Here is a 57,671-nt window from a genome sequence, read left to right as displayed (position 1 = left end):
AAACCGAACATGTATCAGTCGCTCCACACGACGGTGATCGGACCGAAGGGTGAGCCGCTCGAAGTGCAAATCCGGACGAAGGACATGCACTTCATCGCCGAGTTCGGGATTGCCGCGCACTGGGCCTATAAAGAAGGAAAGAGTGTCGCGACGAACGGGTTCGATGAAAAAATCGCCCATCTGCGCGAGATTTTAGAGCTACAAAAAGATACGACCGACGCTGAGGAGTTCATGGAATCGCTCAAAGTCGACTTCTTCAGCGACATGCTCTACGTCTTCACACCGAAAGGCGACGTCTTCGAGTTGCCGAAAGGCTCGGTCCCGATCGATTACGCGTACCGCATCCATACCGAAATCGGTCACCGGATGACGGGCGCGAAAGTGAACGGACGGATGGTGCCGCTCGACCATAAACTCGAGACGGGTGACATCATCGAGATCATCACGTCGAAACACAGCTACGGGCCGAGCAAGGACTGGCTCAAACTCGCCGTCTCGAGCCAAGCGAAGAACAAGATTCGCCAATGGTTCAAGCGCCAACAGCGTGAAGAGAACGTCGAGAAAGGCAAAGAGCTCGTCGACGTCGAGATCAAGAAGCTCGGTTTCGAACCGAAAGAAGTGATCGATGACCAGTCGCTTGCCGTCGTCGTCGAGAAGTTCAACTTCGGGAACGAAGAAGAGATGTACGCCGCGGTCGGCTATCATGGCATCACGGCGGCGCAAGTCGCCCACAAGTTGACGGAGAAGCAGCGGAAAGAACCGAAACTTGAACTGTCGGACGCGATCAACGAATTGAAAGTCAGTCAGTCACCGAAGAAGAAGACAGCCGAGGCCGGCGTCTCGGTGAAAGGGATCGACAATATGCTCATCCGCATGAGCCGATGCTGTAACCCGGTACCGGGCGACGAAATCGTCGGGTATATCACGCGCGGACGCGGCGTGTCGATTCACCGGAAAGACTGCTTGAACATCATCAATGAGCAGCATCCGGAGAGGCTCCTCACGGTCGAGTGGGAAGCCGGGCAAGCAAAAGAGAAGAACTATAACGTTGACATCGAGATCACAGGCTACGACCGTTCAGGGCTCTTGAACGACGTGCTTCAAGCCGTCTCGGCGACGAACACGAACATCGTGGCGGTGAGTGGACGCGGAGACCAGAACAAACAGGCCCGCATCTCGATGACGATTTCGATTCCGAACGTGAACCATCTGCAAAAAGTCGTTGACCGGATCAAGCAAATCTCGGACGTGTACTCGGTCAGCCGAGTCATGATGACGTAACGAAAGGAAGATTTCAGTGCGTGTATTGTTGCAACGAGTGAAACAAGCCTCGGTCACCGTCGACGCGGAGACGGTCGGCCAAATCGAGGCCGGCTATCTGCTCCTCGTCGGGGTGACCCACGAGGACACCGAGACGGAAGTAAACTGGCTCGCCGACAAGGTGGCCGGACTCCGTGTCTTCGAGGACGCGGACGAGAAGATGAACCTATCGATTCAAGACGTCGACGGGAAAGTATTGTCCGTATCACAGTTCACGCTGTACGGCGACACGCAGAAAGGCCGTCGTCCCGCGTTCACGCAAGCGGCGAAGCCGGACATCGCGGAACGGCTTTACGAGAAATTCAACGATCGCTTGCGGACGCACGGGCTCGTCGTCGAGACCGGGCAGTTCGGGGCGATGATGGACGTCGCGCTCGTAAATGACGGACCGGTCACGCTCATGCTCGAAAAAAACGCTTGACAGAAGCGGGCACGATTCGGCATCATGAACCATATAACCTAACACCTGCGATAAAGAAGAGTACGGTCACCCCACCAGCAAAGAGAGCGATGTCTAGGCTGAAAGCATCGACTGGATGATGACCCGAACGACACTTTGGAGGTGCTTCCTTGAACGCTTAGTAGGGGGAGCCGTTTCATCGGGCGTTAACCGATTTCGAGTGGCAGAGTTTCAAGTATTGGCTCTGCAACGAGGGTGGTACCACGGGAAACTTTAACAGGCTCTCGTCCCTTTGCGGACGAGGGTCTTTTTGTATTCTAAGGAGGGAAATTGGATGAAAGCACCACGCGGCACACAAGACCTGCTTCCGGGCACGGTCGAGACGTGGCAGTATGTCGAAGAGAAACTACGCGACATCAGCGCCCGTTACAACTATAAAGAGATTCGTACCCCAATTTTTGAAACGACCGACCTATTCACAAGGAGCGTCGGCGAGACGACGGACATCGTCCAAAAAGAGATGTTCACACTCGTCAAGAAAGGCAAGGACGAGTATACGCTCCGTCCGGAAGGAACGGCCTCGGTCGTCCGCGCCTTCGTCACGAACAAGCTGTTCGGTAGCCCCGACCAGCCGACGAAACTGTATTACATGGGACCGATGTTCCGCTACGAACGTCCACAAAAAGGACGGTTCCGCCAATTGCACCAATACGGTGTCGAGGCGATCGGCAGCAGTGACCCGGCCGTTGACGCCGAGGTCATCAGCCTCGCCTACACGATTTACAAATCGTTCGGGCTTAAAAAAATCAAAGTCGTCGTCAACTCGCTCGGTGACGCCGAGAGCCGCAACGCTCACCGCGAAGCGCTCATCCGTCACTTCGAGCCGGTCCAAGACGAGTTATGTCAAGATTGCCAGACGCGGCTTCACCAGAACCCGCTCCGCGTCCTCGACTGTAAAGTCGACCGCGACCACCCGTCGATGAAGTCGGCGCCGTCGATTCTCGACTTCTTGAACGAAGAGTCGAAGACGTACTTCGAGAAAGTCCTCGCGCACTTGGACGCGCTCGGTGTCGCCTACGTGGTCGACCCGACGCTCGTCCGCGGACTCGACTACTATACGCACACGGCGTTCGAGATTATGTCAGAGGCAGAAGGCTTCGGCGCCATCACGACGCTTTGCGGCGGTGGACGCTATAACGGTCTCGTCCAAGACATCGGCGGACCGGATATGCCGGGCATCGGCTTCGGGATCGGGCTCGAGCGACTCATCCTCGCTCTTGAGAACGAAGGAGTACTTCCTGAACTCGAGACGGGACTTGACGTCTTCGTCGTCGCCCAAGGCGGCACGGAAGTCGAAGTGACGGCGACACGCCTGTTGCAACTGCTTCGCAGCGAAGGCTTCAAGGCGGACCGCGATTACCTCGGCCGCAAGTTCAAAGGCCAATTCAAACAAGCCGACCGCTTGAACGCGAAGTTCACCGTCATCCTCGGAGACGATGAAGTCGAACGCGGCTCAGCTTCCCTCAAGGTCATGGCGACCGGGGAACAAGTCGACGTGCCGCTCTCGGCCGTCGCAGACAAAATTCGTGAACTATCGGAAGGAGCAGGACAATGATCGGACGCACACATATGAACGGCCGCGTGACAGAGTCACTCATCGGCCAAGAGGTACAACTTAAAGGATGGGTACAAAAACGTCGCGACCTTGGAGGACTCATTTTCATCGACCTTCGTGACCGCACAGGCATCGTCCAAGTCGTCGTTCGCCCGGAAAACGAAGCGGTGCACCAGCTCGCCGAATCGATTCGCAGCGAATACGTGCTCGATATCAAAGGGACAGTCCTCGAACGTGAGAACAAGAACCCGAACATGCCGACCGGGAACGTCGAAGTCATCGCTTCAGAGATTAACATTTTGAACGCGGCGAAGATGACGCCGATTCCAATCGGTGACGAGGCCGAGAACGTATCGGAAGACCTCCGTCTCAAATACCGTTACCTTGACCTCCGTCGTCCGGCGCTCCAAGAGACGTTCCGTCTCCGTTCGAAAGCGTCGAACACGATTCGTAACTTCTTGACGGAAGAAGAGTTCCTCGAAGTCGAGACGCCGATTTTGACGAAATCGACACCAGAAGGCGCGCGTGACTATCTCGTCCCAAGCCGTGTTCACGGCGGCGAGTTCTACGCGCTCCCGCAATCACCACAATTGTTCAAACAGCTCCTCATGGTGGCCGGGTTCGACCGTTACTTCCAAATCGCACGCTGCTTCCGTGACGAAGACCTTCGGGCCGACCGTCAACCGGAATTCACGCAAGTCGACATCGAGACGAGCTTCATGGACGTCGAAGACTTGATGGCGATGATGGAATCGATGATGGGGCAAGTCATGGAAGCGACGCTCGGTCGCACCGATACGCCGGCCAAGTTCGAGCGGATGACGCACGAAGAAGCGATGCGCCGTTTCGGTTCAGACAAACCGGACACACGTTTCGGTCTCGAACTCATCGACGTCGCCGACGCGGTCACAGGTGCCGGTTTCAAAGTGTTCGATATGGCCCTCGAGTCAAACGGACAAGTGAAAGCGATCAACGTCAAAGGCGAGGCGGACAAGTTCTCGCGTAAAGACATCGACAAGCTTCAAGAGTTCACAGCCGTATACGGTGCCAAAGGCCTCGCTTGGCTCAAAGTGACGCCGGAAGGCTTGAACGGACCGATCGCCAAGTTCTTTGATGAGACGTACGCCCAGAAGTTGATGGAAGCGACGAACGCGGAAGCGGGCGACCTGCTCCTCTTCGTGGCGTCAAAACCGACTGTCGTCGCCGACAGCCTCGGCGCACTTCGCGTCAAACTCGGTCATGAGCTCGGTCTCATCGACGAGTCGAAGTTCAACTTCCTTTGGGTGACGGACTTCCCGCTCGTCACGTTCGAAGAAGAGGACGGCCGTTTCTACGCCAACCACCACCCGTTCACGATGCCAAACCGTGACGACCTCCACTTGCTTGAGACGGACCCAGCGAGCGTACGCGCACTCGCCTATGACCTCGTCTTGAACGGGTATGAGCTCGGCGGCGGCTCGCAACGGATTTATGAGCGCGACATTCAAGAGCGCATGTTCAAATTGCTCGGCTTCACAGAACAAGAAGCGGTCGACCAGTTCGGCTTCTTGCTCGAAGCGTTCGAATACGGTACACCGCCACACGCGGGTATCGCCCTCGGTCTCGACCGTCTCGTCATGATCCTCGCGGGTCGTTCGAACCTTCGTGACACGATCGCCTTCCCGAAAACGGCGTCGGCGAGTGACTTGCTCACACAAGCACCAAGCCCGGTCGCGGATGCACAACTCGAGGAGTTGTCGATTCGGACAGCGGTGAAAGAGAAAAAATAATAGTTAGTCACAAGGACCCGTCACTTGGCGGGTCTTTTTGCGTATATGTGAATAAGTGGAAAAGTGATATAGTTATGGAATAAATTGTATGATGAAGATGGGGGAGCCGGGGAAGCATGAAACCAAGAAAAATTGTTCAATCGATCGGGTTGGTGATTGGATTGACGACAATCTTAGCAGGATGTAATCAAGAAACGGAAGCGACGCCGAAAGTTGACGAGACCGTCGAGGAGGCCAAATCGGAAGATTCGGAAATGATTCGATTGCGTCCCGTCGCCGAGGACGCCTCAATCGGGGCAGTGAAGGACTATGACCTATCATCGTTCTTCCAACATAAAGTCGCGATGATTGCACCGGAGCATATGGTCGATGAACACATTGTCTATACGGATTCTGTCGGTGAAGTCGGCCATGACATCTACGTGTATGATACGGAACGAGCAACTAATCGGTCGTTACATAAGACATCAAGAACAATCGGTAGTCTCGTCGGCATCAAAGATGAAATATTTTGGATTGAATATGAACTGACTGAAGACAATGGATATGCTTGGTCCATTTTCCGGATGAAGCTCGACGCATCGGAACTGACTGAACTTTATAACGGGGTCAGTATGTTCGAGACGCCCGTTCCTCATTTGAATGCATCGGATGATCGCGTCACATGGGTTGATTATGAGGCATCAGAAACGATGACGACGTCGGCGGTGATGCAGTATTTGTATGATACGGCCACGGTGGAAACGATTCAAACGTACACGCTTCAAGAAGGGGAGAAACGAGATGGCGAGTACGTATTCGATTACAGAGTTGGTGAGGACGGTGTCATCGTCCATCGAAGCTCATTCGCTGATGGGGAAAAGACGACAAAGTTAACCACGCTCGATGGAACGTTTGACGAGGATATGGGCGCATTGGTCGACTTTGAAACAGGTGCGGACTATGTTGCTCTTGGAAAAGAAGGACGTGCCGATTTTGTAGGGCTGACGGGGGGAGCGAAACAGTTCCAACATAAAAGCACACAGTCAAAGATTACATTTGACTCGTTTCGTTTCTTGCCGGATCAGCGAATCCTATTCCGCGAAGGCATGAATCGCTTATTAGTTGCGGATTTGAATGAAGCGACGGTTTCGTATTTGCCGAGTCGAGGCGGCACGACGTCCAAGCCGATCTATCGTGATGGTCAAATCGCCTACGCCGAACTTGGGGATGGCGGGTTGATTACGTTTTACACCATCGATGTGAACTGACATGGAAACCAAAAATCGTCACCTCCGGTTATGGAAGTGACGATTTTTGTTGCTTCATCTACTCGTTTTATGATTCGTCCGGCTTCTAGATTTGATTGATCGAAGGATCACCGTAGCGAGAAGAAGCAAAGCTAACATAAAACCGATATACGTCAGATTCACGAAAAGTGAAGATAAAGTATCTTCAAATCGGATGCTGAACCAAACCCATAGCCCTGTAATAAATACGCCCCAGAGCGCTGTCGGATAGTTAAGCATTTTGTTTGTAAACCACATGAGATAGCTCCCTTTTTAGAAATTATATCATGTGGATTGGAATATAAACCTTATATCCCCTAATTATCCATTCGTTTACTAGTCTGCTGAAGCGCGAACCCGAAAGCGAACAGCGAGGCGATCACGGCCGTCATCGTATAGACGGAGTCGGTGAAAGCGAGGAAGATGCCGAACAAGCCGAGCCCGAAGCTGAGGAGAAACCAAAGCCAGAGGCTCGGATGGTCTCGTAACGCCTGTTTCATCGGCTCGGGACGTTCAACTGGCAACCGGTCCCGTCGGTCACGAGCAAGTTCGAGTTGAACACTTGGCCGTTGCTCTTCAAGACGAGAGATCGTTTATCTTCGCGATAGTCGATGATCATGTCTTCGTCGAGAAACACTTTCGTCCAGTTCTTGATGAGGATCGGGCCGATGTTCGAATCAATCTCGACGTCTTCCGGTGTCGTTTCGGTCACGTAGCGAATCTCGAAGATGCCGCTATTGCCGCAGCCGCAACCTTCCGTCTCATAAAACAAATGCATCTGTCCTTTACGGTCGCCTTTTAAAGCGTCAATCCGCTCTTGGGCGCGTTCTGTAATTTGTACGTTCATTTGAATCAGCTCCTTATGTCTATTATACCGCGCTGGAAAAAAGATTGAAAAAGACGTGCTTCCCGTTTTCCACTTCCTGCAAAAAGGCGTAAACTATTTGTTTAGAAGGGGGAAACGAAATGATCTCACGTTTTTTTAGTTATTACCGTCCACATAAGAAGTTATTCATCCTCGATTTCTCGTTCGCCATCCTCGTCGGTCTGCTCGAGCTCGGCTTTCCGCTCGCCGTGCAATGGTTCATCGACGATTTGTTGCCAGGTGGGGAATGGAACTGGATTATCATCATCAGCATCGGCTTGCTCATCCTTTACATACTCGCCATGATGATGCAATACGTCGTCAACTATTGGGGGCATAAGCTCGGCATCAATATCGAGACCGATATGCGGGAAGAGCTGTTCACCCATATCCATAAACAGTCGTTCCGGTTCTTCGATAACCACAAGACCGGTCATTTGATGAGTCGGGTGACGAACGACTTGTTCGATATCGGCGAAGTGGCGCACCACGGGCCTGAAGATTTCTTCATCGCCATCATGACGCTGCTCGGTGCGTTCGGGATCATGTTCTCGATCGACCCGCAACTCGCGCTCGTGACGGTCGTCGCCGTGCCGTTCCTCGTCATCATGATCACGTATGCCAACAAGAACATGAACAAGGCGTGGCAAAAGATGTATACGAACATCGGCGAAGTGAACGCCCGTGTCGAGGACAGCGTTTCTGGGGCACGCGTCGTCCAATCGTTCACGAACGAGACGTTCGAAATCAACCGTTTCCAAAAAGATAACAATTTCTATCGCGGCTCGAAAATCGAGGCATATCGGGTCATGAGTAAGTCGCTCGCCGGGATTTACATCACGACGCGGCTCATGACGCTGCTCGTCCTTGTCTACGGCGCATATTTGACGTATCAAGGTCAACTCTCATACGGTCAGCTCGTCGGGTTCATCCTCTATATGAACTTGCTCATCAAGCCGATCGAGAAAATCACGGCCCTCCTCGAGATGTACCCGAAAGGGATGGCGGGCTTCAAACGATTCACGCAACTCCTCGACGAGGCCCCGGACATCGAGAACCGTCCGGACGCGACCGACGTCAAGACGCTTAAAGGCGACATCGCTTTCCAAAACGTCTCGTTCGGCTACTCGGACTATCGGCAAGTGTTGACCGACATCGACCTCGACATCAAGGCCGGAACGACGGTCGCCCTCGTCGGGACGAGCGGGGCCGGGAAGACGACAATCTGTTCGCTCATCCCGCGTTTCTATGATGTGACGAGTGGGAAAATCACAATCGACGGCATGGACATCCGTGATATGACGAAAGAGAGTCTGCGCCGCCAAATCGGGATCGTGCAACAAGACGTGTTCTTGTTCGCCGGGACGCTCCGTGAGAATATCGCCTACGGAAAACTGGACGCGACCGACGCGGAGATTATGCATGCGGTCGAGAAGGCGCATTTGAACTCGCTCGTCGAGGAGCTCGAGCATGGTCTCGAGACGCAAATCGGGGAGCGAGGCTTGAAACTGTCGGGCGGTCAGAAACAACGGATCGCCATCGCCCGCATGTTCCTCAAAAATCCGCCGATCTTGATATTAGATGAGGCGACGTCCGCGCTCGACACGGAGACGGAAGCAATCATTCAAGACTCGCTCAATGAACTCGCGGCTGACCGGACGACGCTCATCATCGCCCACCGTTTGGCGACGGTGAAGAATGCTGACCGCATCCTCGTCGTTACCGCTGACGGCATCGTCGAGGACGGGACGCACGATGAATTGAGCATGAAAGGCGGCGTGTTCGCCGGATTGCTCAGACGCCAACAACTATAAGGAATGGGCAGCCACCAATATTTTTGGTGGCTGTCATGCGTTAGTTGGGTATAGACAAGCAAATGGTGGTTATGAGGAGGAAAACAAGTGATGAAAGCAGTACAGGTCATCGGTTACGGGGACGTCGATCAATTACAGGTCGTCGATGTCCCGATTCCGAGCCCGAAACAAGGAGAAGTGCTCGTGCGCGTGAAAGCGTGCGGGATTAACAATACCGAGATTTGGATGCGAGAAGGCGCGTATGGGACGGACAAAGAGTCGGGCTGGCGGCCGGAAGGGGTCCAATTCCCACGTATTCCTGGTTCCGATATCACGGGTGAAGTCGTAGAGGTCGGCAGTGGGGTCGAGGAGACGATGGTCGGACGTCGCGTCGTCCTATTCCCGTTCACATCGAGCGGGCCGGAAGGGGACGAGCATATCGCTGACGATATGTCGTTCATCGGCTCCGAGTACGACGGCGGATACGCCGAATATGTCGTCTGGCCGGCAGAGCTCTGTTTCGATATGCCGCTCGACAGTTTCGTCGATAGCGCCGTCTTCACGGTGAGCGGGTTGACGGCGTGGCATATGAACGAACAGATTGAGATTCAGCCGGGGCAGACGATCGTCGTCACGGGTGCGAGCGGTGGCGTCGGTTCGTTCAACGTCCAAATCGCGGCGAACGTGCATGGGGCGAACGTGTTCGCCATCGTCGGGGACTTGAAAGATGAAGCGAAGCTGAAGGATCTTGGGGCGGACCATGTCTTTTCATACCGCTCCGAGAGGCTCGCCGATGAGATTCTCGAGGCGAACGGAGGACCGGTCGATGCCGTGCTCGATGTCGTCGGCGATGCCTTGTTCGCGACAGCGCTCAAGGTGTTGAAGAATGGCGGCAAGTTCTGTATTTCCGGTTCGGCCGGGGGACAACAGACGAACCTCGACTTCCGGAAGCTGTATTTGAAACACATCACCATGTACGGTTCCGTGCTCGGCACACGTGCGGAGTTCCAAACGATGCTCGAGGCGATTAAAGCTGGTAAGGTCAGGCCGATCGTCGACCGGACGTTCCCGCTCGCTGAGGCACGGGATGCGCAGGCGTATTTCAAACAGCGCGGCAAGTTCGGAAAAATCGTCCTCGTCCCATAACCAAAAAGAGAGGAAACCGGACGCTGACATCCGATTTCCTCTCTTTTTTATGCCGCCACTTTCGCCCGGTCGATGACCGAGACGAGACGCCGGAACTGTTCAAGCCAAAACTGGAAGAACGGACCGATCAAGAAAATCGACAGCAAAGTCCCGAAAAAGACAGGTCCGCCCAGTACCCAGCCGATGAGGCAAGCCGTCAGTTCCATCCACGTCCGCATCATGCGGACCGACGTGTTGAACCGGTCGGCCAAGGCGAGTGTTAATCCGTCCCGTGGGCCGGCTCCGTAGCCGATGGCGACGTACAAGCCGGCACCCATGCCGATGACGAAGATGCCGAGGACGAGCCAGGCGATATTGAGCGCGATGCCGTCCAGTTGCGGCAACCAGTGGCGCTCGAGAATCAAATTCATGAACACCCCGACGAAGACGGCGTTGACGAGCGTCCCGAACTGGGGCCGAATCCGGTCCAGTATGTACTTGCAGAAGACGAGCAAGAGACCGACGAGCAAGATGATCGTCCCGACGGAAATCGGTGTGTGGCGGGCGAGGCCGAGATGGAGCACGTCCCACGTCGACACGCCGAGGTCGGCCGTGATCATCATCGATGACCCGAGGGCGAGCAGGAATAGACCGCTCATGAACAACGTCCACTTCAAGCTGATTCGTAAAGATTGTACCCATACCGCGTGCATGTTCGTCGCCTCGATTCCCTAAAATGTTCCATCATCATATCATAGTTGGTTTCACGACAAGAAAAAAACGCTTCAGACGAAGTCCGAAGCGCTTTGCTCACTTTTTAGGTGTCGAAGCTTTTTTTGCTTTGTTCTTTTTATAGTAATCGTAGACGAACGGTGCGACCGCTGTCGCGACTTTAATGAGTGTACCAAATTTACCTTTTCTAGCCATGTTGTTGCACCCCTTTCTGTTTCTAATGATGTATATTCCACCCGTTGCGGAAATGAAAACATATTTTGGACAGCTTCACCTTATGTAAGACAAGCATTCATGACCCATAATGAGGTCAGGAGGCGAAATCAATGAAGACGATTATCTGGTATCAAAACGATTTGCGGGTCGATGACCATCGTCCGCTCGAGGAGGCGCTCCGACACGAGGACACGATTGAAGGGCATTATTTCATCCGGGAAGATGAGCTCTCAGAGAACCGATTCGGGCATACCCCGCTAGGACCGAGACGGCTCCAATTTTTGAACGAGGCGCTCGAAGATTTGGGCGGGTCGCTCGCAACGCTCGGCATCCCTCTGTTCGTCCATGTCGGGCATCCGCTCGACGTGCTCGACCCGAACGACCGGCTATTGTTCCAGCGATCGATCGGCTTATACGAACGGCTGCGCGAACGAGAAATCATGACCGCGTGGCGCGGCTCGTGTCAGGCGTTTGACGGCTTCACGCTCTATCCGCGGGCAGAAATCCCGTTCGAGCGCATGCCATTCCTCTTCACTGAGTTTCGAAAAGCTGTCGAAGCTGAAGCGAGACCGGAAAAGCGATTCGACCGGCCGCGTGAAGGGGAAGCGTATCCGATTGATTTCCCTGTCGCCTATGAACGGGTCGAGCAGGGCAAGCATACCGCGTTCACGTTCAAGGGCGGGAGCGGCTCGCGGCCTATTTAGCGGGGCCAATCCGGACGTATAAAGAGACACGAAACGGCTTCGGGGTCGACGACTCATCGAAACTGTCGGCTTATCTTGCTAACGGCTCGTTGTCACCGCGCCGGGTGCTACACGAGCTCGAGCAACATGAGCGGTCACACGGGGCGAATGAGTCGACGTATTGGCTCTATTTTGAATTGCTCTGGCGTGATTTCTTCCAATGGGTCGCACTCGAGCAAGGGAAACGACTCTTCCGGGCCCAAGGCATCCGTTCGAAACAAAAGACGTGGCGCGTCGACCCTGACGTCATCGCGCGTTGGCAGGCGGGTGAGACAGGCGTCGACTTTGTCGATGCGTTCATGCATGAGTTGAACGCGACGGGATGGATGTCGAACCGGGGCCGTCAAATCGTCGCGAGCTACTTCGCGAAAGAACTCGGGCAAGACTGGCGCATCGGCGCGTCCTATTTCGAATCGACGCTAATTGACTATGATGTCGCGAGCAACTACGGTAATTGGGCGTACCAGGCCGGTGTCGGCAACGACTCACGCGACCGGCATTTCAACGTCAGTCGGCAACAAGATACGTACGACCCGACCGGTGCGTTTCGTAATATGTGGTTGTGACGAAACTGTCACGAGAAGTCATCGTTTCTGATTGACTTCTTTTTACAGACAGTGCTATAGTAAGGTCAACAGATGGGATACCTGAGGTGTACGAGAGCCGCCTTCGTTATTTTGAGCCAACACTTTGAATACGGGAGACCGAACTGCTATCCAGATCAACTGCCTCATCACGTGCAGGAGGACTTGTGAAGGGGACGCTAGGTCACCCACCTGCTTAAGCAGGTTCAAAAGCAGGGCATCGTCACGGCACTCCGGGTCCCATCGATTTTATTGTAAAACGTCGCTAGGCGTCTTTTTTTTGATTATAATTCCGAGTAAAATAGTGTGAGAAAATAGGATTCATTTGGAGGAAGAGTATGTTACACCAGTTTTCACGTAATGAGTTGGCCATTGGTCAAGAAGGTTTAGAAACATTGAAAGGGAAGACGGTCGCCATCCTCGGTGTCGGCGGTGTCGGGTCGTTCGCGGCCGAGGCGCTCGCACGCAGTGGCGTCGGACGAATCGTGCTCGTCGATAAAGATGATATCGATATCACGAACGTCAACCGCCAGATTCACGCGCTCTTGTCGACGGTCGGGCAACCGAAAGTCGAAGCGATGGCGACACGCCTCCTCGATATCAACCCTGAGCTCGAGCTCGTCAAATTAAAAATGTTCTACACGGAAGAGACGTTCGAGGAATTCTTTGCGCAAGACCTCGACTTCGTCATCGATGCCTCGGACACGATCATCTATAAGATCCACTTGATCGTCGAGTGCAAACGTCGTGGCATCCCGGTCATCTCGAGCATGGGCATGGCCAACAAGATGGACCCGACGCGCATCAAAGTCGTCGACATCAAGGATACGACATACGACCCGATCGCCAAAATGGTCCGGACGCGTCTCCGTAAAGAGCGCATCCATAAGGGCGTCCCGGTCGTCTTTTCAGACGAGTCGCCGATCGTGACACGCGAAGACGTGAACGAGGTCGTCGGGAAGAAAGATGCCCCGATCCGTAAAGCGAAGATGCCGCCGAGTTCGAACGCGTTCGTCCCATCGGTCGCCGGCCTCGTCGCAGCAGGGTATGTCATCAACCAAATGCTTGAGACAGCTGGTGTCGAGATCAACCGCATCCAGAAATGAAAAAACGACGCGGCTCAAAAGAGTCAGCGTCGTTTTTCCCAATAATCGAGTCGTTTTTGCAGCTGTTGCTCGAAGCCACGGCTCGTCGGTGTATAATATTTAGGACGTTTTCGGGCCAAGTTCTCCGGCCAGTAGTTTTGCGCGACGTAGCCGTCTTTCTCGTCGTGCGGGTATTTGTATCCGGCACCGTTGCCGAGCTCGCGGGCGCCTGGGCTGTGCGCGTCACGGAGATGGACCGGTACCGGACCGCCTTCGACCGTGCGGACGTGGTGAATCGCCTTATCGATGGCGGTGATGACCGCGTTCGATTTCGGTGCCGTCGCGAGATACAGGACGGCCTGTGCCATCGGGATCCGTGCCTCCGGGAAACCAACGTGTTCGCTCGCGCGAGCGGCCGCATCGACGATGACGAGCGCGTTCGGGTCACTGAGCCCGATATCTTCGGCCGCATGCACATAGAGCCTGCGCATGATGAAGCGCGGTGATTCGCCGGCCTCGATCATGACGGCGAGCCAGTACAGTGCCGCGTCCGGGTCCGAGCCGCGAATCGACTTAATGAACGCCGAGATGACGTCATAGTGCCGGTCACCCGTCTTGTCGTACTTGATGGCTTTTTGTTGAATCGACTCCTCGGCCACGTCGAGTGTGATTTGAATCTTGCCATCGACCTCGGGCGTCGTCAATACGGCCAACTCGAGGGCGTTCAACAGGACACGGTAGTCACCGTCCGCCATTTTGATATAATGGTCCACGGCGGCTTCCTCGATTTGGACGGGATAGTTGCCGAGTCCCTTTTTATCAGCGAGAGCCCGCTCCAAGACGACACGAAGTTCGTCTGGTCCAGGCGGTTCGAGCCGAAACACGGTCGCGCGCGACAGCAACGCCGCGTTGACCTCAAAACTCGGGTTTTCGGTCGTCGCCCCGATCAAGATGAGCTTCCCGGCCTCTAGTGCCGGGAGCAGGGCGTCTTGTTGCAGTTTATTGAAACGATGAATCTCGTCTAAAAATAAAATCGTTCGTTCTTGCTCGAAATCAAACCGGGACTCGGCCTCGCGGATGACGCTCCGGAGTTCATCGAGTTTGGCCGTGACGGCGTTCAATTGCACGAACGTCGCTTTCGTATAATTCGAGATGACGCGGGCGAGCGTCGTCTTGCCCGTTCCCGGCGGTCCATACAAGATAATCGTGCCGAGGCGGTCGGCCTCGATGGCCCGCCGCAGCAATTTGCCTTCGCCGATGATGTGGCGTTGACCGATGACTTCGTCTAACGTTTCAGGCCGCATCCGATTGGCGAGCGGGCCGCTATTCGATTGCTGAAATAAATCACTCATACGTACACATTCCTTTCGACAAACGTTTGTTCGACTAGTATAGCAGAAGGAGACATGAAGATGAAAATATCTACAAAAGGTCGTTATGGATTGACGATCATGATCGCACTGGCCCGGGAAACGGACAACAAACCGCTCAGCTTGAAAAAGATTGCGGCCCGGCATGACTTGCCCGAACATTACTTAGAGCAGTTGATCGGTCCACTTCGCAACGGCGGTCTCGTCAAGAGCGTCCGCGGGGCGTACGGCGGCTATCAGCTCGTCAAACCGGCAACGGACATCACGGCGGGAGAAATCATCCGCTTGCTCGAAGGGCCGCTCACAATCGTCGAAGACTCAGAAGCGGACGATGCCGTGAAACGGAAGCTTTGGGATAAAATCAAAGCGGCGATCGAGAAAGTGCTCGAAGAGACGACACTCGCCGATCTCGCTGAAGAAGATTCTGATGGCTATATGTTCTATATATAAAGATGAGGTGAACGAATATGAACTATTTTGATCATGCCGCAACGACGCCGATGCGTCCGGAAGTGCTCGAAGCGATGACACCTTATATGCTCGAACATTATGGCAACCCGTCGAGCATCCACGGCATCGGACGGACGGCGCGCGCCGCACTGGATACTTCGCGCCGGACGCTCGCCACGTGGATCGGGGCGACCCCGAACGAGATCGTCTTCACATCGGGCGGCACCGAGTCGGACAACTATGCGCTGTTCGGTACGGCTTACGCGAATCAACATAAAGGCAAACATGTGATCACGACGAAAGTCGAACACCACGCCGTCTTGCACGCGATGGAGCAACTCGAGCGGGAAGGATTCGACGTGACGTATCTCGATGTCGACGCGACGGGTGCGGTGACGCTTGACTCCGTTCGTGCTGCGCTCCGGGACGATACGATCCTCGTCTCGGTCATGTACGGCAACAACGAGGTCGGCACACTTCAACCGATTGCGGAAATCGGTGCACTCCTCGCCGACCATCAGGCTTACTTCCATACGGACGCCGTCCAAGCGCTCGGTACGGAAACGATTGACGTCAAGGCGCTCGGGGTCGATTTATTGTCGGCCTCGGCCCATAAAATCAATGGCCCGAAAGGTATCGGTTTTCTTTTTATAAAAACAGGTGTAAAATTAGCGACGCGTTCTTTTGGAGGACAACAAGAACGGAAACGTCGAGCCGGCACGGAAAACGTTCCGGGTGCCGTCGGGTTCCAACAAGCAGCCGAACTGGCCAAAATCGAGCAAGTCGAACGAGTGGGCGCGTACCAGCAAATGACCGAGGCGCTCTTCAAGCGACTCGATGAACTCGGAGTCGAGTATGACGTGAACGGGGCGAACCGCTTACCGCACATCGTCAACTTGTATCTCCCGGGCATCGAACTTGAACCGTTCCTCATCATGATGGACATGCGCGGCTTTGCCATCTCGAGCGGCAGTGCCTGCACGGCAGGGTCGATTGAACCGTCACACGTCTTGACGGCGATGTTCGGGACGTCGGATCGGACGAAACAGTCCGTCCGCATCAGCTTTGGACATGGCAACTCGGTCGCAGACGTGGAGCGGCTCGCCGAACGACTCTCTGAGGTCGTCTCGACATTCACGAACGGAGTGAGATAAATCATGAACTTACGCACAAAAGCCCCTGCCGAGACGACGGTCGTCGTCGGGATGTCAGGCGGCGTCGATTCATCGGTGACGGCCCATTTGCTGAAAGAGCAAGGGTATAACGTTATCGGAATCTTTATGAAAAACTGGGATGATACGGACGAGAACGGTGTCTGTACAGCGACCGAAGACTATGAAGACGTCATCGCGGTCGCGAACCAAATTGGGATCCCTTATTATGCGGTCAACTTCGAGAAAGAATATTGGGACCGCGTGTTCGAATACTTCTTGGCCGAGTACCGTCTCGGACGGACGCCGAACCCGGACGTCATGTGTAACAAGGAAATCAAGTTCAAGGCGTTCCTTGACCACGCGCTTCGCCTCGGTGCCGACTTCGTCGCGACCGGTCACTACGCACGGGTCGAGTACGTCGACGGTGAGCATCGACTTCTTCGTGGGAAAGATGACAACAAAGACCAAACGTACTTCTTGAACCAGTTGTCACAAGACCAACTCGCGCGGACGATGTTCCCGATTGGTCATATGGACAAGAAAGACGTCCGTGTCATCGCCGAAGAAGCGGGACTCGCGACAGCGAAGAAAAAAGATTCGACGGGCATCTGCTTTATCGGAGAGCGCAACTTCAAAGAGTTCCTCTCGGAGTATTTGCCATCACAACCAGGCATCATGCAGACGCTCGATGGGGAACAAAAGGGAAACCATGACGGGCTCATGTATTACACGCTCGGTCAACGCCACGGCCTCGGCATCGGCGGCGACGGGGACCCATGGTTCGTCGTCGGCAAAAACGTGGAAGAAAACATCCTCTACGTCGGCCAAGGGTTCCATCATGACGCGCTCTATTCGGACGCGTTGCTCGCATCGAAGCTGTCATGGACAGGGGCCGTACCAACAGGCGAGTTCCGGGCGACGGCGAAATTCCGCTACCGTCAACAAGACGTGCCTGTGACGATCGCGCCACTTGAAAATGGCGAAGTGCTCGTCAAATTTGATGAGCCGCAACGTGCCATCACGCCAGGACAGGCTGTCGTCTTCTATGACGGTGACATCTGCCTCGGTGGTGCGACGATTGACGAAGCGTATCGAAACGGAAAACGACTCGACTATATCGGATGAGGTGATGACTTTGAACGCAAACGAATTAGGCATCCAAGCGATGCAACAAGGTGAGTTCGAACAGGCGGCCAAGCAGTTCAATGCTGCCATCGAAGCGGACCCGACGGACCCGACCGGTTACGTCAACATGGGTACGCTCTTGCAAGCGATCGGCGACCATGAACGGGCCGTCGTCTTTTACGATAAGGCGCTCGAACTCGACAACGCGTTCGGCGCGGCCCATTACGCGAAGGGAGCGCTCGCCTATGAGCTCGAACAGCTCGACTTGGCCGAGGCATCTCTGCGTCAGGCGCTCCTCGCCGGGATGGACGACGCCGACCTTCATTTCATGCTCGGCTTGACGTACAAGGCGATGGGCGACTTCGTCCGGGCCTTGCCGCGTCTTCGGGAAGCGATGAAGCAGGCACCGGAAGACGTCGAGATTTCGTTCCAATACGGGCTCGCGCTCGCACAGAACGAACAGCTCGACGAGGCCGTCGAATCGCTCGAGCATACGCTCGACCTCGACGCGAGCCATACGGACGCCCGTTACAACTTGGCAATCGCCTACGCCTTCCTCGGTGAACAGGACAAGACGTACGCCGAGCTTGAACGTGTGCTCGAGTTGCAACCGGACCATGCGCTCGCGTATGACGCGAAAGCGAAAATGGATGAATTGCTCGGTAACTAAATTAATAAAGCGCTTCTCGCAGTGTTTGCGAGAGGCGCTTTTTGTTAGTCCCAATAATGGAAAATGACGTTACCGACCGTCTCTGGTTCCCAATATTTGATTTCTCCGCGTTCCGCTTTGTTCAGAAACGGCTGTAGCGACAAATCGAACCGCTCATTCAACTCAGCCGCTGACGGAATCTGATAGGTGTCAGGAAACAGGTCGGTCAGTTCTGGTAAATCGATGAATTCATATTGAAACGGTTCGAGTTTGGAGATGCCGATGACAGGATAGTTTCTGCTGAGCAGGACATAGATGGTTTGCTCACTCCATGTGATACTCGCCTGGTGATAATTCGGAGTGATTTCGTCCCCAATGGTAAAGGAACATATTCCTCGTTTAATCCGGGTGAACTCAAAACAAATCGATTTGAACGTCTTCCAATCTGACCCTGGGGCGGAACAGTCGCCGTATGAAAAGCCGGTGATACATTCAGGGAGGGTGAGCGTCATGCGGACACCTCCCCGATGACCCAAATCAAAAGATTAAAAGTCATCAATACCAGTGTGCCGGCAAGCGCGATGTAGCTCCACAAGACACGCGTTCCGGACTTGGCTCGTCGTACACCATCCATCAAGATCAGGAAACTCGTCCCGAATGAGACGAACGCCAACGCTGCAAACGAAGTGGGTCGGTCGAGCGTGGGAAACGCATTGATCACAAAATACAGCCCAAAGGTGAGCAAGCCTAAACAAGCCATGAGGAAAAGCGGGAAGAAACGCATATGGCACGACCTTTTCCATTTTCTCTCATCGTATCATGTAGGTTGTCGAGCGTACATGTGAATCAGAGCTGTTTCGTCGTGATCTTCACGGGCTCGCCGGCGAACTCACCGTAGGCCTCGTCCATATTTTTCGTGTATAGCTCGATCACGTTCTTGCTCGGGTCTTTGAAGTAGGCCGAGCGCTCTTTACCGTTGACCGTCTCGTCCTCGTCCCACGTCCGGAGTTTCGTCGGGATGTTTGACGCCTCTAACACTTCGAGCGCTTGGTCGAACGACTCCATCGGAACGAAAAATGCGCAGTGGACGTGGGCGCCGCCTTCATCATAGAGCGTGTCCCACTCGGTCACGTCCTCTTGGCGATTCGATTCTTCTTCTGACGTGAAATCTCGTTTCAGCCAAAGGCCGAGGCGAGTATTCCCACCGACATAGAGCCACGTCGCCCAAGGTTCGTCCGCGTGCTCCTGTGCCTCGCTCGGCTCGGCATCATCACCGACCCATTGTTCGACGACGGGCAGTCCGAGCTTGCCGTGCCAAAAATCGACGGCCTCGGTCATGTCGGTCACTTCTAACACGAGTTCACACAGGCCACTGATTGGAATACGGTTCGTCATACATAATCCCTCCTTCATAGGTTCACTCGAACAGTTCCCGCTTTGATTCGACGAAAAACGTGCATAGCCGTCCGAGTGTTCGGGAAATGGATTAGCAATGTGAGAGGGGAGAAATCATATGCGGATGTTTAGTTTGATCAGCGTCGTTATTTTTTTCATCATCGAATGGTTCATGCTCGGTCGTCTGTTCATCGAAGTCGATAATCGTCTCGCGACGGGCGAGTGGACGAATAATCTCTTGTTCCGGGTCGTCGTCGAGTCGGAACGGGCGACGACCGTACTGTTACTCCTGTTTGCGACATTTTTTGTGATCGGTGTCGTCATGCATTGGGTATTGTCGGCGAACAAGTCCTGGTCCGTGACGTTTGGTGCGATCGGGGTGGCGTGGGTCGTCCCTGCCCTGCTTGCCCTCGTGGCTTGGTTCATCCCGAACCCGTACGTCCAGCTAGGGATCATCGTGTTGCAGCTGTCGTTCATCCCGCTCGTCCCGTTCGTCGGACAGACGGTACGGTTCGGTCACGTCGTGTTGAACTGGGGCGTCCACGTCATCGCCGCGGGACTTGTGCTGTTGATTCAGCGACCATCGCTTGAGCAACTGTTTCGTGTCGAGCGGACCGAGCTGTTCGAGCGGCTCGAAGGTTATGTCAATTCGGGGGAGCTGGAACGGTTCGAACGACTGCTTGAAACCGTGGACTTGGAGCAACTTGAGCGCATCTTGAACCGAATCGATGTCGATCAGCTGATTCGGATTCTTGAACGTGTCGACCTCGACCAGCTCGAGCGCATCCTCAACCTGTTCAGTTAGGCGATTTGTCCTACCGTTCAAACTCGGGCTATAATGGGGGATGGAAAACTAGCTGGAGGTGGCTCGAATGATGGCAGCACCTTACGAGTTGACAGGAAAAGTCATCCGCGTCCTGTTTCAATCGGAAGAAGAAGCGCACACGATCGCGCTCGTACGTATAAAAGAAAAGAACTTTGAGACAGACGAGACCGAGATGGTCATCGCCGGTGTCGGCGTCGGCATTGAAAAAGGAGAGACGTATAAAGCGCACGGGCGTCTCGTCGACCATCCCCGATTCGGGAAACAGATGAAAGCGGAATGGATCCGCCGTGTCGTCCCGATGACGAAACGGGCGGCCGTCCGGTTTTTGACGAACGGCTCTTTCCCGGGAATCGGGCAAAAAACGGCCCAAAAAATTGCTGACGCACTCGGAGACGACTGCATCGACCAAATCGTTAAGCATCCGAGTATCTTGTCGAACGTCGACGGCTTGAAAGAAAAGCAGGCCCGCGTCATCACCGAGCGGTTGAACGTGTTGTATGGGGTCGATCAGTTGCTGTTGTTTTTGGCGCCGTTCGATGTCACACCGCGACTCGCCTCGAAGATTCATAAAGAGTATGAAGGTCGGGCGATGGAGACGATCGAGAAAAATCCATACGCCCTCATGTATGACGTTCAAGGCATCGGCTTCAAGACGGCCGACGCCATCGCCGCCCACTTTGGCATCCAAGGGATTCACCCGGAACGGATCGCGGCGGCCGTGCTGTACGTGCTCGAGCTCGAGCAAGGGAACGGACACTTGTTCGTCACGGCCGATCAGCTCGCGAATGAGATGCCGCGCATCATCGGCGGTGATCCGGGTGAGGCGCTCGTCTCGGCGCTCGAGACGCTCGCGAACGATGAACGTGTCATTGTCGAAGACGGAGTCGTCTATCATCCACGTGTGTACCGGGCCGAACAAAAAGCGGCCGAGGAACTCGCGCGCATCATGTCGACATCGACGACTGAAGACGTCGATATGACGACGATCTTTGATGCGGTCGGTCGCGTCGAGGAGATGTTCTCGATCGAGTATGCCAAGCAACAACGAGAGGCGATCGAACTTGCCTTGAAGTCGCCGCTCATGGTGCTGACAGGCGGACCTGGGACCGGGAAAACGACCGTCGTCCGCGGTATCATCCACGCGCTCAGCGACGTGTTCGACTGGAAGCTCGAACCGGTACAGAACCAACCGTTCCCGTTCGTGCTCGCCGCACCGACCGGCCGGGCCGCGAAACGGCTCAGTGAGTCGACGGGCTTGCCGGCCTCGACGATTCACCGTCTCTTAAAGTTTGATGGTAGCTCGTTTCAAGTCGATGACACGAATCCGCTCGTCGGAAAAGTGCTCATCGTCGACGAGGCGTCGATGATTGATATCTTCTTGTTCCGCAGCCTGCTTCGGGCAGTGCCGAACGGGATGAAAATCCTCTTCGTCGGTGACCGGGATCAATTGCCTTCGGTCGGACCGGGCCAAGTGCTCGCCGACTTGATGGCGACCGACGGGATTCCCGTCGTCCGGCTCGATGTCGTCCATCGGCAGGCGTCCGAGTCGAGCATCCTGCGTCTGGCGCACGCGCTCAACGCGAAACAGATGCCGGACGATTTGCTCGCGGCACTGCCGGACCGTCGCTTTTATACGGCCAACCAAGAGACGGCGCTCCAGGCGATCTGTCAAATGGCCGGGGCCGCGCTGCGAAAAGGTTATTCCCCATTCGATATCCAAGTGCTCGCACCGACGTACCGTGGGGTATGCGGCATCGATGGATTGAACGAGGCGCTCCAAAACGTGTTCAATCCGAAATCGGCGGCCCGGGAAGTGAAGCACGGCAACCGGACGTATCGGAACGGGGATAAAGTGCTCCAACTCGTCAATAACGCCGAGGAGAACGTCTATAACGGCGATATCGGTGAAATCACGAACATTTTCTATGCGAAAGAAAACGTCGACAAGGTCGACAAAATCTATATCCGCTTCGATCAGACCGAGGTCGAGTATAACCGGAGCGAATGGGACCAGTTCACCCACGCCTATGCCATCACCATCCATAAGTCACAAGGGTCCGAGTTCCCGATCGTGCTCATGCCCGTCTTCTTCAACGGCGGCTTCCGCTCGTCGCGCAACTTGATTTATACGGCCGTCACTCGGGCGAAGAAGAGTTTGCTCTTGTTCGGAGACGTCCGTGCCCTCGAGGCGGCGACGCGAGAAGAAGAGCCGGTGCGGCGAACGAAACTCGTCGAGCGGCTAGGCGGCAAGTCTTGACGTCTCCCGATTGACGTGTGATAATGACGAATAGAAAACTGAAACGATTAAAGACGATGAAGGAAATGAGTACGTCGTAACCGCCTCACCAGAGACATCTTCCTAGGCTGTGAGAAGATGGGGGTCCGGTCGACCGAAGCTAGTCTGGAGTCCCCACTCACCCTGGGCGCCTCATCCGCGTTATCGGATGTTCGAGGCACGGCTTTGCCGTGCGAACGAGGGTGGTACCACGAAGCGATGCTTTCGTCCCTTTCCACAGGGATGAGCATCGCTTTTTTTCGTTTCGTTTAAACTGAAGGAGGAATTGTTGATGAAACCGCTCAAACCATTAACTGGCGCACAGATTCGCCAAATGTATTTAGATTTCTTCAAATCGAAAGGACACAGTGTCGAGCCGAGTGCCTCACTCGTACCGGTCGAGGACCCGACGCTTCTTTGGATCAACTCAGGCGTCGCGACGCTCAAAAAATACTTTGACGGCCGTGTCATTCCAGCCAACCCGCGCATCGTCAACGCGCAGAAGTCGATTCGGACAAACGATATCGAGAACGTCGGGAAGACGGCGCGTCACCATACGTTCTTCGAAATGCTCGGGAACTTCTCGGTCGGTGATTACTTCCGCGAAGACGCGATCAAATGGGGCTGGGAACTTCTGACGAGCGACGAATGGTACGGGCTCGACCCGGATCGCTTGTCGGTGACGATTCACCCGGAAGATGAAGAAGCGAAACAACTTTGGCTCGCACTTGGCGTGCCGGCCGACCGCATCATCCCACTCGAAGAGAACTTCTGGGAAATCGGGGAAGGCCCGTCTGGCCCGAACACAGAAATCTTCTTCGATCGCGGACCTGCGTTCGGCGACGACCCGACCGACCCAGAACTATACCCGGGCGGCGAGAACGAGCGTTACCTTGAGATTTGGAACATCGTTTTCAGTCAGTTCAACCATGACGGGCACGGCAACTATACCGAGCTCCCACGGAAAAACATTGATACAGGTATGGGTCTCGAGCGGATGGCGAGCGTCATGCAAGACGTACCGACGAACTTCGACACGGACTTGTTCATGCCAATCATCCGCGAGACAGAGAAAATCAGCGGCGAGACGTACCGCACCGACAGCAGCAAGGACGTGGCGTTCAAAGTCATCGCTGACCACATTCGCACCGTCTCGTTCGCGATCGGAGACGGGGCGCTCCCATCGAACGAAGGCCGTGGCTACGTGCTTCGTCGTTTGCTCCGCCGTGCCGTCCGCTATGCGAAGATGCTAGGCATCGAGCGTCCGTTCATGTACGAGCTCGTCGACGTCGTCGGCGACATCATGGTCGACTTCTACCCTGAAGTCCGTGAGAAGAAAGACTTCATCAAGAAAGTCGTCAAGAATGAAGAAGAACGTTTCCACGAGACGCTCCATGATGGTCTCGCTATCTTGAACGAAGTCGCGAAAGCGCAAAAAGCGGCCGGCTCGAACGTCATCAGCGGTGAAGATGCGTTCCGTCTCTACGATACGTACGGTTTCCCGCTCGAGTTGACGATCGAGTACGCCGAAGACCACAAATTGACGGTCGACGAGGATGGATTCAAACAAGCGATGAACGCCCAGCGTGAACGCGCTCGGACTGCCCGTGCCGACGTTGAGTCGATGCAAATCCAGTCAGGCGTTCTTGCGGAAATTACGCTTCCGTCATCATTCGTCGGGTACACGAACCTCGGAACTGAAGCGAAAATCATCAGCTTGATTCATGATGGAGAGCTCGTTGACGTCGTCGCGGCAGGGGAAGAAGCACAAGTCATCCTCGATCAGACGCCATTCTACGCTGAGAGCGGCGGTCAAATCGGCGATAAAGGACAAATCGTCGGGTCGGACTTCGTCCTTCATGTGAAAGACGTCTCGAAAGCACCGAATGGCCAAAACTTGCATACGGTCACGGTCACGTCAGGTGTCGCTAAGGCAGAAGTCGCGGTGACGGCTACGGTCGATCAAAGCTCGCGTCAAGCAATCATCAAAAACCACACAGCGACGCACTTGTTGCATCGCGCGTTGAAAGACACGCTCGGTGAGCACGTCAACCAAGCAGGTTCACTCGTGACACCAGACCGTCTCCGCTTTGACTTCTCGCACTTCGGCCAAGTGACGGCTGAAGAGCTCCAATCGATTGAACGTCAAGTGAACGAACGCATCTGGGCGTCAATCGCTGTCGATATCGAAGAAATGAACATCGCCGATGCGAAAGCGAAAGGTGCGATGGCGCTCTTCGGTGAGAAGTACGGGGATGTCGTCCGCGTCGTCGCTGCTGGTGACTCGGTCGAACTTTGCGGTGGCTGCCACGTCGGCAACACGGCGGAAATCGGTCTCTTCAAAATCTTGTCGGAATCAGGAATCGGAGCCGGTACACGTCGCATCGAGGCGGTCACAGGAGCTGGTGCTTACGAAGTGATGAACCAGCACATCGAGACGCTCGAGACGGCAGCGAAACTGCTCAAGACAAAACCACTCGAAGTGCCGACGCGTGTCCAAGCGCTTCAAACTGAAATGAAAGAACTCGAACGCGCGAGCGAATCGCTCAAAGCGAAACTCGCCAACATCGAAGCGTCGTCACTCACAGACGCCATCGAGACGTTCGGTGATGTCCAATTGATCGCTAAGCGCGTCGACGGACAAGATATGGACGCGCTCCGTGGCATGGTCGACGAATTGAAAGGCAAGCTCGGCTCGGCCGTCATCTTGCTCGGCTCGGCGAATGGCGACAAGGTCAACCTCGTCGCAGGTGTGACGAAAGACTTGAACGACCGTGGCTTCCATGCCGGGAAATTGATCAAAGAAGTGGCGACACGTTGTGGCGGAGGCGGCGGAGGCCGTCCTGACATGGCGCAAGCCGGAGGCCGTGATGCGACAAAACTGGATGAAGCATTGAAGTTTGCTTCACATTACGTTCAATCACTGGCATAATAGAGTGTGAAGTGCAAACGGAAAGAGGTGGATTCTTGTGAGCCAAATGGATCGCACGATGCAATTCAATTTTCCAGAAGATGATAATCGAGCCAACACTCGGGAGACACTGATCACGGTGTATCAAGCACTCGAGGAGAAAGGCTACCAACCGATCAATCAAATCGTCGGATACTTGTTGTCAGGTGACCCTGCCTACATCCCGCGTCATAACGATGCGCGAAACTTAATTCGCAAAATCGAACGAGATGAACTGCTCGAAGAGCTGGTCAAATCGTATTTGAACGATCGTAGAGAGGATTAATATGAAGCGAGTCATGGGGCTCGATGTCGGTTCGAAGACGATTGGGGTCGCCGTGAGCGACCTCATGGGATGGACGGCGCAAGGTGTGGAGACGGTCTACTGGACCGAGCCGGACTTTGAGGAAGCTGTCCGTCTGCTTCAACCGATTATTGAGCAGTACGATGTGAAAGAAGTCGTTGTCGGCCTCCCGAAGAACATGAACGCGACAATCGGACCTCGGGGCGAGGCGTCACAGGCGTTTGCCGCGGCCCTCACCGAAGCGACCGGTTTGCCGACAGTTCTCGTCGACGAGCGTTTGACGACGATGCAAGCGGAGCGGATGCTCATTTCAGCAGACGTCAGCCGAAAAAAGAGAAAGGCCGTCATCGATAAGATGGCAGCCGTCATGATTTTACAAAATTACCTGGATCGTGCAGGCAAATAAGGAGGAATTACTCATGGCAGAAATCCGTCGTGAAGAAGAAATGTACCGTATTCCAGACGAAAATGGAGACGAGCATTTATTTGCAGAAATTTTCCGGATGACGAGCGACCGCTCGAAGAAGACGTTTGTCGTTCTTGAGCCGGTCGGCAATCCAGAAACAGAAGACGAAGATGACGACACAATCGAAGTGTACGCGTTTGAAATCGAAGAACTTGAAGATGGCGAGTTCATCTTGAAGCTCGTCGAAGACGATGATGACTTCGAGGAAGTCATGGAAGCGTTCGATATCGTCAATGACGAAGTTGGTTTAGACTAATACGTGGACGGGCGACTAGGGGAAACCCTCGTCGCCCATCTTCATAACAGAAGAACAGGGGAGAAATGCGCATGAACCATCCATCGATGTTTGATGAGAAGCGTGCACGTAACCGGATCGTTCGGCGAATTACGGTCATCATCCTTGCTGTCTTTCTTCTAGTGATCGCCACAGGTGCCGCGGTATCTTATGCGTTCGTGAAACGATCGCTTGAACCCGTTGACCCAGCTTCGACCGAAACGGTCGAGGTCGAGGTTCCACTCGGTGCAGGTTCTGGTTACATTGGCGAACTACTCGAAGAGAATGGCCTCGTGAGGAATAGCACGATTTTCCGTTTTTACACACGGTTTAAAAATGAATCATCGTTCCAAGCGGGGACGTATACGTTGTCTCCGTCACAATCACTTGACGAGTTGATCGCCACGTTGAAGACGGGGAAAGTCATCGTCGTCCCGGATATCAAATTGGTGATCCCGGAAGGCTTTACGATCGACCAAGTCATCTCACGTCTCGCAAAACAGGCTGATATTCCGAAAGAAGAGATTTCGGACCAACTGAGCGACGAGGAGTATATCCGCTCGCTCGTCAATGAGCATGAGATGCTGACGGACGAAGTGCTCGCCGACGGGATTTATCACCCGCTCGAAGGTTACTTGTTCCCGGCAACGTATGAGTTCGATAAAGGTGTGACGCTCACTCAGATCATCGATGAGATGCTCAAGCCGACCGAACAGCTCTATCTCGAATACGGCGATGCGGTCGAAGCGTCGGGACGCACGTTCCATGAGACGTTATCGCTCGCCTCGGTCGTTGAGAAAGAAGCGGTCTCGACGGAAGACCGTCAAGAGATCGCGGGTGTGTTCGAGAACCGTCTGGCCGATGGCATGAAGTTGCAGTCCGACCCGACCGTCTGGTACGGTACCGGGGAGACTTCGATTTTCACATCGTTCAACGATCTCCAAAACGATTCACTTTATAACACATACCGCTACGAAGGGATCCCAATCGGACCAATCGCTGCGGTCAGTCGTGACGCGTTCGTCGCCACGCTCAATCCGAACGATACGGATAACGTTTATTTCTACGCCCGACCACCGCGTGAAGGATTCCCGAACGGGGAAGTCTTGTTCGAAGTGGAGTACGAGGCGCACCAACAGAACGTCAACAAGTATCGTCCAGAATGGGAAGCGTTTGAAGAAGCAAACAACAATTGACGGATATGCGACCGGAAGCCTTGGCTTCCGGTCGTTTGAATGATTAGAGAGTAAGAGGTGTACGACGTGGAACATTCATCCTATGAAGGTTACGTGGAGAACTTGGTCACGCCCCGATTGCCGTTATTGGCGGAGATGGAGGCGTTCGCCCGAGAACATCACGTGCCAATCATGGACTTGACCGGATCTGAAGTGTTGCTGTCGCTTCTCGCGATGCAACGTCCGAAACGGATCCTTGAGGTCGGTACGGCAATCGGATACAGTGCGATTCGAATGGCTGAACTGTTGCCGGACGCAGAAATCGTCACGATCGAACGAAACGCACGACGTCACGAAGAGGCACTCGGCTTTATCGGACGCTCGGACGTATCGGACCGAATCACTGTCATTCATGGTGATGCGGTGGAGTTGATCGGGACGATTGAAGGAGAATTCGATGCGGTCTTTATCGACGCGGCCAAAGGTCAGTATCAAAAATTCTTTGATGGGTATGGCGCTTTAGTACCAATTGGTGGTACGATTTACAGCGATAATTTATTTTTACGAGGGGACGTCCTGCTCGAGGATGTGTCAGTGCTTGACCGTCGACGCCGCCGGCTCGTTCGTCTCGTAAAAGAGTTTACTGAGCAATTGATGGCACGGACCGATTATCATACTGCAATTTTGCCCCTTGGTGATGGCCTAGCAATCAGTCGTAAATTACGATGAGGAGGACTTAACTTTGATGCAACATAAACCCGTCATTATCGGCGTGGCCGGGGGGACCGGATCAGGTAAGACGACCGTGGCCCGCGCGCTCGTGGATGCGTTCAAAGGACAATCGGTCGTCATGATCGAGCAAGACGCGTATTATAAAGACCAGTCAGAGATGACGATGGAAGAACGATATAAGACGAACTATGACCACCCGTTCGCATTCGATAACGATCTTTTGATCGAGCATATCAAGCAGTTACAAGAGCACAAGGCCATCGAGAAACCGGTGTATGACTATGCGGCGCACACGCGCTCGGACAAGACGATCTTGATCGAGCCGGTCGACGTCGTCATCGTCGAAGGCATTTTGGCGCTCGAGGATGATCGTCTCCGCGACTTGATGGACATTAAAGTGTTCGTCGACACGGATGCGGACGTCCGCATCCTACGCCGGATGCAGCGCGATCTCAATGAGCGGGGCCGGTCGATCGACTCGGTCGTCGCCCAATATACGAATGTCGTCCGGCCGATGCATCTTCAATTTTGTGAGCCGACGAAACGTTATGCGGACATCATCGTACCTGAAGGTGGAGAAAACTTTGTCGCCATCGATTTGCTCGTGACGAAGATTCGCTGGGTGCTCACAGAACGCAACCGGGCATAAGGAAATAAATCGTTTTCAATTTAACCTAGCTGTAATATACTAGGAGACAATGAAGGAGTGACAGAAATGGCTGAAAAACAACATTACATGACGTTAGACGGAAAAGCTAAGATCGAAAATGAATTGAACGAACTGAAGACGGTGCGCCGTAAAGAAGTCGTTGAGAATATTAAGATCGCCCGCGATTTCGGAGACTTGTCTGAGAACGCTGAATATGATGCAGCGAAAGAAGAGCAGGCAATGGTCGAAGGACGCATCGCCCAACTTGAAGAGATGCTTCGTAACGCCGTCATCATCCAAGATGACGTAGCCGACAACTCGATGGTCGCCATCGGGAAAACGGTAACGTTCTTCATTCAAGAAGATAACGAAGACGAGACGTACACAATCGTCGGTGGCGCCGAGGCCGACCCGTTCACAGGGAAAATCTCAAACGAATCACCGATCGCTAAAGCGCTTCTCGGCCGTACGGTCGGAGACGTGGTCAACGTTCAAACGCCAGGCGGCGACATGGTCGTCGAAATTAAAGAAATCAAGTAACACTAACGAGCGACATCCATCTGGAGGTCGCTCTCTTTCTGAGGAGGCACATATCATGAAAATCGGAATCATTGGAGCGATGGAAGAAGAAGTAAACTTGCTTCGCAACGAATTGACAGAACGGACAGACACGGAAATCGCCAACTATCACTTCTATGAAGGATACCTTGGCAACGTGGAAGTCGTCATTTTGAAATCAGGCATCGGCAAAGTGAACGCGGCCATCGGGACAACGCTCTTGATCGATAAGTTCAAACCGGACGTCGTCATCAACACCGGTTCAGCCGGCGGCTTCAAAAAAGGGATGAAAGTCGGCGACGTCGTCGTCTCGACAGAAGTCCGTCACCACGATGTCGACGTGACAGCGTTCGGCTACGAGTATGGGCAAGTTCCAGGCATGCCGGCGGCGTATACGGCCGATGCGCACTTGATGGACGTCTGTAAAGAAGTCATCGAGAGTCTCCATGACGTGAACGTCCATACGGGCCTCATCGTGACGGGCGACTCGTTCATCAATGACTCGAAACGGGTGGCGGACATCCTCGGGCATTTTGATGGCGTCGCCGCCGTCGAGATGGAAGCCGCTCCGATCGCGCAGACGTGCTACCAGTTTGGTGTCCCATTCGTCGTGACGCGTTCAATCTCGGACAGCGCCGATGAGGAAGCGAACTTGTCGTTCGACGAATTTTTGGAGACGGCATCGATCAACTCGGCGAAAATGGTCATGGCCGTCACGAAACGACTCGGTCAAAGCGAATAATCGAGAGGGATGCGTTGACATCCCTTTTTTATTCCCTTATATTAGTACCAGATACTAAGAATAGGGGTCATCAACATGAACATTGGAATCATTGGCATCGGTTCGTTCCTTCCGGACAACCGGATCACGAACATCGATTTGGAAAAACGAATGGATACGAGCGACGAATGGATTCGGACCCGGACCGGGATCGAGGCGCGCCATTTGGCAGACGCTGATTTGAGCGTTGCCGATATGGCCACAAAGGCTGCCGAACGGGCCCTTCAAAGTGCGGGTGTGTCGATTGAAGATATCGACGCGATCATTTGCGCGACGGCGACGGCGCCATCATTCCCGGCGACGGCTTGTCTCGTGCAAGCCAACCTTGGGGCAAAGCAAGCGGTCGCCTTCGACGTTAGCGCCGCCTGTAGCGGCTTCATCTTCGCGATGGATACGGCGAAGAGCATGATGCTGGCGAAAGGGTTGAAGCGCACACTCGTCATCGGAGCTGAGAAGATGGGCAACTTGATCGATTGGGACGACCGTTCGACCGCCGTCTTGTTCGGTGATGGGGCGGGTGCCGTCGTTCTCGGCGAAGACGAGGTGGCCGCTATCGAGTCGGTCATTCTCGGAAGTGACGGAACCGGCGGAAAGTTCTTATATGAGAATGAAGAAGGTAAGATTGTCATGAACGGTCGTGAAGTGTTCAAATTCGCCGTCCGTAAGATGCCTGACATCGTCTTAGAGGCGTTGCAAGGGGCCGGGAAGACGATTGAAGACCTCGACGTCCTCGTGCCGCACCAGGCGAACCGTCGTATCATTGACGCAGCGATTGAACGGTTAGGGATTGACGAAGCAAAAGTTGTCGTCACGATTCAAGACCATGCGAACACGTCAGCTGCTTCAATTCCACTTGCTTTGGCCGAAGCGGTCAAGCAACGGAAAATCTCAAACGGTCAAACGATCGTCGTCGCCGGCTTCGGCGCCGGGCTCACATGGGGAGCGAGCTGTTTAACATGGAATAACGCTAACATCACGGAGGAGATTAACGCATGAAACGAGTAGTCATCACAGGATTAGGAGTCGTTTCCCCACTCGGGAACGACGTTACGGCAATGTGGGAGCGACTGTTGAACGGGGAAAATGCAGTCGATACGTTAACAAAGATTGATATTAGCCAGTATCCGGCGAAAGTCGGGGCGGAAGTAAAGGAATGGAACATCGATCATTTGGTCGAACCGAAGGAAGCGCGCAAGATGGATTCGTTCATTCAATATTCGATTCTTGCGGCTGACGCTGCGCATCGGGATAGCGGTCTAGATGTGAAAGCAATCGCGGACGATGTCGGGATTTGGATCGGAAGCGGGATCGGTGGTGTCGAAACAATCGACAAACAAGCGAGCATCTTGCATGAACGGGGACCACGTCGCATCAGCCCATTCTTCATCCCGATGATGATTCCAAACATGGCGAGCGGTCAAGTTTCGATTTACCTCGGAGCAAAAGGGCCGAGCAACTGCTCGGTCACAGCTTGTGCGTCTGGAACGAACTCAATCGGTGAGGCGTTTAAAGTCATCCAACGTGGTGATGCCCTCGCGATGTTCGCAGGTGGGGCCGAAGCACCAATCACGCCGCTCTCATTCTCAGGATTCTGTGCCAACAAGGCACTATCGACGAATCCAGACCCGAACACGGCATGCCGCCCGTTCGATAAGAACCGTGACGGCTTCATCATGGGTGAAGGCGCGGGCGTGCTCGTTCTCGAGGAATATGAGCATGCGAAAGCGCGCGGAGCCAAAATGTATGCGGAAGTCGTCGGGTATGGCATGAGTTCGGACGCTTACCACATCACGGCACCGTCACCTGAGGCAGAAGGTGGATCAAAAGCGATGAACGAGGCGCTTCGTGACGCGGGAATTCGTCCAGAAGACGTTCAATACATCAACGCACACGGGACGAGCACACCACTCAACGACATGCTCGAGACGAAAGCGATCCACAACGTTTTCGGTGACCACGCGCACAACTTGGCCGTCAACTCATCAAAATCGATGATCGGGCACTTGCTCGGCGCAGCCGGCGGAGTCGAGGCCGTCATCACGGCGCTATCGATTCATGAGGGACGGATTCATCCGACGATCAACTGTGAGACACCAGCTGATGATTGCGATTTAGACTATGTCCGTGATGGAAATCGGGAACTTGATATCCAGTACGCACTGAGCAACTCGCTTGGCTTCGGGGGCCACAACGCGACGCTCGCATTCGCGAAAGTGAACGACTAATAGTAGAAAAAAGTGACAAAAACGGGTAGGGTATAAGGGTTGGTCTAACAGAGAGGAGAATGCCAGATGAAACGATTTTTCATCGGTGCCGCCTTGTTGGGTTCAGTCCTTATCCTTTTTTTCGTTATTTGGTACGGACAACGAGAGCAGGCACGAGAATTACTACCCCCAGAAGAACAAATCGTGACGATCCATGGAGAGACGTTGCCGGAGCAGCCGAACACACTGCTCGCGATCGATCCGAGTTCGCAAACTGTGTTATCGCATATTTATGAAGGATTGTATCGCTTCGGAGCGGACGGTGAGATTGAACCGGGACTCGTTGAGACGATGACGCGTTCCGAGGACGGGGCGACATATACGTTTAACTTGAAGGCAAGTCAAACTGTGAATGGAAATGCGATCACGGCTGAAACGTTCGTCGAGCATTTTCGCATGCTCGCCGATGACGATACGAATTCCCCGTTCAGTTTCCTCCTCGGAGATGTATTGAACGCGAAAGCGATCAGTCTCGGGACGAAAGAACCAGAGACGCTCGGCGTGAAAGCGATTGACGAACAGACACTTGAACTGACGCTCGAGCGGCCGATGGAAGGGTTCGAGCAGATTTTAGCGATGCCGGCCTTTCTGCCGCAGACGATGATTGGGGAGTGGCAAGAGCTCGATGCGAACGGACCGTTCCAAATCGAGTCAATCGACGCGGCCCAGGCGACGTTGATAAAAAACGAGGCTTATTATGATGCAGATCGCGTCACACTCGAAAAGGTTATCATCTGGGCGGATGAAGGTCTAAGTTCAGAGCCCGCCGGTATTCACCCGATCCCTTACGGCACGGACGAGGGGACAATCGAATCACTCGAAGGTAAGCTCGTTGATGTCCCACGAAGCGGCGTCTTCTATTTGAAACCGAACGTCGACGAGTATCCGTTCGATGATGCCGATTTCCGACGCGCGCTCGCGCTCGCCTTAGACCGCGAAGCAGTGGAAGGGTCACTCGCAAGAGCCGAACGGACGACAGAACGATTGCTCGTCACCGATCAAACGGAAACGGAGCCGACGCTTGAAGGAGAGGCGGCGACACTGTTCGCAGACGTACTTGATCGGCTCGAAGAAGAGGAAATCGAGATTGAGTTGCTCAGCTTTGTCGATGAAGAGGCGAGGCAGATCGCCCAGACGATTGAAACAGAGCTTGAACAACTTCCCGGTCTTCAAGTGAACGTCGTCGAGTTGCCGCTCGGTGACAAAGTTAGGAAAGAAGTCGCAGGCGATTACGCGTTGTCACTTTCAGGGTGGCAACCGGACTACCCGACATTCAGTGCCTATTTGACCCAATTCGAGACAAATAACTATTTGAATTCGAGCGGGTACACGGACGACACGTTCGATCGTTTGATGGATGAGGCCCGCTCGACAGAAGTACTTGCGGACCGGAACGAGACGTATCGACAGGCGGAAAAACGGCTGTTGGAAGAAGCTGTCGTTATCCCAATCTACCAAGCTGGAAGATCTTACGCAGTCGATTCCAAATATGCGGAAATCGGTTTTCCGGTCATCGGTCCTTCGTACGTCCTAACTTTTTCTAAAGTTTATGAAAAATGAGCTAAAAGCCCGTCTCCCTAGGCGGGCTTTTAGCCTATAATAAAAATTTTTTAGAAAAATCAAAATAAATACTTTGCAAAATTATCAGAATATTGTATTATTGCTTCAACGGGATTGTGGTAGCAAATTTTGTAAAGTGAGATATCTGAATTTTCTACCATCGTTCATTTCGTTAAACCGAAAAAATCAGGGGGTCATCGCAATGAATAAGAAAAAAGGTTTTGCTTTAGCAACGTCGGTAACGCTTCTATCTAGCGCATTCCTAGCAGCTTGCTCGGGTGGGGAAGAAGAGACATCATCAAATAATCAAGGTTCTGAAGGCGGCGCAGACGAGGAGCAAGTCCTCAACTTGCTCGATAGTTCTGACATCCCTTCACTTAACCCTACACTCGCGACTGACGCGGTTTCGTTCAACGTCTTGAACAACGTTAACGAAGGTCTCTATCGTATGGACGACGAAGATAACCCGACACCGGGGATCGCGGAGTCACACGAAGTTTCTGAAGACGGTAAAACGTACACGTTCAAAATCCGTGAAGGCGCAACTTGGTCTAACGGTGAGCCTGTAACAGCTAACGACTTCGAATACGCTTGGAAAGAAGTCCTTAACCCGGACAACGCTTCACAATATGCTTACGTCATGTCAATCATCGAAGGTGCTGAAGCCTACAACACTGGCGAAGGCGAGCGCGACGCTGTCGGCGTCACAGCTACTGATGATCAGACACTTGAAGTTAAATTGACTGCACCAGCTGATTACTTCCTCGGTCTCACAAGCTTCGGCGTATTCATGCCTAAACTTGAGTCGTTCGACAAAGAGCAAGGCGAGAACTTCGGTACGTCTGCAGAGACAACTCTCTACAACGGACCGTTCAAACTCGAAAGCTGGGAGCGCGAGCAAGGCTGGAAAATGGTCAAAAACGACGACTACTGGGATGCTGAAGCCGTCAAACTTGACGAAATCAACGTTAAAGTCGTTAAAGAAGTTTCAACAGGCGTTAACTTGTACGAAAACGGCGACGTTGACCGCACTGGTTTGACTTCTGAGCTCGTTGCGCAATACCAAGACAACGAAGACTTCTCGACTGTCGTCGAGCCAACACTCTTCTACCTCCAGTTCAACACGGCGGTTGAAGCACTTGACAACCAAAACATCCGGAACGCGATTGACGCGGCATACGATAAAGCAGCGATCTCTGAAACGCTCCTCGCGAACGGTTCAATCCCTGCCAACTACCTCGTACCAAAAGACTTCGTAACTGGACCAGACGGCGCGGACTTCCGTGAAGCGAACGGCGACATCGGCGGCTACGACGTGGACAAAGCGAAAGAACTTTGGGAAAAAGGACTTGAAGAGCTCGGCCAAGACTCTGTCGAAATCGAGCTCCTCAACTATGACTCAGAATCTGCGAAGCAAATCGGTGAGTTCATCAAAGGTGAACTTGAGAAGAACCTTCCAGGTATCACGCTCACAATCAAGCAACAACCGTTCAACAACAAACTTGACCTTGAAAACAAAGGTGATTTCGAGTTGACATTCGCTGGATGGGGCCCTGACTACCAGGATCCAATGACATTCGTTGACCTCTTCGTCACTGACGGACCATACAACCGTGGTAAGTGGTCGAACGACGAATTCGACAAACTCATCGAGTCTGCGAAATCAAGCACAGATGCTGAACAGCGTTGGGCTGACCTTCAAGCTGCAGAGAAAATCGTTCTTGAAGAGAACGCGATCTCGCCAGTTTACCAACGTGGATCGGCTCGCCTCACGAAGCCATACGTTAAGAACATCGTTGAACACGCGTTCGGCGCTGACTACTCGTACAAGTGGGCATTCATCGAAGGCAAACAATAATTCGAAACAACACGAAAAGAGACAGGGACGCCTGTCTCTTTTTTTGTTGCATCCAATTTGAAATCGCTACGCAGAAAAGCCGCCCTTTGAGTGTAAAGGGCGGCTTCGTCTTATTTTTTCACTTTGGCACGTTTTCGGTTGAGGCCCATCGCTTTTTCGATTTTCGCGAGATTTTTGTTGGCGACGGCTTCTGCCTTTTCACGTCCTGCATCGAGGATCGCATCGAGCTCAGCTGAGTCGACGAGTTCATGATAGCGATTCTGAATCGGTTCGAGCATGGCGACGACCGCTTCAGCGACATCTTGTTTGAACGTCCCGTAGTTCGAATCTTGATAACGTTCGACGAGTTCGTCGATTGGCGTATCGGTCGAGAGTGAATAAATCTCAAGCAAGTTTGAGATTCCCGGCTTGTTCTCTCGGTCGAAGCTGATGATCCCGCTCGAGTCTGTGACCGCGCTCTTGATTTTCTTGCGGATGACGTTCGGCTCATCGAGCATCGAGATGAAGCCTTTCACGTTCGCATCCGATTTCGACATCTTCTTCACCGGGTTCGTCAAACTCATGATGCGGGCGCCTTCTTTTTGAATGAGCGGCTCAGGAATCGTGAACGTCTCGTAGTAGCGCTTGTTGAAGCGCTCGGCCAAGTCACGCGTCAATTCGACGTGTTGTTTTTGGTCATCACCGACCGGGACGAGTTCTGTCCCGTACAAGAGGATATCGGCCGCCATGAGCGTCGGATAGACGAAGAGGCCGGCACCGATATTTTCACTGTTTTGGGATTTGTCTTTATACTGCGTCATCCGGCTCAGTTCACCCATGCCGGCGATACACGTCAACATCCATCCGAGCTGGGCGTGCGCCTTCACTTCCGACTGGACGAAAATCGTCGACTTCTCAGGGTCGAGACCACAAGCGAGATAGAGCGCCGCAAGTTTACGCGTGTTGTCCATCAACTCGACCCGGTCAAGTTGGACCGTGATCGAATGGAGATCGACGACACAGTAGAACGCTTCGTGCTCGTCTTGGAGCTCGACAAACTGTTTCATCGCCCCTAAGTAGTTACCGAGCGTCACGACGCCGGTCGGTTTAATGCCAGAAAAGATTTTTGCCATGATTGCACCTCCATAGAATATAAAAAAACCGCGGTTCCCCGCCCGAAAAATCGGGACGAATAACCGCGGTGCCACCCAAATTTGCATGAAGTTCATGCCACTTGATCGCGTTAACGGGCGTGACCGTCTCACCATACTATCGTTCAGGTGAGCCACTCCGAAGTCCATTCGCTCGACGCTCTCCATCTACTCGCAGCAACGTAGACTCTCTGGGGGAAAGGGGGATCGAGGTACTTGTCTTCTTCATCGTGTTTCCTATTGTTCTAGCCATAGTGTAGCATATCGTCTGAAAAATCGGAAGGTCAAACGAGGGTGATGACGTAGGAGAGAATGATGCTACCGACGCCGACGTACACCCAACGCGAAGCCGAATGTTTTTGAGCGGCCCGTTCTTCCGGAGTCGCCTCTTCGTCTTCCTCGTAATCCGGATCAATCTCTTTCAACTTGGCGCGTCGGTTACGTTTGAACCCGTACATGATGCCGTCGAATAGTCCAGACGCGCTCATTTGAGAGAACATACCGATTGCAAAGACGAGCATCCCGGCGACGAACAGACCGCCGCTCAAATGAAACAATAACGTTTCATCCTGGTAATAAGAGAGGCTCGACCAGACCGTGTAGGCAATTGTGACAATCCCCCAAACGATTAATATACTTCTAAAATTTTTCAATGTGACAAACTCCTTTCAGCTTGGATGTGCTCCATCGAGTCATCCGCCCTATGGCTCTATGATACCTGTTGCTTGGTGGAGAAGGCGAGAAGTTCGTGTTGAAAATGACAGCGGTTTATTAGGGAGTTGACAGTTTGATTAAAAATTTTTTACAATAGCCCTAACGTTCTTTCGTCGGATACAAAATGAAATATTCAGAAAATTAAAGAAAAAGTAAGATGTTATCGTCCGACGAAACGCCATGCTTCACGATTCAGAAAGGGGACATCGCAATGAAGAAAAAATCGATTTTGCTCATGATGACACTCATCTTGGCACTCGGTTCAGTGCTCGCCGCTTGCTCGACTGGCGGAGACTCTGACGGCGGTTCGTCTTCGAACGGAGAAAAAGTTCTCCGCTTGACGGACACGTCTGATATTACAACGGCTGACCCGGCGCTCGCGACGGACGCAGTCGCGTTCAACTTGATCGCCAACACGATGGAAGGTCTTTACCGTCTGGATCAAGACGGGAATGCCGTTCCTGCAATCGCCGAAGGAGAACCAGAAGTGAACGAAGACGAAACGGTCTACACGTTCACACTCCGCGACGCGGAATGGTCTAACGGCGAACCTGTCACAGCGAACGACTTCGTCTACGCTTGGCAACGCGCTGTGGATCCAAAAACTGGTTCACAATACGCGTACATCATGAACACAGTAAAAAATGCTGAAGCCATCAACACAGGAGATCTTCCAAAAGAAGACCTCGGCGTGAAAGCAATCGATGAGAAGACGCTTGAAGTCACACTCGAGCGTCCGGACCCATCATTCATCTCGCTCACATCGTTCGGTACATTCACACCGATCAACGAAGCGTTCGCTACTGAAAAGGGTGCGGATTTCTCAACGACTCCAGAGAACCACATTTACAACGGTCCATTCACATGGTCGGAGTGGGATCGTGAGCAAGGGTACGTGTTGACGAAAAACGACGCGTACTGGGATGCTGAAAACGTCGCCTTGGAAAAAGTAGACGTACGTGTCGTCAAAGACACATCGACAGTCGTCAACTTGTATGAAGCAGGAGAAGTCGACTACGCCGGCCTTTCATCTGAACAAGTTGCTGCTTTCCAAGAGAACGACGACTATAACACAGGCCTTCGTTCAAGCGTCGGTTACTTCAAGTTCAACCATGAAGATGAAGTCTTCGCTGACGTCAATGCCCGTAAAGCAGTCGCTCGTGCGGTCGACCCAGCCGGAATCATCGACCAACTCTTGAACAACGGTTCAATCGCCACGACTTCGTTCATCCCGAAAGACTTCATCAAGTATGAAGACGGCACGGATTACACGGAAGGCGTGACGCACTTTGAAACGAACGCTGACGAAGCGGCATCCCTTTGGGAAGAAGCGACTGGCGGCGAAGCTGCTACAATCGAACTTCTCTCGTTCGACAGCGAAGTATCGAAACAAATCTCAGAGTACATGAAAGGCCAAATCGAATCGAACTTGCCGAACGTGACCGTGAACATCTCACAACAACCGTTCAACAACAAGCTCGAGCTCGAAGCGAACGGAGAGTACCAAATGTCATTCGCCCTTTGGGGACCTGACTATCAAGATCCGCTCACAAACCTTGGCATCTTCACGTCTGACAACGGTCAAAACGACATCAACTACAAGTCTGCTGCCTACGACAAGTTGATTGATGAAGCATCTGCTGAAACAGCAATCGATGCCCGTTATGACAAATTTAAAGAAGCAGAGACGCTCTTGATCGAACAAGACCAAGCCATCATGCCGATTTACCAAGCTGGTGTCGCTTACTTGCTCCGTCCAAACGTCGAAAACTTCAACCGTCAACTATTCGGTGCTGATTACCAGTACAAATACGTCGATATCAACTAAATGAGAAGGGGGCATGCAACGTGCATGTCCCCCCTTTTCTAAAAAAAATCCGGAAATGAGAGAAAATACTATTCAAATGTTTTGTTGGTAAAGTATAATGTAGTAACAGTGAAAATTCAGAATACTTTACAAACTAAGGATTCTTCAATTTTCATGTGCTGTGCTAAGAGCCTTGAGATGACGTTTGACCTATTCTTTCAGAAAATTCCTTTCATTTTGTGAATTCAAGAAAAGGGCAATATGTCATAGTGACGCTGTTGGTGCAAGCATAGACACATTAGAAAAACAGGGGGTATTTATTTATGGGACGTTATATTCTGCAACGGCTGACTTACGGCCTCATCACGTTCTTCTTGATTGCGACGTTCACGTTTTTCCTGATGGACCTGCTTCCAGGTTCGCCGTACCAAAACCAGGAGAAATTGACTGAATCACAAATTCAACTCTTGAACGATCGTTACGGACTCAATGATCCACTTCCAGTTCGTTATGCGACTTACTTAGGGAACCTTGTGCAAGGTGACCTCGGAGTATCGTTCCGTACGGCCAACCGGCCAGTGACGGATTTGATTATGGAACGGATCGGACCTTCAGCTCAACTAGGGATTCAAGCGCTCGTCCTCGGGACGTTTGTCGGATTGCTCCTCGGGATTGTTGCAGCCATCCGTCATAACACGTACATCGACTATGGTTCAATGTTCGTATCGGTAATCGGGATTTCTGTCCCATCATTCGTATTTGCAGCCCTCCTTCAGTACTATGTAGGGGTTAAGTTGCAAATCCTCCCTGTCGCGTTCTGGGATTCACCGGCTCATACGATTTTGCCGACCATCTCGCTCTCGCTCGGTGTCACGGCGGCGATCGCTCGTTTCGTCCGGACCGAGATGCTAGAAGTGACCGGACAAGATTATGTCACGCTCGCTAAGGCGAAAGGATTGACCGGAAACGCCATCGTTTGGAAACACATGGTGCGTAACGCGATGATTCCTGCCATCACAATTCTTGGACCAATGACGGCCGGCCTGTTGACAGGTACGTTCGTTATCGAAAAAATCTTTGCGGTTCCGGGACTTGGTGAGTTGTTCGTTACATCAATTACGTTGAATGATTACTCGGTCATCATGGGCACAACGCTCTTCTTCTCGGCCTTGTTCATTATTATCATTCTACTTGTCGACTTGCTCTACGGAGTCGTTGACCCACGTATTCGTCTTGGGGGGGATAACTGATGATTGAAAATAAAAAGAATTTCGAGCAGTTCGACCAAGACATGTTCCAACGTGTCGAGATGAATGAACAGCTCGGTGAACGTATTGCCGGTAAAAGTTTGAACTTCTGGCAAGACGCTTGGATGCGCCTAAAGAAAAACAAAGCCGCCATCCTCTCGTTGTCAGTCATTGTCATTCTCGTCTTGCTCGCGTTGTTCGGTCCGATGCTTTCAGGCCGTGACGCTTATGAACAAAACATCTCACAAGCAAAACTTCCACCTAAAGTCACTGGACTTGAGTGGGCAGGGTTTGATGGGATGGCCAACCTCGGTGGACGCGACATCGATTTCTATGAACAGAAAAATGTCGAAGAGAACTTCTGGTTCGGTACGGATTACCTCGGCCGTGATCTTTGGTCACGTGTTTGGGAAGGAACGCGCATCTCGCTCTTCATCGGTTTGATGGCTGCGATCATTGATACGGTCATCGGTGTCGCATACGGTGGGATTTCGGCTTACTTCGGTGGCCGCACAGATAACATCATGCAGCGGATCGTTGAAATTTTGACAGGTGTTCCGAACTTGATTTTGATCATCTTGTTCATCTTGATCTTTGACCCAGGGGTGTTCACGATCATCCTCGCGATGACGATCACCGGCTGGATTGGGATGAGTCGACTCGTCCGCGGTCAAATCTTGAAACTTAAAAACCAAGAGTTCGTCTTGGCAGCTCGTACGCTCGGTGCTTCAAGTAACCGTTTGATCTTCAAACACTTGATCCCGAACACGCTCGGCGCCATCATCATCACACTCATGTTCACGATTCCATCTGCCATCTTCTTCGAGGCGTTCCTCAGTTTCATCGGGATCGGACTTCAACCGCCACAAGCGTCACTTGGTACGTTGATCAACGACGGATACAAAGAGCTACGGACATTCCCGTACTTGCTCGTCATCCCGTCAGTCATCATCGTCTTGCTCATGGTCAGCTTCAACTTGCTCGCCGATGGCTTGCGTGATGCGTTTGACCCGAAAATGCGTAAATAATTATAGAAACAGGGGGACTCGTGAATGGAAACGATTTTATCTGTCCGAGACTTAGCGGTCTCGTTCCATACGTATGCTGGAACGGTACAAGCTGTTCGCAACGTATCGTTTGATTTGAAAAAAGGCGAGACGCTCGCCATCGTTGGTGAATCGGGTTCTGGTAAATCCGTCACTTCAAAAGCGATCATGCGTCTGATCCCGAACCCGCCAGGTGAAATCACGAACGGAGAAATCTTGTTCGAAGGTAAAGACTTGGCGAAGTTGTCGGAAAAAGAAATGTTGAAGATCCGTGGCCGTGATATCGCCATGATCTTCCAAGATCCAATGACATCACTCAACCCGACGATGACGATCTTCAAACAGATTGCTGAAGGATTGAAGCAACACCAAGGTCTTACGGGTGAAGATGCGAAGAAGCGTACGCTGGAATTGCTCACACTCGTTGGGATTCCAAACCCAGAAGCACGTCTTAAGCAATATCCGCACCAACTCTCAGGTGGTATGCGTCAACGGATCGTTATCGCGATCGCGCTCGCATGTAACCCTAAAGTATTGATCGCCGATGAGCCGACGACGGCTCTCGATGTAACGATTCAAGCTCAGATTTTGGAGCTTTTGAAAGACATCCAACAAAAGACCGGCACAGCGATTATCTTCATCACGCACGACCTCGGTGTCGTCGCGAACATGGCTGACCGTGTTGCCGTTATGTACGCTGGTAAAATCGTCGAGAAGGGAACGGTCGATGAGATCTTCTACGAGCCGCGTCACCCATACGCATGGGGACTGCTCGGATCGATGCCGCGCCCATCTGATGACCCGAACGAGGCGCTTCCTGCCATCCCAGGTACGCCGCCGAACTTGCTCGACCCGCCAAAAGGCGATGCGTTCGCACCACGTAACCCGTATGCGATGAAGATCGACTTTGAAAAAGAACCACCGATGTTCCAAATTAGCGACACGCACTATGCGGCAAGTTGGTTATTGCACCCGCAAGCACCGCAAGTGAGCCCGCCGAAAGCAATCCGTGACCTTGCACTCAAGTATCGTCCGGACAGCGCGTTCGCCAAATCGATTTTGAAAGGTGGTGCTGAATAATGGAACGCGAGAAATTACTCGAAGTAAAAGACCTGAAGCAGCACTTTAAAATTGGCCGAGGCCGCGTCGTTAAAGCGGTCGATGGCATCTCGTTTGATATCTACAAAGGTGAAGTACTCGGTCTCGTAGGGGAGTCAGGTTGTGGGAAATCGACGACAGGTCGTACCATCATCGGTCTTTATGACGCGACGGACGGTGACGTCGTCTTCAAAGGCGAAAACGTTCATGGCAAGAAGTCGAAAGCGGAGAAGTTGAAATTCAACCGGGCCATGCAAATGATCTTCCAAGATCCTTACGCATCGCTCAACCCGCGGATGACGGTCGCTGATATCATCGCTGAAGGCATTGATATCCACGGCCTTGCCAAGACGAAAGAAGACCGGATGAACCGTGTCTATGACCTTCTCGAAACGGTCGGTCTTACGAAAGAGCACGCGAGCCGTTACCCGCACGAATTCTCGGGCGGTCAACGTCAGCGGATCGGGATTGCCCGCGCTCTCGCGGTTGAACCAGACTTCATCATCGCCGATGAGCCAATCTCGGCTCTCGACGTATCGATCCAAGCTCAGGTCGTCAACTTGATGAAAGAATTGCAACGCGACCGTGATTTGACGTACTTGTTCATCGCCCACGATTTGTCGATGGTCAAGTATATCTCAGACCGGATCGGTGTCATGTATCAAGGTCACCTCGTCGAACTCGCTCCAGCAGCGCGTTTGTATGAGAACCCGATTCACGCCTATACGAAGTCGCTTCTCTCGGCGATCCCGCTTCCGGATCCAGAGCATGAGCGCACACGTAAGCGGATCGTGTATGAGTCGAAGTCACTCGGTGCCGTCGGACGTTCGGATGAGGATTCAAGCATCCCACCGCTCCGTGAAGTCGAGCCAGGCCATTACGTCTCATTGACAGACGAAGAATACGAAGCGTATAAAGCGCAACTCGTATAATTAGAAAGTCCCGAATCCAACCGGATTCGGGACTTTTTTGAACGCAAAGAAAAACACCATCCAAGGACGGTGTCAGGCGTTTGAGATGCGTGGCAAGTTCGAGAGCCGTTCGACGACCGCGTCAATCAGGCGGACACGGGCAAGGGCATCTTCGATTTCCATCGTCTCATAGTGATGCAGTCCGCCAGGTTGTTCCACGTACGTATCCGCATCATGGACGAGCTGTTGGAGTGGGGTACGTTGAATCCGGTTAGGCGGGAGATAGGAATCGGTATGAAGCAAAATCATGACCGAGATCTCTTTCGCGCGCGCCGGGTCTTCCCCGAGACGAATCAATAGCTTATGGGCGCGTTCGGCCCCTTTAATGGCATGAATGTCGTTTTGACGGTATAAATCGTAGTTCCATTTGCCTTCGGTGTACCATTCGTAGTGACCGATGTCATGGAGCAGAGCGGCTTTCGTCGCTAAATCCGTATCAAGCCCTCGTCGCGTCGCCAATTCGAGAGCGCGTTCACACACGTCGACGGCGTGTTTCAGACCGGAACGGGTCAAATATTTTTGGGTGACCGGATGTTGCATAATCGTCTCTAGCGTAATTCTCATATTCGCTCTCCTCCTTGGTGATTTCAAAGGTTATTTCTATTAACTATACGGGAATTGAAAAAGAAAAGCAAATTTGGAACGTGTGAAATGATGAAAATCTTCGAGATTGTTCAACCATTTTCATAAGAATGTGCTATAATTTAATTGTAGATTAGTGCAAGTTCAAGATTTTCAGATTCAGTAACGGTCGGTGGGTCGAGTCCTTATGGCGTTGGGGGTGAGAGACCATGAAAGAGCGTGACAAAGTATTGCAACAGAAAAAGAAACTTCTGAAGGAAGTCCTCAAGAAGAAATTGAAAGACTTACAAGTGAAGCCTGGCAAAGAGACGGTATCACAACCGGTTTCTCGAATGCCGGCGTCCTAGAACGGTCGATCAAGGGTCGCATTCTCCTGAATGCGTCCTCTTTTCTTACCCGAGTGAGAAAAGTTATCATTGAAGTTTCAATAAATAAGAATTATTATAATTAAGTGGACGAATTTTTGGGTATACAAATAGAGTCACTTGAAAAAGATGAACGAACACTTGATCAGGGAGGAACGAAAATGGTCACATTGTACACGTCTCCGAGCTGCACATCGTGCCGAAAAGCACGGGCATGGCTCGAGGAGCATGATATTCCATTCACGGAACGGAACATATTTTCAGAACCACTCTCACTCAATGAGATCAAACAAATCCTACGTATGACAGAAGATGGGACAGATGAAATCATCTCGACCCGATCTAAAGTTTTCTCGAAAATCGACGTATCGGTCGATGCGCTTTCACTCCAACAACTATATGATTTGATTCAAGAATATCCAGGATTGCTCCGCCGTCCGATTCTGATTGATGAAAAACGTCTTCAAGTCGGGTACAACGAAGATGAGATTCGTCGATTCTTGCCGCGCAAGGTCCGGACGTTCCAACTTCAAGAAGCGCAACGACTCGTCAACGAGTGAGGAAGCATACTGTCTAAGCAGTGTGCTTTTTATTATTCCGTTTTTCCGATAAAATAATAGTAACAACCCCATCATCAATAGATTGACACGTTAAAAAAAGGGTACTATGATAACAAGACAATTTCCCCTCTCCTCCTTAATTGTTGAAGTAGGAGTGAGGTGAGAAGGGAGTGGACAATCGTGAAAATTGAGCGCATCAACGACAACACCGTCAAATTTTTCATTACGTATGTCGATATCGAGAAACGCGGTTTCGCTCGTGATGAAATCTGGTATAACCGAGAACGTGGTGAGCAGCTGTTCTGGCAGATGATGGACGAAGCGCACGAACGAGAAGATATCTCGTTTGATGGTCCACTATGGATACAAGTACAAGCGTTTGAAAAAGGACTTGAAGTGACCGTGACGATCGCGAAAAATGTGATTGACTCTGAAGACGATTCTGAGCTTGGGTCACTGCTGCGCTCGGCAATCGATGAGGCGCGCGATCAGCAATCGGTGCTTGATCAATTGAGTGAACTTGATGAAATCGAAGCTGAGCCGGAGGCGTGGGCTCCGCTCGCCATGGAAACGGATGACTTTGAGGCGATCATCTCGCTCAGTAAACGAGCAGGAGAGGCGTTGAACAACGTCAACCTTAAGTTATTCCATTACGACAATCGGTATTACTTGTGGATTGACTTCCCAGACGAGATGGAACCGGAAGAAGAAGAGAACGTATTAAGTCTCTTAGCCGAGTATTTGACGTTCAGCACGCAGACGTTAGCGATGCTTGAAGAATACGGCAAGCTCATTCTCGACGGGGATGTCTTCTCAAAAGTCCGTCACTATTTCTAAACCCTAATCGCCTGTTCATGTGGACAGGCGATTTTTTTACCAATTTATACATACGAAGAGGTGTCGTGATGCTCAAGCGGATTCAATTAAAGTTGGAAGATAGCACCTGGTTCGTTCCGTTTTTATACGGAGTGGGAGGGATCGCGTTAACGTTCCTGACTCAATATTTTGGAAGCTTCTTTCGGGAGCTGTTACCGGAAATCATTTATTTAGACAAGGATTCAGCAGCTTCTGTCCTGTCTTCGTCGTTCACGAGCCTCATGACGATGATGACGTTCAGCTTTTCGACGATCCTCGTCGTCTTGACGACGTATTCGTCGCAGTTCTCGCCTCGGACGATCAATAACTTTTTGACGAACTCGGCGTCGAAGCATACACTCGGCCTGTTCATCATGACGACGGTGTACGGCATTACGAACTTGTTCCTTATCCGGACATCGGATGAAGACGTCGTACTCGCTTCAGGCATCAGTGTCCTGCTCGTCGTCAGCTCGATTTGGGCGTTCGTTAAATTCATTCAAACGATCAGCGTCTCGATTCAAGCGGAACGCCTCTTATCGGCATTGCACCGCGAAGCGCTATCCGTCATCGAAAACCAAAGACGGGCGGTCGAAGAGGAAGACATGTATATCGTCCCGAAACGAACGGTTCACACGTTCGAAGGACAGGCGGTCTATGCCTCTCGAACGGGCTACGTCCAACTGTTCTCGAGCGAGAAGCAGGAGAGCCGTGACGTTGACTTCGAATCGGTCGTGGCCGTTGGGGACTTTGTAGCGGAAGGAGATATTCTCGGCTATTGGCTCGCAGAAGAAGCGCCCGATATCGACGTGTTCCAAATCGGTGAAATCCGTTCATCGATTCAAGACCCGGCGTTCGTCATCGAGAAGTTGAGTGAGATCGCGCTGAAAGGCGTCTCACCGGGCATCAATGATCCGAATACGGCGATTCACGCGATTCACTACATCGGCGATATTTTACGCGAACTGAGCCGATTGCCGGCAGGCGACTTTTTATTCTCCAATGACAAGAGTAACTGGCATGCCAAACGTAAAACGATGGAAGCGACATTGTTCGAGGCGTTCGCTCCTGTGAAGACGTATGCGAGTCACGACATTTTCGTGATGGCATCCGTCTTCGAGGCAATCCGAATCGCGCGGATTCAGGCACACGCCTCGCATGATGAAACGTTCGAGGAATTCATCGACTACTTTGAGGAAGCGCTCGACTTGGATGAGTTGCATCCACGAGAGAAAGCGTTCTTGACGAATCAGATGACGAAAGCACGGAAAATACGTGATTAACGAGAAAGGAAGGGGTCCGAGAAGACCCCTTCCTTTCTGTGCATCATGAGAGGGTATAGCCCCCATCGACCGTAATGGCTTGGCCGTTGATATAGCTCGACGCCTCACTCAACAAGAAGGTCACGACCGGCGCCACTTCATCCGGTTTAGCGGCATGTCCCCGGAAATGATGGGTCATCGCCTCTTGGAACTTGGCTTCCCCGCCGTACAACTTGTGACTGAGCGGGGTGTCGACCGGACCGAAACAGACCGCATTGAAGCGGATTTTGCCTTTCATTCGATGGGCGAACGTCTTCGTCAAGGCGATGACGGCCGCTTTGGACGCGGCGTATGGACCAAGCATCGGTGGGAATTTGACGTGGCCGACGATGGCAGCGTTGTTGACGACGCTCGCTCCATTCGCGAGGAGCGGGATAGCGCGTTGGATAAGTCGATTTGTCGCGAGCACGTTCAGTTCAAAGACGTCATCGAACGCGGACGCAGGCAACCGTTCTGGTGTCCCGGGGCGCCCGAACGTCGCCGCGTTATTGAATAGGCCGTCTAACGTGATGGCCCGGTCTTTGAGTTCGTCCATCATCGCCTCGATGTCGTCGGGTTGGGACAAATCGCATGCCATAAACGTGACGCGAGCGGATGCCGCCTCGATTTCTTCGCCTCGTGCCTCGTCTCGGCCGATGCCGATGACGTCATGTCCTTCCTCTGCTAACCGGAGGGCAACGGCCCGTCCAATCCCGCTCGTCGCTCCCGTAATCAAAAATGTGCCCATATTTCGTTCGCTCCCCTCAAAAGATGGCGTTAAGTTGTATAATTATGATAATACAAGATAGAAACGGGGTCAGTTTATAATATGTTGCGACGCATACAAGTCCTTTTATCCCTGATTTTGCTCGCAGGTCTCATTGCCGTATTATCATATTACTGGAGCTCCCAAGTGATTGGCTTGTTCTCGGTGCTCGTCTTTTTGACGACGTTCAGCATTTTGCTCGTCATCTTGCTCGAGAACCGCAATCCGCAACGGACGCTCATTTGGGCGATCGTCATGCTCGGCTTCCCGGTCGTCGGTCTGTTCGCTTATTTCGTGTTCGGACAGAACTATCGCCGGAAGCGGATGTTCAAAGAGAAAGCGATGCTCGATGAAGAGACATACCTCGCCTATCGGCAGAAGGCGATGACGTTGTCGCCGTCACTCATGTTCTCCCACGACGATTATGAGAAATTGCTCCATTTGACGTCGTCACTCAATCAATTACCCGTCTCATCGAACACGTATACGCAAGTGCTGACGAACGGGCAAGAAAAGTTTTCGAAACTGTTGCCCGCCTTGAAAGGGGCGACCCGCCACATCCATCTCGAATATTATATTTTCCGGGAAGATCGTATTTCTCGGGAAATTCAACGCATTTTGATCGACAAGGCGAGGGCGGGGGTCGAGGTCCGCTTCTTGTACGATGCCGTCGGCTCGATCCATACGAGCGGGACGTTCTTCGACGAGATGCGGCAAGCAGGCGTCCACGTCCAAGCCTTCTTCCCCGTCGTCTTACCGCTCGTGTCGAGCAAGACGAACTACCGGAACCACAGGAAGATTGTCGTCATCGACGGCACGGAGGCGTTCACCGGCGGGTTGAACGTCGGTGACGAGTATTTGGGCGAACATTCGAAGTTCGGCTTCTGGCGTGACACGCATCTGTACGTCAGAGGGGAAGGGGTGTCGGAACTGCAACTGATCTTTTTGCAGGACTGGTACTATATGACGGGCGAGCGCCTGTTCACTCCGTTTTATCTCGAACCGCTCGAGACGGTACGCAGCGCGAGCGGGGGTGTACAAATCGTGGCGAGCGGACCGGATGAACCGTATGAGACGATGAAGTCGATCTATTTCGCGCTGATCAACGCCGCGAAAAAATCGGTCTATATCTCTTCGCCGTATTTGATTCCCGATGAGGACATCATGAGCGCGCTCAAGACCGCCTCGCTGTCCGGAATCGATGTCCGGATCGTGCTCCCGAGCTATCCGGACCATAAGATCGTGTTTTATGCGAGCCGGTCGTACTTCGAGGAGCTGCTCAGCGCCGGTGTGAAGATTTATCTGTATGAAGAAGGGTTCATGCACTCGAAAGTCATCGTCGTCGACGATGGGCTGGCGACGATCGGGACGGCGAACATGGACTTCAGGAGCTTCCACCTCAATTTCGAGGTGAATGCGCTCTTATACAACACGAATTCCGTCCATCAGCTCAAGCAAGATCTCTATAAAGACTTTGAAGGGTCACACGAGTTGGAGTTGCAAGCGTTCTCGGAACGGTCGTACTTCATCAAACTCGTCGAGTCATTGGCCCGAATGTTTTCACCACTACTATGAGGGGGAAGCGGGATGCGGTTTGCCATCGATCGGACAGGGGGGTATGTCGATGCCCTTACGTTAAGTCGGGGGCGGATCGAACCGTTTGCCCCTTTTGTGTGTCCAGAATGCGGGGAACGGGTCATCGTCAAGCAAGGTGTGAGGCGACGGCTTCATTTCGCACATGTCCATCCGTGTGGACGAGGCGAGTCGACGGGGCACCACGAAGACAAATGGGGTGTTCGGCAGTGGCTTCAGACACAAGGTTACGCCGTCGAACAAGAAGTCGTCATCGGCGCACGTCGTGCCGATTTGCTGGCCCGACGCGACGATACGAGGCTCGTCATCGAAATTCAAGCGTCGACGCTCACAATCGAGTCTTACGTCGAGCGGACGAGACATTATCGCGACAACGGACTCGATGTCGTCTGGCTGGCGAGCGGATTAGAACCTAGTGCTTGGCCTTCATTGCAGCCGTGGATGCGTCACGAACTGTTTAGACGGCATGGCCTCCATGTCCCTTACAAGCAATCACTTTATCGTTTCATTGGCTTCCCGATATCGGTTCGACGTGGCGTTGGTCATTGGCAGACCGTATCGTCATTCTCGAGTTCGCCGTTCGAATGTTATTATCGTTTCGACGCCCAGCAATGGGTTCAACTCGTCCGGCGCCGCCGGATGACCCCGCCCTATCCGACGCCGCAGTACCGCCGGCTCGTCTTGAACCGATTGTATCCGATCGGAATGTTACCATCTCTCATGCCGAGTTGCTGTTACTTGCCGTTATCCTCGCTTTGGGGCATCCACGTCCATCCGTTCACGTTTCAGACGGTGCTTTATTTGAATCGGCGTGAGCGTCCCGACGACTCCGTCGCATGGAGTATTGAGAAGACGTGCCGCCAGTTTGACGTGACCCCGACAAGCGACTTTCTCCAAGCGTTTGAAGTACAATGGAGACAACTCTTGAACGTGTTTGATATGACGGAGTCGGTGCGGGATTGGCACGTCCCAAAGACGCTAGAGACGGCCCTTCTCCACGATCTTCGATTATTTCAAGGGTTTCAGCGATTCATGGCGAAATCGTATACAAACTAGGAAAAGGAAGTGGACATATGTCAGAAGTACTCACACGAAAACAAGTACCCGTCGAGGAGACGTGGAACTTGGAGACGATTTATGCGGACGATCAGGCGTGGGAACACGATTTTGAGGCATTGAAAGCAAACGTGCCGGCCTTGGTCGAGTTTAAAGGTAAACTCGGGGAATCAGCCTCTACTTTGTTTGAAGGCCTGCAACTTCGCGACGACATCTCGCGTCAATTGCATAAACTGTATACATACGCCCATATGCGTTATGACGAAGATACGTCGAACAGTCATTACCAAGCGTTGAACGACCGGGCGGGCTCGCTCGCGGCCCAAATCTCGGCTCAGCTCGCATTCATGACGCCGGAACTGCTCGCCATCGATGAGAGTCAAATCGAGGCGTTCATGGCGGAACACGAATCGCTCAACGTCTATCGCCATGCGTTCGACGAGTTGGCGCAAGAGCGTCCGCACGTGTTGACGGAAGCCGAAGAGGCGATTCTCGCTCAAGCTGGTGACGTGCTCGGCCAGTCGAGTTCGACGTTCGGCATGCTCAACAACGCCGATTTGAAATTCCCGAAAGTGAAGAACGAGAAAGGTGAAGACGTCGAATTGACGCATGGCCGTTACATCACATTCCTCGAGTCGAGCGACCGTAGCGTCCGCGAAGGGGCGTTCAAGGCGATGTACGGCACGTACGAGCAATATTTGAACACGTTCGCCTCGACGTTGTCAGGCAGCGTGAAGAAGGATAACTTCTATGCGACGGTCCGTAAGTTCGAGAGTGCCCGTCAAGCGGCGCTCCATCATAACGCCATCCCGGAAGCGGTATACGACGGTCTCGTCGAAGCGGTGAACGAGCGCCTCGACTTGTTGCATCGTTACGTCGCGCTCCGGAAACGGGCACTCGGTGTGGACGAGCTGCATATGTATGACTTGTATACACCGCTCGTGAAAGACGTGGACATGAAAATTCCATATGACGAAGCGAAAGACTTGATGGTCAAGGGACTCGCACCACTCGGTGACGAGTACGTCCAAATCGTCAAGGACGGTCTCGATTCACGCTGGGTCGACGTCCGTGAGACGCGTGGCAAACGGAGCGGTGCTTACTCTTCAGGCGCGTACGACACGCAGCCGTTCATCTTGATGAACTGGCAAGACAACGTCAACAACTTGTTCACGCTCGCCCATGAGTTCGGTCATTCGGTCCATAGCCATTACACGCGGGCGTCGCAGCCGTATCCATACGGGGACTACTCGATCTTCGTGGCCGAAGTGGCATCGACGACGAACGAGGCGCTCTTGAACGACTATTTACTGAAGACGCGTACAGACCGCCAAGAGCGGCTCTATCTCTTGAACAATCAGCTCGAGACGTTCCGTGGCACGTTGTTCCGTCAGACGATGTTCGCCGAGTTCGAGCATATGATCCATAAAGCGGCCCAAGATGGCGTCTCGCTCACACCTGAGTACTTAAATGAGACGTACCTCGAGCTCAACAAGCGATACTTCGGAGACGAGCTCGTCATCGATGGGGAGATCGCCTTCGAATGGGCACGGATCCCGCACTTCTATTACAACTACTACGTCTATCAGTATGCGACGGGCATCTCGGCGTCGGCCGCATTGTCGCAACAGATCATGGACGAAGGGGAACCGGCCGTCCGTCGTTACATCGACAAGTTCTTGAAGGCCGGGTCGAGCGATTATCCAATTGAAGTATTGAAGGCGGCTGGAGTCGATATGACGACGAAAGCACCGGTGCTCGCAGCGCTCGATCAGTTCGAGGCCGTGCTAGACGAGATGGAAGCGTTACTTTTCCAATAAAAGAAGCGGGGCGTGAACATTATGTGACAATATGAACAAAGTGCTTGTCACGGTGCGCTCGTCTCGGTATATTATAAGTGTGAAATCAATCACAAACCCCTTTATTGACCGTAAACTTTCTCCCAACCTGTGATCTGTATAGATACTCGGGTACGATGTTTTCCGTCCCCGCGGGAAACATCGAAAAAACCCACGGCTCCCCGGCCGTGGGTTTTGTTGTGTCATTTATTCGTCGCCCAAGCTTCGCCGCTGCAGCCCGGGACAGGCCGGCAACGTTGTTGGAGCGACAGTTTTTTTAATTCTCTTTCGATGACAGGCTTGTCGAGCTCTAAAATGAAAGCGAGCTCGGTAATCGTCGAGGCGTCATAGTGTCCTAACACTTTCTCGACGTTCCAATCGGTCTCACGGGTCGGTACATAGCCGAGCAGTTCGGCCATGACAGCCTGATAGACGTCATACGGATAGAGTCCTTCGATTTTGAGCGCCTCGTCACGCGTGACGAACGTCAAGGCGGGAAGCGATTCGATTTCCCAGTCTTTCAAGATCTCATGATCGACCGCCAGTGCGCTCAGCAGTTGATTGGATTGGATATCGGCAGCCAACTCATCGATGTCGAGTCCATAACTGACGAACGAGCGGGCAATTTCCCATAAGTCGCTGTCGCTAGAGCCATCCTTCAAAAAGATATCGTTAATATGCAGATGGCGCATGAAGCGCATCGCATGACGTTTCCCTTGTAACTCCATAGCCTTGATCATCGTGAGAAGGCGAACCTCTTCTTGACATCCGCCAACACAACTAGGAACCGTCGAAACCATACGGAAACGAATCAAGTGCCCGTATTCAAGTTCGAGTTTTTTAATGAGTGTCATCACGTGAAGCCCGTTTGGATCTGAGATGTCCATGAAATAGAATAACTCTAATGGCTTATATGTTACTTGGATAGAAGATTCTTCCAATGAACAGGATGACTCATTACATTGTTCAAGTTCCATTGTGTCGCCTCCTCTCGTAAACAAAAATCAAATATATCGTATGCTCATTGTAGCAACGAAAAAAAAAGGTTGGCAACGTATCTGCTCAACCTTGGTTTCGACGCATCTTTTCTTCCATGAATCGAACGATTTTATTTTTGGCGGGCCGGAGGGGAATGCCATGGCGATGAAGAAGCTGTTCGAACGCGAGTTTGCCCTTCGCTTCATCGGTCACTTCAAATTCTATTTCATAGTCGTGAATCTCCAAATAATGACTTTCGTCAAGGACGAGCAGACCGTCTGGCGTCTCGATTTCCGCACGTTTCGTCTCAAGGCGACCGAGATGTTCGAGCGGGCCGGACAAGTCGAACGCGGCGAGCGCCTCTTTCATTTGGTCATCATGGATGATGCCGTATTTGAACAGGTTCTCGGCCTCTGCCTCATTGATTGGGGCATGTGTCTCGAGCAGTCCAACGTCATGCGGTTGTTTGAGTGTCAACACTTGGCCATGTTTTTTCTCGCGAATCCGTAGGGCGGCGCCGTGCTTCTTCAGTTCGAACGTCGGTGTATCGAAATAGTCATTCGCCTGCCATTTCACTTTGTCCGTTAAATCGTAGGCGGTGAGCAAGGTCTCATACTCGTCTTTCGTCAACATCGATTTGAATTCAATTTCCACTTCTTGGGTCATAAATCATCGCTCCATTCTATGAACAATTGTTCGTTTATGATACCATACAATCGGATACATACGGAAAAAGCAGGGTTTTCCGAAATGAACGAAAGTGGTGACAGCATATGCAATCAATGGATTGGGATCAATTTTTAGTGCCGTATCAAATCGCGGTCGATGAACTGAAAGTTAAATTCAAGGCGATTCGGAAACAATATAAATCTCAAAACGACCACTCACCGATCGAGTTTGTCACGGGACGGGTCAAACCGGTCGGTAGCATTCTCGAGAAGGCGAAGCGAAAGCAAATCCCTTACGACAAGTTGTCGACGGAGATGCAAGACATCGCCGGACTCCGCATCATGTGCCAATTCGTGGACGATATCGTCCACGTCCTTGAACTGCTCCATCACCGGACCGACTTTAAAATCGTCGAGGAACGTAACTATATCACGAACCAAAAGGAATCAGGCTACCGCTCTTACCATTTGATTCTCGAATACCCGGTTCAAACGATTCATGGCGAGTTCCCGACGCTTGTCGAAGTCCAAGTGCGGACGCTTGCGATGAACTTTTGGGCAACGATCGAGCACTCGCTCAACTATAAATACGACGGGGATATGCCGGTCGAGGTGCAGGAGCGCCTGCGCCGGGCGGCTGAAGCGGCATTTTTGCTCGATGCCGAGATGAGTCAGCTCCGCGTCGAGATTCAAGATGCACAGCAAGTGTTCCGGGATAAAGAAATGAACGTCCAAACGGACCAAGACTAGGGGGCCAAGGCATGCAGTTTGCGATTGTAGCACGGGGAGACGCGCGTTCGGCCGACATTGCGCGCGAGTTGACGAATAAATTGACCGAAGCGGGGCATTCGGTCTCGAAAGAGCCGCGGATCGTCGTCTCGGTCGGTGGGGATGGGACGATGCTCCAAGCGTTCCACGAATATATCGACCGGCTCGATGATACGCTGCTCGTCGGGATTCATACGGGCCATCTCGGTTTTTACGCCGACTGGCAACCAGACGAGCTCGACGAGTTGACGGAAATGATCACGAGCGAATCGTTCGAACCGGTGTCTTATCCGCTCGTCGAGGTGCTCATCGATTACGAGGACGGGACGACCGAACGACAACTCGCCATGAACGAGTGTACGATTAAAAACTATAAACGTACGCTCGTCTGTGACTTGTCGATTCGCGACGATTATTTCGAGACGTTCCGAGGTGACGGGTTATGCATTTCGACACCATCCGGGTCGACGGCCTATAACAAAGCACTCGGGGGTGCCATCGTCCATCCGTCGATTGAAGCAATCCAAGTGACGGAGATGGCGTCAATCAATAACTTGGTGTACCGGACGATCGGTTCACCGCTCTTGTTGCCGAAGCATCATCAAGTGAAGATCGAGCCGCACACGAAAACAGAATTCGAACTCGCGTTCGATCACCAAGAAGCATTGTCGTGGTCGAACGTGCGCTCGATTCGCTGTGCGGTCGCGAAAGAAAAAGTGACATTTGCCCGGTTCCGCCCGTTCCCATTTTGGCGACGGGTCCGGGAATCGTTCATTGAGGAAGGGAAGTAACCGATGTACGGATTCACATTGCATCGCGTCGCGGGGGCGAACGTCCCGCTGCGCGATTTTTTAATGACAGACTGCGGCATCTCGCGCAAGATGTTGACCCAAATCAAACAAGGGGGGCTCATCCTCGTCAACGGAAAGCCGCGGACGGTACGTTATGACATCAGCGAAGGAGATGATGTGACGGTCCATTTCCCGGTCGAACAGCCGGCGGAGACGATGGTCCGCTCGTCACGCCCGCTCACGATCCTGTTTGAGGACGACTATTTGCTCGCCGTCGATAAACCGGCTGGGATCGCGACGATCCCGTCCCGGCTTCATCCCGACGACACGCTTGCCAATGCGGTGCTCGGATATTACGAGCGAATCGGATTGCAGTCGGCGATTCACGTCATCAATCGACTCGATCGTGACACGAGCGGCGTCGTCTTGTTCGCAAAATATGCGTACGTGCACCATCGGTTCAGCAAGTTGCAACAGACCGGGGGCTTGTCACGGACGTATCTCGCTCTCGTCGAAGGCGAGGTTTCGCCACAGACGATTGACGCTCCTATCGGCCGTGCCCCGGATTCAATCATGGAACGAATCGTGACGGCAGACGGACAGCACGCCGTGACCCATATTCTCGAAGTAGAGCCACACGAGGCATATACAGCGCTGACGATCGCCCTCGAGACCGGACGGACGCATCAAATCCGCGTCCATCTGCGCCATATCGGGCATCCGCTCCTCGGGGATACGATGTACGGTGGTAAGACCGTACTCGACCGTCACGCGCTCCATAGCGCCTCGGCGACGTTTTGCCACCCGATGACGGGCGAGAGACTCGTCATTGAGGCGACATACCCGCATGATTTTCGACTTGAAGCATAATACAAACAGTCCCGCACTCAGCTGAGCGCGGGACTGTTTTTCAATCGTCGTCGAACATATACGATTTTGATTTCGACGCGACGTTCATGACGAGGCCGATGGCAATCATGTTCATGATGATTCCGGTCCCGCCGTAACTGATGAACGGTAACGTCAGACCGGTGATTGGAAGGACACCGATCGTCATGCCGATGTTCTGGAAAATTTGGAACGTGAACATGGCGATGACTGCGGTCACGATGTAACTGCCGAACGGACTGCTTGCCTCAAGCGCGATATGAATCATCCGGTATAAGAACAGGAAGAAGACGATTATCACGATGGCCGCACCGATGAA

57 protein-coding genes, 1 other RNA gene and 2 other annotated features (2 of these 60 only partly in view) are annotated in these 57,671 nt (G+C 52.7%); of the genes, 45 read left to right on the top strand and 13 right to left on the bottom strand.

Annotation, left to right across the window (positions count from 1 at the left end):
* The 5 genes from KNP78_RS03825 to KNP78_RS03805 all read left to right on the top strand — a co-directional run.
* Positions 1-1,281 carry the 3' portion of a RelA/SpoT family protein gene (locus KNP78_RS03825; protein ID WP_371743396.1) on the top strand. 852 nt of this gene lie to the left of the window's left edge, so only the last 1,281 of its 2,133 coding nucleotides appear in the window; its start codon lies beyond the left edge, outside the window; the stop codon is at positions 1,279-1,281.
* A gap of 16 nt (positions 1,282-1,297) precedes the next feature.
* Positions 1,298-1,741 carry a D-aminoacyl-tRNA deacylase gene (gene dtd, locus KNP78_RS03820; RefSeq protein ID WP_138859728.1) on the top strand — a complete coding sequence of 148 codons (444 nt, stop codon included), beginning with the start codon at positions 1,298-1,300 and terminating at the stop codon, positions 1,739-1,741.
* A gap of 38 nt (positions 1,742-1,779) precedes the next feature.
* Positions 1,780-2,015: a binding site (T-box leader), on the top strand.
* Between the two features lie 39 nt (positions 2,016-2,054).
* Complete coding sequence (gene hisS, locus KNP78_RS03815) at positions 2,055-3,335, top strand: histidine--tRNA ligase (RefSeq protein ID WP_034776886.1); 1,281 nt, start codon at positions 2,055-2,057, stop codon at positions 3,333-3,335.
* A complete protein-coding gene (gene aspS / locus KNP78_RS03810; protein WP_214752564.1) occupies positions 3,332-5,104 on the top strand; it encodes an aspartate--tRNA ligase in 1,773 nt (590 codons plus the stop codon). Before hisS ends, aspS begins: the two co-directional genes overlap by 4 nt.
* A 116-nt stretch (positions 5,105-5,220) precedes the next feature.
* Positions 5,221-6,354: a hypothetical protein gene (locus KNP78_RS03805; protein ID WP_214823291.1), complete on the top strand. Its 1,134-nt coding sequence runs from the start codon at positions 5,221-5,223 to the stop codon at positions 6,352-6,354.
* Between the two features lie 335 nt (positions 6,355-6,689).
* On the opposite strand, the gene KNP78_RS03800 is transcribed toward KNP78_RS03805, so the two are convergent.
* Together KNP78_RS03800 and KNP78_RS03795 are read right to left on the bottom strand one after the other, a co-directional pair.
* On the bottom strand, positions 6,690-6,896 hold the full coding sequence (locus tag KNP78_RS03800) for a hypothetical protein (protein WP_161787530.1): 207 nt from the start codon (positions 6,894-6,896) through the stop codon (positions 6,690-6,692).
* A complete protein-coding gene (locus KNP78_RS03795; protein ID WP_034776892.1) occupies positions 6,869-7,219 on the bottom strand; it encodes an iron-sulfur cluster biosynthesis family protein in 351 nt (116 codons plus the stop codon). The genes KNP78_RS03800 and KNP78_RS03795 overlap by 28 nt, the downstream gene beginning before the upstream one ends.
* A gap of 119 nt (positions 7,220-7,338) precedes the next feature.
* Between KNP78_RS03795 and KNP78_RS03790 the strand changes: the two genes are divergently transcribed.
* The gene (locus KNP78_RS03790) at positions 7,339-9,051 is read left to right on the top strand and encodes an ABC transporter ATP-binding protein (protein WP_214823290.1); all 1,713 of its coding nucleotides are present in this window, start codon (positions 7,339-7,341) and stop codon (positions 9,049-9,051) included.
* A 90-nt stretch (positions 9,052-9,141) separates the two neighbouring features.
* Positions 9,142-10,176 (top strand): zinc-binding dehydrogenase, encoded by a 1,035-nt coding sequence (locus KNP78_RS03785; protein WP_214823289.1) that lies wholly within the window; start codon positions 9,142-9,144, stop codon positions 10,174-10,176.
* 47 nt (positions 10,177-10,223) lie between these two features.
* Here KNP78_RS03785 and KNP78_RS03780 read toward each other — a convergent pair whose 3' ends face one another.
* Positions 10,224-10,868 carry a YczE/YyaS/YitT family protein gene (locus KNP78_RS03780; RefSeq protein WP_214797081.1) on the bottom strand — a complete coding sequence of 215 codons (645 nt, stop codon included), beginning with the start codon at positions 10,866-10,868 and terminating at the stop codon, positions 10,224-10,226.
* Between the two features lie 345 nt (positions 10,869-11,213).
* Here KNP78_RS03780 and KNP78_RS15685 point away from each other — a divergent pair, with 345 nt between their 5' ends.
* The 4 genes from KNP78_RS15685 to KNP78_RS03765 all read left to right on the top strand — a co-directional run bounded on the left by KNP78_RS15685 (position 11,214) and on the right by KNP78_RS03765 (position 13,536).
* Positions 11,214-11,807 carry a deoxyribodipyrimidine photo-lyase gene (locus KNP78_RS15685; protein WP_251128435.1) on the top strand — a complete coding sequence of 198 codons (594 nt, stop codon included), beginning with the start codon at positions 11,214-11,216 and terminating at the stop codon, positions 11,805-11,807.
* Positions 11,808-11,896: 89 nt separating this feature from the next.
* Entirely contained in the window at positions 11,897-12,412 is a 516-nt protein-coding gene (locus tag KNP78_RS15680; RefSeq protein ID WP_251128434.1) for an FAD-binding domain-containing protein, read from the top strand.
* A 75-nt stretch (positions 12,413-12,487) separates the two neighbouring features.
* Positions 12,488-12,674, top strand: a non-coding RNA gene (gene ssrS / locus KNP78_RS03770) — 6S RNA.
* A gap of 94 nt (positions 12,675-12,768) precedes the next feature.
* Positions 12,769-13,536, top strand: a complete 768-nt coding sequence (locus tag KNP78_RS03765) for a tRNA threonylcarbamoyladenosine dehydratase (RefSeq protein ID WP_034776899.1) — start codon at positions 12,769-12,771, stop codon at positions 13,534-13,536.
* Positions 13,537-13,559: 23 nt separating this feature from the next.
* Here the strand turns inward: KNP78_RS03765 and KNP78_RS03760 are convergent, their stop codons facing one another.
* A complete protein-coding gene (locus KNP78_RS03760; RefSeq protein ID WP_034776901.1) occupies positions 13,560-14,867 on the bottom strand; it encodes a replication-associated recombination protein A in 1,308 nt (435 codons plus the stop codon).
* A 60-nt stretch (positions 14,868-14,927) separates the two neighbouring features.
* On the opposite strand from KNP78_RS03760, the gene cymR reads away from it, so the two are divergent.
* Genes cymR through KNP78_RS03740 form a run of 4 tightly spaced genes read left to right on the top strand, consistent with a single transcriptional unit; the run spans position 14,928 to position 18,284 of the window.
* A complete protein-coding gene (gene cymR, locus KNP78_RS03755) occupies positions 14,928-15,335 on the top strand; it encodes a cysteine metabolism transcriptional regulator CymR (protein WP_021066920.1) in 408 nt (135 codons plus the stop codon).
* 17 nt (positions 15,336-15,352) lie between these two features.
* Complete coding sequence (locus tag KNP78_RS03750) at positions 15,353-16,489, top strand: cysteine desulfurase family protein (RefSeq protein WP_214752580.1); 1,137 nt, start codon at positions 15,353-15,355, stop codon at positions 16,487-16,489.
* 3 nt (positions 16,490-16,492) lie between these two features.
* Positions 16,493-17,614, top strand: a complete 1,122-nt coding sequence (mnmA, locus tag KNP78_RS03745; RefSeq protein WP_034776905.1) for a tRNA 2-thiouridine(34) synthase MnmA — start codon at positions 16,493-16,495, stop codon at positions 17,612-17,614.
* A gap of 4 nt (positions 17,615-17,618) precedes the next feature.
* Positions 17,619-18,284, top strand: coding sequence for a tetratricopeptide repeat protein (locus KNP78_RS03740; RefSeq protein WP_214752582.1), 666 nt, complete (start codon positions 17,619-17,621; stop codon positions 18,282-18,284).
* Positions 18,285-18,328: 44 nt separating this feature from the next.
* Here KNP78_RS03740 and KNP78_RS03735 read toward each other — a convergent pair whose 3' ends face one another.
* Both KNP78_RS03735 and KNP78_RS03730 read right to left on the bottom strand, forming a co-directional pair.
* Positions 18,329-18,775 (bottom strand): hypothetical protein, encoded by a 447-nt coding sequence (locus tag KNP78_RS03735; protein WP_214823288.1) that lies wholly within the window; start codon positions 18,773-18,775, stop codon positions 18,329-18,331.
* 334 nt (positions 18,776-19,109) lie between these two features.
* Positions 19,110-19,658: a VOC family protein gene (locus tag KNP78_RS03730; protein WP_235420143.1), complete on the bottom strand. Its 549-nt coding sequence runs from the start codon at positions 19,656-19,658 to the stop codon at positions 19,110-19,112.
* 118 nt (positions 19,659-19,776) lie between these two features.
* On the opposite strand from KNP78_RS03730, the gene KNP78_RS03725 reads away from it, so the two are divergent.
* The 15 genes from KNP78_RS03725 to KNP78_RS03655 all read left to right on the top strand — a co-directional run bounded on the left by KNP78_RS03725 (position 19,777) and on the right by KNP78_RS03655 (position 36,330).
* On the top strand, positions 19,777-20,463 hold the full coding sequence (locus tag KNP78_RS03725) for a magnesium and cobalt transport protein CorA (protein ID WP_214823287.1): 687 nt from the start codon (positions 19,777-19,779) through the stop codon (positions 20,461-20,463).
* Positions 20,464-20,533: 70 nt separating this feature from the next.
* On the top strand, positions 20,534-22,741 hold the full coding sequence (gene recD2, locus KNP78_RS03720; RefSeq protein WP_034779798.1) for an SF1B family DNA helicase RecD2: 2,208 nt from the start codon (positions 20,534-20,536) through the stop codon (positions 22,739-22,741).
* A 310-nt stretch (positions 22,742-23,051) separates the two neighbouring features.
* On the top strand, positions 23,052-25,691 hold the full coding sequence (gene alaS, locus KNP78_RS03715; RefSeq protein ID WP_214787909.1) for an alanine--tRNA ligase: 2,640 nt from the start codon (positions 23,052-23,054) through the stop codon (positions 25,689-25,691).
* A 37-nt stretch (positions 25,692-25,728) separates the two neighbouring features.
* Complete coding sequence (locus KNP78_RS03710) at positions 25,729-25,995, top strand: IreB family regulatory phosphoprotein (RefSeq protein WP_029595797.1); 267 nt, start codon at positions 25,729-25,731, stop codon at positions 25,993-25,995.
* Position 25,996: 1 nt separating this feature from the next.
* The gene (gene ruvX / locus KNP78_RS03705; RefSeq protein ID WP_034776916.1) at positions 25,997-26,419 is read left to right on the top strand and encodes a Holliday junction resolvase RuvX; all 423 of its coding nucleotides are present in this window, start codon (positions 25,997-25,999) and stop codon (positions 26,417-26,419) included.
* A 13-nt stretch (positions 26,420-26,432) separates the two neighbouring features.
* The gene (locus KNP78_RS03700) at positions 26,433-26,735 is read left to right on the top strand and encodes a DUF1292 domain-containing protein (RefSeq protein WP_034776918.1); all 303 of its coding nucleotides are present in this window, start codon (positions 26,433-26,435) and stop codon (positions 26,733-26,735) included.
* Between the two features lie 71 nt (positions 26,736-26,806).
* Positions 26,807-27,949 (top strand): endolytic transglycosylase MltG, encoded by a 1,143-nt coding sequence (gene mltG / locus KNP78_RS03695; RefSeq protein ID WP_034776920.1) that lies wholly within the window; start codon positions 26,807-26,809, stop codon positions 27,947-27,949.
* Positions 27,950-28,015: 66 nt separating this feature from the next.
* On the top strand, positions 28,016-28,657 hold the full coding sequence (locus tag KNP78_RS03690; RefSeq protein ID WP_214823286.1) for an O-methyltransferase: 642 nt from the start codon (positions 28,016-28,018) through the stop codon (positions 28,655-28,657).
* Positions 28,658-28,673: 16 nt separating this feature from the next.
* Complete coding sequence (gene udk / locus KNP78_RS03685; protein WP_034776924.1) at positions 28,674-29,309, top strand: uridine kinase; 636 nt, start codon at positions 28,674-28,676, stop codon at positions 29,307-29,309.
* Positions 29,310-29,375: 66 nt separating this feature from the next.
* Complete coding sequence (gene greA / locus KNP78_RS03680; protein WP_029595793.1) at positions 29,376-29,849, top strand: transcription elongation factor GreA; 474 nt, start codon at positions 29,376-29,378, stop codon at positions 29,847-29,849.
* A gap of 55 nt (positions 29,850-29,904) precedes the next feature.
* The gene (gene mtnN, locus KNP78_RS03675) at positions 29,905-30,609 is read left to right on the top strand and encodes a 5'-methylthioadenosine/S-adenosylhomocysteine nucleosidase (protein WP_029595792.1); all 705 of its coding nucleotides are present in this window, start codon (positions 29,905-29,907) and stop codon (positions 30,607-30,609) included.
* Between the two features lie 75 nt (positions 30,610-30,684).
* Complete coding sequence (locus KNP78_RS03670) at positions 30,685-31,644, top strand: beta-ketoacyl-ACP synthase III (protein WP_034776926.1); 960 nt, start codon at positions 30,685-30,687, stop codon at positions 31,642-31,644.
* Complete coding sequence (gene fabF, locus KNP78_RS03665) at positions 31,641-32,873, top strand: beta-ketoacyl-ACP synthase II (protein WP_214823285.1); 1,233 nt, start codon at positions 31,641-31,643, stop codon at positions 32,871-32,873. The genes KNP78_RS03670 and fabF overlap by 4 nt, the downstream gene beginning before the upstream one ends.
* Before the next feature lie 66 nt (positions 32,874-32,939).
* The gene (locus KNP78_RS03660) at positions 32,940-34,472 is read left to right on the top strand and encodes a peptide ABC transporter substrate-binding protein (protein WP_214823284.1); all 1,533 of its coding nucleotides are present in this window, start codon (positions 32,940-32,942) and stop codon (positions 34,470-34,472) included.
* A 202-nt stretch (positions 34,473-34,674) separates the two neighbouring features.
* Positions 34,675-36,330, top strand: coding sequence for a peptide ABC transporter substrate-binding protein (locus KNP78_RS03655; RefSeq protein WP_214823283.1), 1,656 nt, complete (start codon positions 34,675-34,677; stop codon positions 36,328-36,330).
* A 110-nt stretch (positions 36,331-36,440) separates the two neighbouring features.
* On the opposite strand, the gene trpS is transcribed toward KNP78_RS03655, so the two are convergent.
* Both trpS and KNP78_RS03645 read right to left on the bottom strand, forming a co-directional pair.
* Entirely contained in the window at positions 36,441-37,442 is a 1,002-nt protein-coding gene (gene trpS, locus KNP78_RS03650) for a tryptophan--tRNA ligase (protein WP_034776932.1), read from the bottom strand.
* 48 nt (positions 37,443-37,490) lie between these two features.
* Positions 37,491-37,698 (bottom strand) — a binding site (T-box leader).
* Positions 37,699-37,744: 46 nt separating this feature from the next.
* A complete protein-coding gene (locus KNP78_RS03645) occupies positions 37,745-38,113 on the bottom strand; it encodes a DUF3899 domain-containing protein (RefSeq protein ID WP_034776934.1) in 369 nt (122 codons plus the stop codon).
* Between the two features lie 272 nt (positions 38,114-38,385).
* Between KNP78_RS03645 and KNP78_RS03640 the strand changes: the two genes are divergently transcribed.
* From KNP78_RS03640 to KNP78_RS03620, 5 genes are all read left to right on the top strand, one after another.
* On the top strand, positions 38,386-40,002 hold the full coding sequence (locus KNP78_RS03640; RefSeq protein ID WP_214823282.1) for a peptide ABC transporter substrate-binding protein: 1,617 nt from the start codon (positions 38,386-38,388) through the stop codon (positions 40,000-40,002).
* 302 nt (positions 40,003-40,304) lie between these two features.
* Positions 40,305-41,231, top strand: coding sequence for an oligopeptide ABC transporter permease (gene opp3b / locus KNP78_RS03635; protein WP_034776936.1), 927 nt, complete (start codon positions 40,305-40,307; stop codon positions 41,229-41,231).
* The gene (opp3C, locus tag KNP78_RS03630; protein WP_034776938.1) at positions 41,231-42,256 is read left to right on the top strand and encodes an oligopeptide ABC transporter permease; all 1,026 of its coding nucleotides are present in this window, start codon (positions 41,231-41,233) and stop codon (positions 42,254-42,256) included. Before opp3b ends, opp3C begins: the two co-directional genes overlap by 1 nt.
* Positions 42,257-42,280: 24 nt before the next feature.
* Positions 42,281-43,354 (top strand): ABC transporter ATP-binding protein, encoded by a 1,074-nt coding sequence (locus KNP78_RS03625; RefSeq protein WP_034776940.1) that lies wholly within the window; start codon positions 42,281-42,283, stop codon positions 43,352-43,354.
* Positions 43,354-44,304: an ABC transporter ATP-binding protein gene (locus tag KNP78_RS03620; RefSeq protein WP_034776942.1), complete on the top strand. Its 951-nt coding sequence runs from the start codon at positions 43,354-43,356 to the stop codon at positions 44,302-44,304. The genes KNP78_RS03625 and KNP78_RS03620 overlap by 1 nt, the downstream gene beginning before the upstream one ends.
* A gap of 72 nt (positions 44,305-44,376) precedes the next feature.
* On the opposite strand, the gene KNP78_RS03615 is transcribed toward KNP78_RS03620, so the two are convergent.
* Positions 44,377-44,907 (bottom strand): HD domain-containing protein, encoded by a 531-nt coding sequence (locus KNP78_RS03615; protein WP_034776944.1) that lies wholly within the window; start codon positions 44,905-44,907, stop codon positions 44,377-44,379.
* Between the two features lie 227 nt (positions 44,908-45,134).
* Between KNP78_RS03615 and KNP78_RS03610 the strand changes: the two genes are divergently transcribed.
* The 4 genes from KNP78_RS03610 to KNP78_RS03595 all read left to right on the top strand — a co-directional run bounded on the left by KNP78_RS03610 (position 45,135) and on the right by KNP78_RS03595 (position 47,988).
* Entirely contained in the window at positions 45,135-45,272 is a 138-nt protein-coding gene (locus KNP78_RS03610; RefSeq protein WP_016510424.1) for a hypothetical protein, read from the top strand.
* A gap of 179 nt (positions 45,273-45,451) precedes the next feature.
* A complete protein-coding gene (gene spxA, locus KNP78_RS03605) occupies positions 45,452-45,850 on the top strand; it encodes a transcriptional regulator SpxA (protein WP_015881217.1) in 399 nt (132 codons plus the stop codon).
* A 180-nt stretch (positions 45,851-46,030) separates the two neighbouring features.
* Entirely contained in the window at positions 46,031-46,687 is a 657-nt protein-coding gene (mecA, locus tag KNP78_RS03600; protein ID WP_034776946.1) for an adaptor protein MecA, read from the top strand.
* A 68-nt stretch (positions 46,688-46,755) separates the two neighbouring features.
* The gene (locus KNP78_RS03595; protein ID WP_214823281.1) at positions 46,756-47,988 is read left to right on the top strand and encodes a DUF2254 domain-containing protein; all 1,233 of its coding nucleotides are present in this window, start codon (positions 46,756-46,758) and stop codon (positions 47,986-47,988) included.
* A gap of 43 nt (positions 47,989-48,031) precedes the next feature.
* Here the strand turns inward: KNP78_RS03595 and KNP78_RS03590 are convergent, their stop codons facing one another.
* Positions 48,032-48,754, bottom strand: coding sequence for an SDR family NAD(P)-dependent oxidoreductase (locus KNP78_RS03590; protein WP_034776950.1), 723 nt, complete (start codon positions 48,752-48,754; stop codon positions 48,032-48,034).
* 81 nt (positions 48,755-48,835) lie between these two features.
* Here KNP78_RS03590 and cls point away from each other — a divergent pair, with 81 nt between their 5' ends.
* The 3 genes from cls to pepF are packed head-to-tail and all read left to right on the top strand — an operon-like array spanning position 48,836 to position 53,241.
* A complete protein-coding gene (gene cls, locus KNP78_RS03585; protein ID WP_034776952.1) occupies positions 48,836-50,347 on the top strand; it encodes a cardiolipin synthase in 1,512 nt (503 codons plus the stop codon).
* Positions 50,348-50,359: 12 nt separating this feature from the next.
* Positions 50,360-51,421, top strand: coding sequence for a competence protein CoiA (locus KNP78_RS03580; RefSeq protein WP_214823280.1), 1,062 nt, complete (start codon positions 50,360-50,362; stop codon positions 51,419-51,421).
* Between the two features lie 17 nt (positions 51,422-51,438).
* Positions 51,439-53,241: an oligoendopeptidase F gene (pepF, locus tag KNP78_RS03575; protein ID WP_214823279.1), complete on the top strand. Its 1,803-nt coding sequence runs from the start codon at positions 51,439-51,441 to the stop codon at positions 53,239-53,241.
* A gap of 221 nt (positions 53,242-53,462) precedes the next feature.
* Here pepF and KNP78_RS03570 read toward each other — a convergent pair whose 3' ends face one another.
* Both KNP78_RS03570 and KNP78_RS03565 read right to left on the bottom strand, forming a co-directional pair.
* A complete protein-coding gene (locus tag KNP78_RS03570; protein WP_214823278.1) occupies positions 53,463-54,236 on the bottom strand; it encodes a DsbA family protein in 774 nt (257 codons plus the stop codon).
* 85 nt (positions 54,237-54,321) lie between these two features.
* Positions 54,322-54,903, bottom strand: a complete 582-nt coding sequence (locus KNP78_RS03565) for a CYTH domain-containing protein (protein ID WP_200881479.1) — start codon at positions 54,901-54,903, stop codon at positions 54,322-54,324.
* A gap of 107 nt (positions 54,904-55,010) precedes the next feature.
* On the opposite strand from KNP78_RS03565, the gene yjbM reads away from it, so the two are divergent.
* The 3 genes from yjbM to KNP78_RS03550 are packed head-to-tail and all read left to right on the top strand — an operon-like array spanning position 55,011 to position 57,334.
* Positions 55,011-55,655: a GTP diphosphokinase gene (gene yjbM, locus KNP78_RS03560; RefSeq protein WP_034776960.1), complete on the top strand. Its 645-nt coding sequence runs from the start codon at positions 55,011-55,013 to the stop codon at positions 55,653-55,655.
* An 11-nt stretch (positions 55,656-55,666) separates the two neighbouring features.
* Positions 55,667-56,464 (top strand): NAD kinase, encoded by a 798-nt coding sequence (locus tag KNP78_RS03555; protein ID WP_034776962.1) that lies wholly within the window; start codon positions 55,667-55,669, stop codon positions 56,462-56,464.
* Between the two features lie 3 nt (positions 56,465-56,467).
* The gene (locus KNP78_RS03550) at positions 56,468-57,334 is read left to right on the top strand and encodes an RluA family pseudouridine synthase (RefSeq protein ID WP_214823277.1); all 867 of its coding nucleotides are present in this window, start codon (positions 56,468-56,470) and stop codon (positions 57,332-57,334) included.
* A gap of 40 nt (positions 57,335-57,374) precedes the next feature.
* Here the strand turns inward: KNP78_RS03550 and KNP78_RS03545 are convergent, their stop codons facing one another.
* Positions 57,375-57,671 carry the final stretch of an FtsW/RodA/SpoVE family cell cycle protein gene (locus tag KNP78_RS03545; RefSeq protein ID WP_034776964.1) on the bottom strand. The gene runs 870 nt beyond the window's last position, so 297 of the gene's 1,167 nt are visible here — the last part of the coding sequence; the start codon falls outside the window, past its right edge; it ends in the stop codon at positions 57,375-57,377.

The sequence above is a fragment of the Exiguobacterium sp. s28 genome, from assembly GCF_018618135.1.
GTDB lineage: Bacteria > Bacillota > Bacilli > Exiguobacteriales > Exiguobacteriaceae > Exiguobacterium > Exiguobacterium mexicanum_A.
The sequence above is the reverse complement of the archived record's forward strand: the minus strand, read 5'-3'. Positions and strand labels throughout refer to the sequence as shown.

Coding starts and splice junctions, on each gene's coding strand:
- KNP78_RS03670 (WP_034776926.1), top strand. CDS start 30,685: ATGAACATTGGAATCATTGGCATCGGTTCGTTCCTTCCGGACAACCGG.
- KNP78_RS03590 (WP_034776950.1), bottom strand. CDS start 48,754: ATGGGCACATTTTTGATTACGGGAGCGACGAGCGGGATTGGACGGGCC.
- mnmA (WP_034776905.1), top strand. CDS start 16,493: ATGAACTTACGCACAAAAGCCCCTGCCGAGACGACGGTCGTCGTCGGG.
- KNP78_RS03640 (WP_214823282.1), top strand. CDS start 38,386: ATGAAGAAAAAATCGATTTTGCTCATGATGACACTCATCTTGGCACTC.
- KNP78_RS03660 (WP_214823284.1), top strand. CDS start 32,940: ATGAAACGATTTTTCATCGGTGCCGCCTTGTTGGGTTCAGTCCTTATC.
- cymR (WP_021066920.1), top strand. CDS start 14,928: ATGAAAATATCTACAAAAGGTCGTTATGGATTGACGATCATGATCGCA.
- KNP78_RS03550 (WP_214823277.1), top strand. CDS start 56,468: ATGTACGGATTCACATTGCATCGCGTCGCGGGGGCGAACGTCCCGCTG.
- KNP78_RS03625 (WP_034776940.1), top strand. CDS start 42,281: ATGGAAACGATTTTATCTGTCCGAGACTTAGCGGTCTCGTTCCATACG.
- KNP78_RS03765 (WP_034776899.1), top strand. CDS start 12,769: ATGTTACACCAGTTTTCACGTAATGAGTTGGCCATTGGTCAAGAAGGT.
- KNP78_RS03735 (WP_214823288.1), bottom strand. CDS start 18,775: ATGACGCTCACCCTCCCTGAATGTATCACCGGCTTTTCATACGGCGAC.
- hisS (WP_034776886.1), top strand. CDS start 2,055: ATGAAAGCACCACGCGGCACACAAGACCTGCTTCCGGGCACGGTCGAG.
- KNP78_RS03620 (WP_034776942.1), top strand. CDS start 43,354: ATGGAACGCGAGAAATTACTCGAAGTAAAAGACCTGAAGCAGCACTTT.
- KNP78_RS03700 (WP_034776918.1), top strand. CDS start 26,433: ATGGCAGAAATCCGTCGTGAAGAAGAAATGTACCGTATTCCAGACGAA.
- KNP78_RS03785 (WP_214823289.1), top strand. CDS start 9,142: ATGAAAGCAGTACAGGTCATCGGTTACGGGGACGTCGATCAATTACAG.
- KNP78_RS03795 (WP_034776892.1), bottom strand. CDS start 7,219: ATGAACGTACAAATTACAGAACGCGCCCAAGAGCGGATTGACGCTTTA.
- KNP78_RS03565 (WP_200881479.1), bottom strand. CDS start 54,903: ATGACCCAAGAAGTGGAAATTGAATTCAAATCGATGTTGACGAAAGAC.
- KNP78_RS03760 (WP_034776901.1), bottom strand. CDS start 14,867: ATGAGTGATTTATTTCAGCAATCGAATAGCGGCCCGCTCGCCAATCGG.
- greA (WP_029595793.1), top strand. CDS start 29,376: ATGGCTGAAAAACAACATTACATGACGTTAGACGGAAAAGCTAAGATC.
- KNP78_RS03740 (WP_214752582.1), top strand. CDS start 17,619: ATGACTTTGAACGCAAACGAATTAGGCATCCAAGCGATGCAACAAGGT.
- cls (WP_034776952.1), top strand. CDS start 48,836: ATGTTGCGACGCATACAAGTCCTTTTATCCCTGATTTTGCTCGCAGGT.
- mltG (WP_034776920.1), top strand. CDS start 26,807: ATGAACCATCCATCGATGTTTGATGAGAAGCGTGCACGTAACCGGATC.
- KNP78_RS15685 (WP_251128435.1), top strand. CDS start 11,214: ATGAAGACGATTATCTGGTATCAAAACGATTTGCGGGTCGATGACCAT.
- KNP78_RS03805 (WP_214823291.1), top strand. CDS start 5,221: ATGAAACCAAGAAAAATTGTTCAATCGATCGGGTTGGTGATTGGATTG.
- KNP78_RS03655 (WP_214823283.1), top strand. CDS start 34,675: ATGAATAAGAAAAAAGGTTTTGCTTTAGCAACGTCGGTAACGCTTCTA.
- fabF (WP_214823285.1), top strand. CDS start 31,641: ATGAAACGAGTAGTCATCACAGGATTAGGAGTCGTTTCCCCACTCGGG.
- recD2 (WP_034779798.1), top strand. CDS start 20,534: ATGGCAGCACCTTACGAGTTGACAGGAAAAGTCATCCGCGTCCTGTTT.
- pepF (WP_214823279.1), top strand. CDS start 51,439: ATGTCAGAAGTACTCACACGAAAACAAGTACCCGTCGAGGAGACGTGG.
- KNP78_RS03615 (WP_034776944.1), bottom strand. CDS start 44,907: ATGAGAATTACGCTAGAGACGATTATGCAACATCCGGTCACCCAAAAA.
- spxA (WP_015881217.1), top strand. CDS start 45,452: ATGGTCACATTGTACACGTCTCCGAGCTGCACATCGTGCCGAAAAGCA.
- KNP78_RS03730 (WP_235420143.1), bottom strand. CDS start 19,658: ATGACGAACCGTATTCCAATCAGTGGCCTGTGTGAACTCGTGTTAGAA.
- KNP78_RS03580 (WP_214823280.1), top strand. CDS start 50,360: ATGCGGTTTGCCATCGATCGGACAGGGGGGTATGTCGATGCCCTTACG.
- aspS (WP_214752564.1), top strand. CDS start 3,332: ATGATCGGACGCACACATATGAACGGCCGCGTGACAGAGTCACTCATC.
- opp3b (WP_034776936.1), top strand. CDS start 40,305: ATGGGACGTTATATTCTGCAACGGCTGACTTACGGCCTCATCACGTTC.
- KNP78_RS03790 (WP_214823290.1), top strand. CDS start 7,339: ATGATCTCACGTTTTTTTAGTTATTACCGTCCACATAAGAAGTTATTC.
- KNP78_RS03595 (WP_214823281.1), top strand. CDS start 46,756: ATGCTCAAGCGGATTCAATTAAAGTTGGAAGATAGCACCTGGTTCGTT.
- trpS (WP_034776932.1), bottom strand. CDS start 37,442: ATGGCAAAAATCTTTTCTGGCATTAAACCGACCGGCGTCGTGACGCTC.
- alaS (WP_214787909.1), top strand. CDS start 23,052: ATGAAACCGCTCAAACCATTAACTGGCGCACAGATTCGCCAAATGTAT.
- yjbM (WP_034776960.1), top strand. CDS start 55,011: ATGCAATCAATGGATTGGGATCAATTTTTAGTGCCGTATCAAATCGCG.
- udk (WP_034776924.1), top strand. CDS start 28,674: ATGCAACATAAACCCGTCATTATCGGCGTGGCCGGGGGGACCGGATCA.
- KNP78_RS03555 (WP_034776962.1), top strand. CDS start 55,667: ATGCAGTTTGCGATTGTAGCACGGGGAGACGCGCGTTCGGCCGACATT.
- KNP78_RS03780 (WP_214797081.1), bottom strand. CDS start 10,868: ATGCACGCGGTATGGGTACAATCTTTACGAATCAGCTTGAAGTGGACG.
- KNP78_RS03725 (WP_214823287.1), top strand. CDS start 19,777: ATGCGGATGTTTAGTTTGATCAGCGTCGTTATTTTTTTCATCATCGAA.
- KNP78_RS03570 (WP_214823278.1), bottom strand. CDS start 54,236: ATGGAACTTGAACAATGTAATGAGTCATCCTGTTCATTGGAAGAATCT.
- KNP78_RS03750 (WP_214752580.1), top strand. CDS start 15,353: ATGAACTATTTTGATCATGCCGCAACGACGCCGATGCGTCCGGAAGTG.
- ruvX (WP_034776916.1), top strand. CDS start 25,997: ATGAAGCGAGTCATGGGGCTCGATGTCGGTTCGAAGACGATTGGGGTC.
- mtnN (WP_029595792.1), top strand. CDS start 29,905: ATGAAAATCGGAATCATTGGAGCGATGGAAGAAGAAGTAAACTTGCTT.
- opp3C (WP_034776938.1), top strand. CDS start 41,231: ATGATTGAAAATAAAAAGAATTTCGAGCAGTTCGACCAAGACATGTTC.
- KNP78_RS03610 (WP_016510424.1), top strand. CDS start 45,135: ATGAAAGAGCGTGACAAAGTATTGCAACAGAAAAAGAAACTTCTGAAG.